This window comes from Shinella sp. G-2 (assembly GCF_050172695.1).
Taxonomy (GTDB): domain Bacteria; phylum Pseudomonadota; class Alphaproteobacteria; order Rhizobiales; family Rhizobiaceae; genus Shinella.
In genome coordinates this window covers 1-43,859 of the sequence record NZ_JBBEYH010000034.1, presented here as the reverse complement: position 1 = coordinate 43,859, position 43,859 = coordinate 1, and the positions used below count along the sequence as shown (strand labels likewise).

Here is a 43,859-nt window from a genome sequence, read left to right as displayed (position 1 = left end):
GGACGGCGTCTTCCGCCTCCTTCTGGGAGGGGCGGCTCGACGGATCATCGACACGCGGAAAATGGGTGACTCTGGCGTCCATGGGCGATCTGCCTTTCTACGCGGAACCTGTTCCTTGCGGCACATGCGACCATTGCCGGACACAGGTGCTCGGCAATGGCTTTTCTCAGGAGGCGATTTTGATCCGCCCCTTCATGTTGGGGTGGAAGCGGCAGTAATAGTCGACCGTATCGTCGGGGCTCGCCACATGCGTCGCTACCTTGCCAGGGGGAATGACCACCTCCCAGCCACCCTTGACGGTGGCGGTATGGGCAAAGGGATCCTTGTTCGTCCACTCGATCATCTCGCCCGCCTTCACCTCGATCTCGGCGGGCTGAAAGGCGAGCTTCTCGATGGTGACATGCACGGTGCCGTTATGGGCGCGGGCGAAGCGCGCGCCGGCCAGAACCGCGGCGCCCGTCACCAGCACCTGCCGCCGGTTGAGAAGGCCGCCGCTCATTTCAGGCCCGCGGCGACGTGCTCGGCATGCTGCTGATGGCCCTGGAACAGCTTCAGGCCGGTTTCCAGCAGGCCCTTCAGCTCACCGTTCTGGGCGGAGGGGATCAGCAGCGTCTCCAGCGCGCCGTTGACCTGCTTGTGATAGGCGACCTCGTTGTCGATATAGGCCTTGTCGAAGGCCGCGCCGTCGAGTTTGCCGAGTTCGGCGCGCTTTTCCTCCGCCGCCTTGGCCAGCGCCTGGCTGGTGGCATTGTCTTCCGGCGTCACGTTCAGCTTCTTGACGAGCGCGAGCGCCATGTCGTTGACGGCCTCGTGGTCCTTCTGCATCGATTCCGCGAAGGCCTTCACGTCGGCATTCTTCGTCTTGGTCAGCGCGAGCTTGGCGGCCTCCACGTCGATGACGCCGGCGCTGTAGGCGATATGGGCGATCTGCGGATCCGTCGGCTTGTCGGCGGCGGCGGCAAAGGGGACGGCGAGCGCGAGGCAGGCGGCACTGAACGTGAATATCAGGATCTTCATCGGGTTCTCCCTGGCGCCGGCCTGTCCGGCGCCTGTTTCGGTTGACGCGACATTGGATGCCGGTGCGCCGGGGAGGTTCCCGTTATTTTCGCGGTCGGGCCGGGCGATCTGGGCGCCCGGCCCGACCGACTGTAAAGGTCCGTGTCGCCGGATGGCCCGGCGTCACGACATGATCAGGCCGCCGTCGACATTGATCGTCTGGCCGGTGATGTAGGCTGCATCGGCGGAGGCGAGGAAGGCGACGAGGGCGGCGACTTCCGCCGGCGTGCCGGCGCGACCCATCGGAATGCCCTCCACCCATTCGGCCATCAGTTCGCCCGGACCGTATTCGCCGAGCATCTGGCCCCAGACGCGGTCGTTGTAGTCCCACATCTCGGTGTGGATGATGCCGGGGCAGATGGCGTTGGCGGTGATGCCTTCGCGGGCGAGTTCCTTGGCAAGGCTCTGCGTCAGGCCGACGACGCCGAACTTCGAAGCGGCGTAATGGGGCGTGTAGATGAAACCCTGCCGGGCCTGGCCGGAGGCGGTGTTGACGAGGCGGCCCCTGGTGCCGCTGGCGCGGAAGCGGCGGATCGCCTCCTGGCAGCACAGGAAGACACCCTTCGTGTTGACGTCGAGATTGAGGTCCCACTCGCGCTCGGTGAGGTTCTCGACCTTGGCGATGGTGATGACCCCGGCATTCTGCACGGAAACGGAGATCGCGCCCAGCTTCGCTTCGGCCTCGCCATAGGTGGCCTGCACGGCCTTGGCGTCGGTCACGTCGAGCGCAAGGCCGATCACCTCGGTGCCGGTTTCGGCGGCCAGCGCCTCGGCGGCGGCGACCGTGTCCTTCTCGATAGCCGCGATGGCGACCTTTGCACCCTCTTCGGCAAAGCGCTTGGCGATGCCGCGCCCGATGCCCTTGTTGCCCCCGGTGACGAATACCGTCTGGCCTGCAAAACGTCTCATGGTCTTTTCTCCATAATGCGCAGCAGGCCGAAGACTGATCCGGGATGGATCAGGCCGTGAGCCGTGCCGCAGTGAACTTGTCGGTGACAAGCACGTCGACGACGCCCAGTTTCAGGGCGCCGGCGATGGCCTGGGTCTTCGATTCTCCGCCCGCAAGGGCCATGACGCGGTTGGTCTTGCGCAGGTCTTCCAGCGAGATGCCGATGACGCGGTCGTTGAGCGGCGTTTCCACCGGCTTGCCGTCCTTGTCGTAGAAGCGGTAGGAGATCTCGCCGACCGCGCCTGCCTCGTGCAGCATCGCCATTTCCTGGCGGGAGAAGGTGTTGCCGGAGCGGGCCAGCATCTCCGACGGTTCGACCGCGCCGATGCCGACGATGGCGAGGCTGAGGCGGCCGAAGAGGTCCATCGTCTCGCGCACGACGGGGTCCGCCAGCATGACGAGCTTCGCCTCGCGCGAGGACGTGATGCCCTGGACGAGCAGCAGCCGCGGCTCGCCGCCGGTGAGCCGGGCAAGGCGCGCCGTCAGTTGCGTGGCATGGGTCTGGACCGAGGCATCGCCCATGCCGCCGAGGATCTGCACGATGTATTTGGCCTTGGCGTTCTTCAGCGGGTGGATATTGTCCACCAGGCGCAGGATCGTCTGGCTCCAGCTCGAGACGCCGATGATTTCATCCTGCTGCAGCGTGACCTCGAGGAAATGGGCGGCGGCTTCGCCGATGCGCGCCATGATCGCCCCGTCGCGATCTTCCGAACAGTCGATGACGATGGCCTCGGTGAGGCCGTAGCGCTCACGCAGGGCGGTTTCCAGATCGGCAAAGGTGCCGGCCGGCGGGATGACCGTCGTGCGCACGATGTCTTCCTGCTCGGCCCGTTTCAGCATGCGCGAAACGGTGGCCTGCGACATGTGCATGGTCTCGGCGATCTCGGCCTGCCGCTTGCCGTCGATGTGGTACATCTGGGCGATGCGGGCGATCAGTCGCAACTCGTTGAGCCGTCCCATGAAACCTCCAAGCGTGAATTTTTATTCACTCATAGAGGAAGGACCGGAAACGGTCGAGCGGTAGATTGCATCCTGCCAGACCTGCAAGCGGGCGGCGGTATCCGAGGCGCGCGGGGCAAGCGCATTGACGGCGCGCGGCAGGGCGGCGACGGCGGCAAGATCCGGCCAGATGCCCAGCGACAGACCGGCGAGATAAGCCGCGCCGAGGGCGGAAGCCTCCGGTGCGTCGCACTGGATGACGGGGTGGTTCAGCGTGTCGGCGACGCATTGCATGAGGAAGGTGTTCTTGCTCGGTCCGCCATCGGCATAGAGCCGGCCAAGCGGCGTCGGCGATTGCGACGACATGGCCTTGAAGACGTCATGAACCTGGAAGGCGATGCTGTCCGTCACGGCGCGGGCCATCTGGGCGCGGCTGGTGTTGAAGGTGATGCCGGAAAAGAGCGCGCGCGCATCGGACTGCCAATAGGGCGCGCCGAGGCCGACGAAGGCGGGCACGAAGCCAGGGCCGCCAGGGTCGGCAGTGGCGGCAAGCTCGGTGAGGGCCTGCACGTCGGCAAGACCGAGCATATCGGCCATCCAGGGCAGCGAGGCGGCGGAGACGAGGATATTGCCCTCGAAGGCGTAGGTCGGCGCGCCGCCGATCGACCAGGCGATGGTCGTGGTGATGCCGCGCTCGGGCGCGATGAAGCGCGGCAGGGTCGTCATGATCGACGAGCCGGTGCCGAAGGTCACCTTGCCGTCGCCGGGATTGAAGGCGCCGTGGCCGAAGAGCGCGGCATGGCTGTCGCCGATGGCCGCGGCGATCGGGATACCGTCGGCAAGGCCCGGCACGTTCTTGGTCACGCCGAAGCGGGACGCGCTGTCGCGCACCTCCGGCAAGGCGGATGTGTCGACGCCGAAGAGGGTGCAGAGTTCGTCGCTCCAGACCTGCCGGTTGAGGTCGTAGAGCTGGCTTCGGGCGGCATTGGCGGCATCGCAGGCATGGACCGCGCCGCCCGTGAAGCAATGGATCAGCCAGGCGTCGATGGTGCCGAGCCGCACGGCGCGGCCGGCGGGCACGCGGTCGAGCAGCCACTTCATCTTGGGGCCGGGGAACATCGGGTCGATGGGAAGGCCGGTGAGCGCCTGGACGCGGGGCGCATGGCCAGCGGCGATCAGCTCGGCGCAGGCCGATGCGGTGCGGCGGCACTGCCAGCTCACCACGGGGCCGAGCGGTTCGCCGGTGGCGGCGTCCCAGACGGTAACGGATTCGCGCTGGTTGGAGATGGCGATGCCGAGGATGTCGACGGCGGGTGCCGCGCCGAGGCAGGCGGCGATCGCCTCCTGCACCGATTGCCACAGGCGCAACGGGCTCTGCTCCACCCAGCCCGGCTGGGGATGCTCGATGCCGACGGGAGACGCGCCGCGCGCCAGAATGTTCCCGGCCGTCGAGACAAGCACGGCCTTCGAATTCGTGGTGCCCTGGTCGATGGCGAGAATGGCAGTCGTCATGGCGGCTCCGGGAAGCGGAAGAAGAAAAGGGCGCGGCGAAAGGGAGGTCTTGCCGCGCCCGGCACGAAATCTGGTTGCGCGCTTACGTGCGCGAAGATTTTCGTGCGATCAAGTCGATGGCGGCCTCCGCGATGCCGGCGGGGGACATGCCGAACTCGTCGAGCAGGAATTCCGCCGAGCCGGTGGGGGCGAAGATGCCGGGAACGCCGAGGATCTTCATCGGCACGGGCGCTTCCGCCACCGCGACTTCGGCGATGGCCGAACCGAGGCCGCCGAAGGTGGAGTGTTCCTCCGCCGTCACGATTGCGCCCGTATCGCGGGCGGCGGCCACCACGGCCTCGACGTCGATGGGACGCACCGTCGCCATGTTGAGGACGCGCGCCTCGATGCCCTGTTCGGCAAGGATGGCGGCGGCCTTCATCATGCGATGGGTCAGCGTGCCGTTGGCGATGAGGGTGACGGCATCGCCGTCACGCAGCAGGTTCGCCTTGCCAAGCTCGAATATATGGCCTTCCGGCAGGAGATCGGGAACGCCGACGCGCGAGAGGCGCAGGAAGACCGGACCGTCATAGGCGGCCGCCCATTCCACGGCCGCGGCCGTTTCGATGGAATCGCAGGGGGCCACGACCGGCAGGTTCGGCAGGACGCGGGTCCAGGCGAAATCCTCGATGGAATGGTGCGTCGGGCCGAGTTCGCCATAGGCCATGCCGGAGGAGATGCCGATCAGCTTCACATTGACGTTGGAGTAGGCGATGTCGGCCTTGATCTGTTCCAGCGAGCGGCCGGTCAGGAAGCAGGCCGCGCCGCAGACGAAGGGCAGCAGGCCGCCATTGGCAAGGCCGGCGCCGACGCCGACGAGATTCTGTTCGGCGATGCCGACATTGACGAGGCGTTCCGGCCATTTGGACTTGAAGCCGCCGAGCTTGGAAGAGCCGACGGAATCGTTGCAGACGGCGACGATGCTGGAATTGTCGGCGCCGAGGCGCTCCAGCACGGCGACGAAGGCGTCACGGCAGTCGTGCAGCTTGGCAGAAGGGGTCACGGCGTTCATCAAAGGGCCTCCGAAAGCTCAGCCACGGCAATCTTGTACTGTTCGGCGCTCGGCACCTTGTGGTGCCAGTCGACCTTGTCCTGCATGAAGGAAATGCCGTGGCCCTTGTTGGTGTGGGCGACGATGCAGTGCGGACGGGTGCCGCGCTTCTCGAGCGCAGGAACGATCTCGTCCATGGCGTTGCCGTTGATCTCGGTGACATCCCAGCCGAAGGCTTCCAGCTTGGCCGGGAAGGGCGCGAGGTTGTTGGTGTCCTTCAGCGAGGCGCCCTGCTGGAAGCGGTTGTGGTCGATGACGAGCGTCAGGTTGTCGAGGCCGAACTGCGCGGCCGAGGCGATGGCCTCCCAGTTCGAGCCCTCCTGCATTTCGCCGTCGCCGGTCAGCACATAGGTATGGTAGCTGGCGCCGGTCAGCTTGGCCGCCTTCGCCATGCCGACGGCAACCGGCAGGCCATGGCCGAGCGGACCGGTATTGGTCTCGACGCCCGGCACCTTGTTGCAGTTCGGATGGCCGTTGAGGCGCGAATGCGGCTTGAGGAAGGTGCCGATCTCCTCTTCCGGAATGAAGCCGCGCTTGGCGAGCGTCACATAGAGCGCCAGCGCCACATGTCCCTTCGAGAGCACGAACCGGTCGCGGTCCGGCCGCTTCGGCGCGTCGGGCGAAATCCGCAGGACGCGGAAATAGAGCGCGGTCAGGATGTCGATGGCCGACATTTCCCCACCGATATGGCCTGCGCCAGCTTCATAAACCGCTTGCAGATCGCGAAGGCGGATCTGTCGAGCGATACGGTCGAGATCGTTCGGCTGCATGAAACCCTCATCGTGAATAAATATACAGTGATACATATATTTGCATGGATGCCCGGCAAGTCAAGCGGAAATAGCGTTAGAAAGCCCTAAAAAATTCCGGTAGACGCGCCTTGACAGGCTTTCAGTCGATAGGGTACGAATTTACACACAGTAATGAATAATTATGCGATAGACAAAGCAAGGCCGCGAACGACCGGGAGGAGTGCTCATGGTGGCGGATGTGAAAGAAAGACAGGGGTTCGCCGGGGGATTGCTTCCGTCGCTGCGCGGCGCCACCGGGCCATTGATCGGCCTGATCGTGCTGTGCCTGTTTCTCACCTTTGCGACGGACAAGTTCCTGTCGGTCCGCAACTTCCTCAACGTGCTCGACCAGATCACCGTGCTCGGCGTCATGGCCGTCGGCATGACGCTCGTCATCCTGATCGGCGGCATCGATCTTGCGGTCGGCTCGGTGATGGCGCTGGCGATGATGGTGCTCGGCTATCTCAATGTCGTGGCCGGCGTTCCCATGGCTCTCGCGATCCCGCTCGCCCTGCTGGTCGCGGCCCTCAACGGCCTCGTTGCGGGCCTGCTCATCACGCGGTTCAACGTGCCGGCCTTCATCGCGACGCTCGCCATGATGTCGATCACGCGCGGTCTTGCGAACATGATCACGGACGGCCAGCAGATCATCGGCTTCCCGGCCTGGTTCAACACGATGGCCATCGTTCGCTTCGGCGGCTTCCTGACGCTGACGGTTGCCGTGATGATCGTGGTCTTCATCGTCGGCCTTCTCTACCAGCGCTATCGCCACGGCGGGCGCGTGCTCTATGCCGTCGGCGGCAATGCCGAGGTGGCGCGCCTTGCCGGCATCAACGTCCAGCGCGCGACCGTGCTCGTCTATGTGGTGTGCAGCTTCCTTGCCGGCCTTTCGGGCATGGTGCTCGCTGCCCGCCTCGACTCCGTCCAGCCATCCTCGGGCGTTTCCTATGAGCTCGACGCCATCGCGGCAGTCGTCATCGGCGGCACCTCGCTTTCGGGCGGCACGGGCGGCATCGGCGGCACCATCATCGGCGTCCTGATCATCGGCGTGCTGCGCAACGGCCTCAACCTGCTCAGCGTCTCGCCCTTCATGCAGCAGGTCATCATCGGCGCCGTCATCGTGCTCGCCGTCACCGCGGAGACCTACCGCAAGCGCAAATAACGGTTTTCATCCCGCGGCCGGTTGGCGGCGGGGTGGTGAAAACGGCCAGCAATGGTGCGGGCCGGCAAAAGGAAGGCGGCTTCCTGCAGGGGCGGGGGCTGCCGGGTAACTCGGAGGAGAGAAACCATGAAACTGTCCAGACTGCTGATGGCGGCAACCGCTGCTTCGATGTTCGCACTTCCGGCATCCGCCGCCGAGGTCAAGAAGATCGGCCTCGCCGTTCCGAACCTGCAGGCCGACTTCTTCAACCAGATCAAGCTCGGCGTCGAAAAGCACGCCAAGGAAAAGGGCATCGAGGTTGTCGTGGTCGATGCCAAGAACGACACCAACACCCAGGTCAGCCAGGTGCAGGACCTGATGACGCAGGATATCGACGCGTTCATCTACATCCCGGCCGGCGCCGCCGCCGCCGCGGTGCCGACGCGCCTTGCCCGCGAAGCCGGCATCCCCGTCATCAACGTCGACCGCGTTCCGGAAGGCGCGCCGGGTGATACGTTCATCGCCGGCGAAAGCGTGGAATCCGCCTACGAAGTCTGCAAGTACATCATCGGCAAGGCCGGCGGCGCCGGCAAGATGGCGATCATCCACGGCCAGAAGGGCACGACGCCGGAAGTCGACCGCTTCACCGGCTGCAAGCGCGCCATCGACGAGAACAAGGGCGTCGAACTGGTCGACCAGCAGTGGAGCAACATGTGGTCGGCCGACGAAGGCTTCACCATCGCGCAGAACATGCTGCAGGCGAACCCCGACATCACGATCATCTTCGGCCAGGCCGACGGTCTCGCGATGGGTGCGGCCAAGGCTGTCGACGTTGCCAACCTCTCGGACAAGGTGATCATCGGCGGTTATGACGGCGACGTCTCGGCTCTCGAATATCTCGCCAAGTGCAAGGGCCCGTATATCGCGACGGCCACGCAGAGCACGCAGAAGATGGGCGTTCTGGCCGTCGAATCCGCGCTCGCCGTCGCCGCCGGCCAGAAGGTCGAGGAGCGCCAGACGCCGAACGCCGTTCTGACGACCTGCGAAAACGCGCCGGAATTCGTGAAGAGCCATCCGTAATTTGGATCCATAACGAAAGGCAGCAGCGCCATGACGAACCGCTCTCCCATCCTGTCGCTCCGAGGGATCCAGAAATCCTACGGTCCGATCAAGGTTCTCCACGGTGTCGATCTCGACATCTATCCGGGAGAGGTCGTGGCGCTGCTCGGCGAAAACGGTGCCGGGAAATCGACCCTGTCGAACATCATCTCCGGCACCGTGCAGCCCTCCGCCGGGGACATGACCTGGCTCGGCAAGGCCTATGCGCCGGCCAATCCGCGCGCCGCGATGGACGAAGGCGTCGGCATGATCCACCAGGAGCTGAAGCTTCTGCCGAAGCTGTCGATCGCCGAAAACGTGTTCGTCGGCCGCTATCCCATGAAATCGGGCCGGGTCGACCGCAAGGTGATGGAGGAGCGCGCCCGCGCCGGCCTTCAGCGCCTCGGTCTCGATGTGTCGCCGGACCGTCTCGTCGAGGGGCTTTCGACCGGAAGGCAGCAGCTCATCGAAATCGCCAAGGCCCTGACGCTGAATGCCCGCCTGCTCATTTTGGACGAGCCGACCGCCGCGCTCGGCGGCGAGGAGACGCAGGCGCTCTTCCGCCAGATCGAGCGGCTGAAATCCGAGGGCGTCGGCATCATCTACATCTCCCACCGGCTGGAGGAAATCCGCCAGATCACCGACCGCATCGTCGTCATGCGCGACGGGGCCAAGGTGCAGGAATTCGACCGGGGCGACGTTCCGATCCGCACCATCGTCGAGGCGATGGTCGGGCGCTCGCTGGAGCGCATGTTCCCCACGCTGCCCACGCCCACCGAGGAGGTGACGCTGGAAGTGCGCGGCCTGTCCTCGCCCAGCAAGGCCTTCCGCGACATCAACTTCTCCGTCCGCAAGGGCGAGGTCTTCGGCATTGCCGGCCTCATGGGGGCTGGCCGCACGGAACTCGTGCGCGCCATCACCGGCGCCGATCCGATTTCCGCCGGCGAGGTGCTGCTGCACGGCAAGCCCGTCACCCCGCGCTCGCCCATCGATGCGATCCGCAACGGCATCGTGCTGGTCCCGGAGGACCGCAAGCTGCAGGGCGTGGTGCTCGATCATTCCATCGCGGAGAATATCGGTTATGCCAATCTCAGGGAGATCGCCAGAAAGGGCTGGATCTCAACCCGCCGCATCCGCGATTTTGCCGAGGACTACATCAAGCGCTTCGGCGTGAAGGGGCGTGGCGGGCAGAATGCCGGCGAGCTTTCCGGCGGCAACCAGCAGAAAGTGGTGATCGCCAAGTGGCTGGCGCGCAAGCCCCGGGTGGTGGTGCTCGACGAGCCGACGCGCGGCATCGACGTCGGCGCCCGCTCCTCGATCTACGATCTCATCATGGACCTTGCGCGGGACGGCGTCGCCGTCATCGTGGTCAGCTCCGACCTTGAGGAAGTGCTCGGCGTTTCCAGCCGCATCATGGTCATGGCGCAGGGCAAGCAGGCCGGCATCCTGAACCGCGAAGACGCCAACGACGTCTCCGTCATGGAACTGGCGACGATTTGAACAGGGAAGAAACCATGTCCGACATTACGCTGAACGCGCCCAAACTCTTCGATCTCTCCGGCAACATCGCCTTCGTCACTGGCGCGGGCAGCGGCATCGGCCAGCGGATCGCCATCGGCCTTGCCCAGTGCGGCGCGGATGTCGCCCTGCTCGACCGGCGTACCGACGACGGTCTGGCCCAGACCGCCGATGTCATCGCGCGCGCCGGGCGGCGCAGCATCCAGATCGCCGCCGACGTCACCAGCGGCGCGGCGCTGACCGAGGCGGTCGCCCGCACCGAGGCCGAGCTCGGCGCTCTGACGCTCGCCGTCAATGCGGCCGGCATCGCCAATGCCAATCCGGCGGAGGACATGGCCGAAAGCCAGTTCCAGACGATGATGGACATCAACCTCAAGGGCGTCTTCCTGTCCTGCCAGGCAGAGGCGCGCGCCATGCTGAAGACGGGCCGCGGCGCCATCGTCAACATCGCCTCCATGTCCGGCGTCATCGTCAATCGCGGCCTCAGCCAGTGCCACTACAACGCCTCCAAGGCCGGCGTCATCCACATGACCAAATCCATGGCGATGGAATGGGTCGGCCGCGGCATCCGCGTCAACACGATCAGCCCCGGCTATACCGCGACGCCGATGAACACCCGGCCGGAAATGGTGCACCAGACGAAGCTCTTCGAGGAGCAGACGCCGATGCAGCGCATGGCCAGCGTCGACGAGATGGTCGGTCCCGCCGTCTTCCTGCTCTCGGACGCGGCAAGCTTCGTGACCGGCGTCGACCTTCTCGTCGATGGCGGCTTCTGCTGCTGGTAATCGTGCGGGTCGGTGAAAGCCGGCTCTTGCATTTGCCCGGCAAAGTTCCTTATTTACGCTTGTTCTCAGGGCGGGGTGAAACTCCCCACCGGCGGTATCCGGAGCGATCCGGGAGCCCGCGAGCGCCTTCCGCAAGGAAGGGTCAGCAGATCCGGTGCGATGCCGGAGCCGACGGTCATAGTCCGGATGGAAGAGGACATGTCTACAGGGCGTTCCCATGGGAGCGCGTGTGGACCTGTTCGCCCAAGGGATTGAAAACGCCGGTAGCGGCACCCTTGAAAGGCACATGGAATGGCACTCTCGAAAATTGAAGACGCAATCGCGGCGCTGGCACGGGGCGGCATGATCGTCGTCGTGGACGATGAAAACCGCGAAAATGAAGGCGATATCATCGTCGCCTCTGACGCGATAACGCCGGAGGCAATCGCCTTCATGATGAAGCATGCGCGCGGTCTCATCTGCGTGGCGATGCAGGGAGAGCGCCTCGATGCGCTCGATATCCCGCTGATGGTTCCCCATAACACCGAATACCACAAGACGGCCTTCACCGTGTCCGTCGACTACCTGCCGGGTACGACGACCGGCATTTCCGCCGCCGACCGCGCGGCGACCGTCAAGGCGCTCATGGACCCCTCGACCGCGCCGGAAGACTTCGCCCGCCCGGGCCACATCTTCCCGCTGCGTGCCCATCCGCGCGGCGTGCGTGGCCGCCCCGGCCACACCGAGGCCGCCGTCGACCTGGCGCGTCTTGCCGGCAAGACCCCGTCGGGCGTGATCTGCGAGGTCGCCAATGACGACGGCACCATGGCCCGTCTGCCGGAACTGATTACCTTTGCCGAACACCACAGGCTGCCGCTGATCAGCATAGAAGCCCTCATCGCCTATATCGCCGGGCAGGAAGACAAGGCCGCCGCAGCGGCCTGATCCGAAGGCATTCCCGTTCCTCCGCGCCAACCGGCACACCATGTCCGGATCGGTTGGCGCCCTATCGGAGGCGAGAGCATCGCGCCCGTCGATCCGGCCATGGCGAACGATGGTGTGGGGGAGATGCCCCGTCTCGCGCGGACGGTAGGCGGCCTGCGCTCCAGGGGTGTCGACCGGCCCCGTGTTTCTTTCGTCGTAGCGCCGCGCTACTATGCACGGCGCAAAAGACGGGAAGGAAACGGCATGAACCCCAAGCCCACCGGCCGCGTTGAAGGCAACGACCTGATCATCACGCGCGAATTCCTTGCGCCCATCAACGACGTCTGGACGAGCGTGTCAGCGTCCGAAAAGACCGCGCTCTGGTTCGGCCGCTGGGAGGGCGATGCCGGTCCGGGCAAGATCGTGCGGCTGCAATTGCTTCACGAAAAGGGCCAGCCTTGGACGAATGTGATGATCGAGGAATGCGAAGCGCCGCGCCGCCTCGTCCTCACCATGAAGGACGAACACGGCGACTGGCGTATCGAGCTGACCCTGACGCAGACGGGCGACAGGACGGAATTGCGCTTCGTGCAGCCCCTCAGCGACCGCATGCTGGCGGGCGACGTCGGGCCGGGCTGGGAATATTACCTGGACATGCTGGTCGCCGCGCGCGAGGGCAAGGCGCTGCCGTCCTTCGCGGACTACTATCCTGCACAGAAGGCCTATTACCTGGACGGCGCATGACGGCCTGCCTCCGCCGCGCTCAATCCGGTGATTGACGAACCTGGTCGCGCAGCCATTCGCAGAAGCCGCGCGGGGCAGGGCGCTGGTCGCCTTCGCGGATCAGGGCGAAATACCAATCCGGTCCTTTCAGCACGGTGCCGAGCGGCGCGATAAGCTGCCCGCTCTCCAGAAGCGGGCGGAAGAGCGTCGGTGATAGCAAGGCGACCCCGAGACCGGCCACTGCCGCATTGGCGATCAGCTCGAAGATCGAATAGTCGACGCCGGAAAAGCGCAAATCGTCCGGCATGGCGCGCTCGGCTCTCGCGAACCACTTGCTCCAGTCGGGATGCGGTAGGAGATCGAACTCCGCAAGCTCCTCCGGCTCGCTGAGCCTGCGCGAGCCCAGAAGCGCGGGTGCGATCATCGGCGTGACGTCGACCGGCGTCAGCGGATATTCGTCAAGCCCGTCCCATCCGCCCCGTCCGGTGCGGATCGCGACGTCGAAGGCGGTCGGGCTGCGCAGGTCGGAGGAAATGTCGAGCTCGATGGCACCGCCGCCGGGCGCGCGATAGCCCGAGAGCCGTGGGGCCAGCCAGCGGGAGGCGAAGGTCGGGGGAACCGTTACGCGCAGCGCCGGTGCCGCCGCATGGAACGCTTCCAGCGCATCGTTGATATCGTCCAGCGCGTGCCGTACCCGGCCCGCCAGGGCCACGGCGGCGGGCGTGGCGACGACCCGCCGGCCGACGCGTGTGAACAGGGGCTGGCCAAGCTCTGCCTCGAGGGTGCGGATGCGCAGGCTGACCGCGGCAGGGGTCAGCGCCAGGCGGTCTGCCGCGCCGGCAAAGCTGCCCAGGCTGACGCAGGTCTCGAGCACGCGGAGGGATTCGAGGGAGGGACGAATGGTTAGTTTCCCTTGTCAATTGAACAAGCAATGCGCGTTTTGCGGCGAAGACGCTCTGGTGCACAGTCGGGCCTGTCAGAAGGATAGGAGCTAAGCCGTGTCACCGCAATCGAGCAGCGCAACCCTTGTCGCCGGGCTGATAGACGTCTTCGCCGATACCGCGCTCAGCGGCAATCCGCTGGCGGTCGTCGAAGATGCCGATGGCCTCTCCGAGAGCCAGATGCGCCGGATCGCCGGCGAGTTCAACCAGGCCGAAACGACCTTCGTCATGCGCAGCGACCGGGCCGACCTCAAGCTCCGGTCCTTCACCGCGGCCGGGGCGGAAGTGGTCGGCGCCGGCCACAATGCGCTCGGGGCGTGGCTCTGGCTGGCCGAAGCCGGCAAGCTTGGGCCTATCCAGGCGCCCCGGCTGTTCCGGCAGGAAATCGGCGAGGAGGTCCTGCCGATCGAGCTTCGTCCGGTGGACGGGCGGATCTTCGGCCGCATGACGCAGTCCAGGCTGAAGCTCGGGCCGGCGCTGGCCGACGTGGCACCACTGGCGGCCGCCCTCGGCCTTGCGCCCGAGGATATCCTTTCCGAGCCGGCACCGCGCGTCGCCGATACCGGCGTGGCGCATCTGCTCGTTCGCCTTGGCGACGTTGCCGCGGTCGATCGTGCCGAGCCCGCCGCCAAGGGGCTCCTCAAGGTGCTGAGCGCGGCCTCCGCGGAGGGGTGCTATGTCTATGCCTTCGACAGCGCCGCGCCGGATCGCGCCTATGCGCGGTTCTTCAACTCGACGGTGGGGTTATGGGAGGACGCGGCCACCGGCACGGCGGCCGGTCCCCTTGCGGCCTATCTCGGAAGCGAGGGGCTGATTTCAGGCGCCATCGAGATCGAGCAGGGCACCAGGATGGGACGCAGGAGCCTTCTGCGCATCAGCCTTGCACCCGAGCCCGAAATTTCGGGCGCCGGCATCGTCGTCATGCGCGGCATGCTGACGTTCTGAACAGGACAAGCCGCCGGCGCGTCGACCGGCATTCCCGCTATTCAGGAGAAAGCAAATGCTCTCGATAAGACCGTTCAAGATCGAGGTCAGCGATGCCGCCATCGCCGATCTCAAGGACCGTCTCGCCAAGGCGCGGTGGCCCGCTACGATAACCGGCGACTGGTCCCGGGGCCAGCCTCTTCACTTCATCAAGGAACTGGCCGACCAGTGGAGGGACGGTTACGACTGGCGGGCACATGAGCGTGAATTGAACCGCTATCCCCATTTCATGACGGAGATCGACGGCCAGCCGATCCATTTCATGCACATCAAGTCGCAAGTGCCGAATGCCTTCCCGCTGATCCTCAGCCATGGTTGGCCCGGCAGCATCGTCGAGTTCCTGGCCCTCATCGGGCCGCTGACCGATCCGAAGGCACACGGGCTGGACGAAACGATTGCCTTCGATCTCGTCATTCCATCCCTGCCGGGCTTCGGCTTCTCCAGTCCGATGACGTCGCCCGGCTGGGACAGTGCACGGACGGCAAAGGCCTGGGACAGGCTGATGAAAGCGCTCGGCTACAGCGCCTATGGCGCGCATGGCGGGGATGCCGGTGCGCTGGTCGGCCGTGAACTGGGGATCCTCGCACCGGAAGGCCTCGTCGGCACGCATCTTCTTCAGATCTTTGCCTTTCCGACCGGGCAGCCCGGCGAAATGGAAAGACTTTCTCCCTTCGAAATGGAGGGCATGGCAAATCTCGCCATGTTCGAGAAATACGGCGGCTACCAGGCCATCCAGTCGAAACGCCCGGGCACGCTCGCCTTCGCGCTGGTCGACTCGCCCGTCGGCCAGCTCGCCTGGAACGCGGAACTATGGTTCGGCTTCGAGGGCGCCGGCAAAGGGCAGGTGGATCGCGATCTCTATCTCACCAACAATGCGATCTACTGGTTCACCGGCACCAGCGGATCCGCCGCGAACGTCTATTACGAGGACAGCCAGACCGGGGCCGGCTACCGGGAGATCAACAACCCGACCCCGACGGGTGTCGCCGTCTTCCCTCAGGATTTCCGGTCCGTGCGCAGTTTCGCCGAGCGCTCGAATAACATCGTCCACTGGACGGAAATGCCCCGCGGCGGCCACTTCGCCGCGTCTGAAACGCCCGATCTGCTCGCCGCGGATATCCGGGCGTTTTTCAAGGCCTTGTCGTGACGTACGGCGAAAAAGCGCCGCGTCTCCCACTTGGCCCTGAGCGGCGAGAGAGGACGCGGCGACTTCCGCCGCATCCTCTCCGGCAATCCATCGCGGAGTAGAAGTCAGGCGGTAATTTCAGGGAATCCTAAAAATCCAAGGGGATTGTTTTATTAAACCTGTCTGTATCTTTCAGGATTGTCCGCTGAAATACTTTCCAATCGCTATATTTACGCGGATATAACGATAATTGATATTTGATAAGTATTTCCTTGATGTCGCTGCCGCGGCTTTTTCTACTTTATTTTCGGCCTTTCGGTGCTAGTATCGCGCCTTGTGATCTTGTCGTCGGAGGAAGCCAGCCTTGTCCGAAGTCTCGACAGAACCTCTGCCGCCGCAGGTGCCGAAGGCCAGCCGGCGCCGTGAGCTGATCACCTTCTTCATCCTCGCATTCGGGATTTGGCCCATCGTCGCCGTCGGCGTCGTGGGGGGCTATGGTTTCCTGGTGTGGATGTTCCAGATCATCTATGGGCCGCCCGGCCCGCCCGCCCATTGAGGGCGCGGCCATGGAGCGGCAGGCGGCGGTTTCGAGGCGGGACTTTCTGAGGGGCGGCAGGCGCGACACCCCCGCCGCCATTCGCCCGCCCGGCGTCGATGCGGCGGCGCTGGCCGCCTGCACGGGCTGCGGCGCCTGTGTCGAGCACTGTCCCACCCATATCGTCAGCCTCGTCGACGGCCTGCCGGTGCTCGATTTCAGGGCAGGGGAATGCACCTTCTGCGGCGCCTGCGCGGCGCACTGTCCGGAGCCGGTTTTCACCGGCGCCCCCGTCGATCGTTTCGATTATGTCGCCGCCATCGCGGCCTCCTGTCTGCCATTCCAGGGCGTCGACTGTCAGGCCTGCCGGGACGCCTGTCCCACCGGCGCGATCCGTTTTCGCCCGGTGCGCGGCGGGCCGTTCGTGCCGGAACTGATAGCCGAGGCCTGCACGGGTTGCGGCGCCTGCATTGCCGTCTGTCCCGTCGGCGCAGTCGCGGCCGTGACCGCAAACCGGGAGGCCGTGCATGCCTGACCTCCGGCAGCATCATATTTCCAGCGCCGTGATCGCCACCAAGCCGGGGACGCTCGATGGCGTGCTGGCCGCATTGGCCGGCTTCGACAATGTCGAGGTGCACGGCGCGGACAAGGGCAAGATCGTCGTCGTCATCGAGGGGCCGTCGACCGGCGTGCTCGGGGATACGCTGATGCGCATCTCGGTCCTCGACGGGGTGATTGCCGCAAACATGGTTTTCGAACATGTCGAACTGGAAGGGAACGAGGCTGATGGGCAGCGAACTGACGCGGCGTGACATCCTGAAGGCCCAGGCGGCGGGCGTCGCGGCGGCGGCGGCCGGCATAACGCTTCCCGCCGCCGCCCAGCCCGTGCCGGGCGGGGTGAGCGCGCTGGAGATCAAGTGGGACAAGGCGCCCTGCCGGTTCTGCGGCACGGGCTGCGGCGTCATGGTGGGCGTCAAGGAAGGCAAGGTCGTCGCCACCCATGGCGACATGCAGGCCGAGGTCAATCGTGGCCTCAACTGCATCAAGGGCTACTTCCTGTCCAAGATCATGTACGGCGCCGACCGCCTGACGACGCCGCTCCTGCGCAAGCGCAACGGCGCCTATGCCAAGGATGGCGAATTCGAGCCGGTCACATGGGAAGAGGCCTTCGACGTAATGGCCGAACAGGCCAAGAAGGTGCTGAAGGAGAAGGGGCCGACGGCCCTCGGCATGTTCGGCTCCGGCCAGTGGACGATCTTCGAGGGCTATGCTGCGACCAAGCTGATGCGCGCCGGCTTCCGCTCGAACAATCTCGACCCCAACGCCCGTCACTGCATGGCCTCCGCCGCCGTCGCCTTCATGCGCACCTTCGGCATGGACGAGCCGATGGGCTGCTACGACGACTTCGAGCATGCCGACGCCTTCGTGCTCTGGGGCTCGAACATGGCGGAGATGCACCCGATCCTGTGGACGCGCATCGCCGACCGGCGGCTCGGCAACGAGCATGTGCGCGTGGCGGTGCTGTCCACCTTCACCCACCGCAGCATGGACCTCGCGGACATTCCGATGGTCTTCAAGCCGGGCACGGACCTCGTCATCCTCAACTACATCGCCAATCACATCATCCAGTCCGGCCGGGTGAACGAGGCGTTCGTACGCGATCACACGAAATTCGTGCGCGGCGTCACCGATATCGGCTACGGCCTGCGCCCGGACAATCCGGTCGAGCTGAAAGCTGCCAATTCCGCCGATCCCGGCAAGACCGAGCCGATGGACTATGAGGCCTTCAAGGCCTTCGTCGTCGAATACACGCTGGAAAAGACCGTGGAGATGACCGGCGTCGAGGCCGGCTTCCTCAAGCAGCTCGCCGAGCTCTATGCCGACCCCGACCGCAAGGTCATGTCGCTCTGGACCATGGGCTTCAACCAGCATGTGCGCGGCGTCTGGGCGAACCAGATGGTCTATAACCTGCACCTTCTGACGGGCAAGATTTCCGAGCCCGGCAACAGCCCGTTCTCGCTGACCGGCCAGCCGTCCGCCTGCGGCACGGCGCGCGAGGTCGGCACCTTCGCCCACCGCCTGCCGGCCGACATGGTGGTGACGAACCCGGAACACCGCAAGCATGCGGAAGAAATCTGGCGCATTCCGCACGGCATCATCCCGGACAAGCCGGGCTATCACGCGGTCCAGCAGGATCGGATGCTCAAGGACGGCAAGCTCAATTTTTACTGGGTGCAGGTGAACAACAACGTCCAGGCTGGCCCGAACACCGCCAACGAGACCTATCAGGGCTATCGCAACCCGGACAATTTCATCGTCGTCTCGGATGCCTATCCGACGATCACCGCGATGAGCGCCGACCTGGTCCTGCCGGCCGCCATGTGGGTGGAGAAGGAGGGGGCCTACGGCAATGCCGAACGGCGCACCCATGTCTGGCATCAGCTCGTGCAGGCGCCCGGCGAGGCCCGCTCCGACCTCTGGCAGCTCGTCGAATTTTCCAAGCGCTTCACCACCGAAGAGGTCTGGCCGGCGGAGATCCTGGCCGCCAATCCCGACTACAAGGGCAAGACGCTCTACCAGGTGCTCTACGCCGAAAGCGATGTGGCGAAGTTCCCCGTCGCGGAGGTAAAGCCCGACCACGCCAACAACGAGGCGCAGCATTTCGGCTTCTACATCCAGAAGGGGCTGTTCGAGGAATATGCCGCCTTCGGCCGCGGCCATGGCCACGACCTTGCACCCTACGACACCTATCATGAGGTGCGCGGCCTGCGCTGGCCGGTCGTCGACGGCAAGGAGACGCTGTGGCGCTACCGTGAGGGATACGATCCCTATGTGAAGCCCGGCGAGGGCGTGAAGTTCTATGGCAATGCGGACGGCAAGGCCGCGATCATCGCCGTGCCCTACGAGCCGCCGGCCGAATCTCCCGACGATGAATACGATACCTGGCTTGTGACCGGCCGCGTGCTGGAACACTGGCATTCCGGCTCGATGACGATGCGTGTGCCCGAACTTTTCAAGGCCTTCCCCGGCGCGCGCTGCTTCATGAACGCGGACGACGCCCGCAAGCGCGGTCTCAACCAGGGCTCGGAAATCCGCATCATCTCGCGGCGCGGCGAGATCCGCTCGCGCGTCGAGACCCGCGGGCGCAACCGCATGCCGCCGGGTGTGATCTTCGTGCCGTGGTTCGATGCCAGCCAGCTCATCAACAAGGTCACGCTCGACGCCACCGATCCCATCTCGAAACAGACGGATTTCAAGAAATGCGCAGTCAAGATCGAACCCGTCGCATGACCCTCCACAGAGGATGGGTGCTGGCTGCGCTCAGCGCGGCCGTCATCGCCACCAGCGCCATGGCGCAGATGGTGCCGCAGCTCTCCGGCCCGGACGGGGACAAGATGCAGGAGGTGCCGGCCGACCCGCTGCCCAAATGGGTCATCGACGATATCAGGCGCATGCGCGCCTATCCCGAACAGCCGCCGATCATCCCGCATTCGATCGACGGCTATCAGCTTTCGGTCAACGCCAACCGCTGTCTTTCCTGCCACAAGCGTGAATTCTCGCAGGATGCCGGCGCGCCGATGATCAGCATCACCCACTACATGACGCGCGAGGGCCAGATGCTGGCCGACGTCTCGCCGCGCCGCTATTTCTGCACCGCCTGCCATGTGCCGCAGGCCGACCGCAAGCCGCTCGTCGGCAATACCTTCAAGGACATGAGTGAGCTTGGCGTTACCAAGGCGGGAAGCGAATGATGATGGCGCGCATCAAGTCCCTCATCGCCTGGGTCTGGACCGTGCTGACGACGCCGGCGGCCACCCTCAGCCTCGCCTTCCTGACGCTCGGCGGCTTCGTCGGCGGCGTGATGTTCTGGGGTGCCTTCAACACCGCGCTGGAGCTGACCAACACGGAAAAGTTCTGCACCTCCTGTCACGAGATGCGCGACAACGTCTATCAGGAGCTGACGAACACGGTGCATTTCACCAATCGCTCCGGTGTGCGCGCCTCCTGTCCGGATTGCCACGTGCCGCACCAGTGGACCGACAAGATCGCCCGCAAGATGCAGGCTTCCAAGGAGGTCTGGGGCAAGATCTTCGGCACGATCAACACGCGCGAGAAGTTTCTCGACAAACGGCTGGAACTGGCCAAACACGAATGGGCGCGCCTGAAAGCCAATGACAGCCTGGAATGCCGCAACTGCCATTCCGCCGTCGCCATGGACTTCACCAAGCAGACCCAGCGCGCCGCCGACATCCACTCGAAATACCTTCTCACCGGCAAGGCGACCTGTATCGACTGCCATAAGGGCATCGCCCATGAGCTGCCGAACATGGAGGGCGTGGAGCCTGGCTGGAAGATGCCGAAAAATCTCGAAGGCCAGGAACTGCCCGCCGCCTCGAACGATGCGATCGGCGATCTGCAGCGCGCCGTCGCCAGCGCCCATGGCGTGACGACGTTCTAGGACACGTGTCCCCGGCGTTTACAGGAGCGTCGCCCCGGCGAAGCCGGCCGTTTGCGCGGTACGCCAGCGCGGCCTCTACCCGAGCGCCGAAACCGCCTCCGCCGCATCGCCGTCGATGATCAGGCCGTTGACGATACCGCTGCGCAGCAGGGCCTTGGCAGCTTCCGCCTTTTCCTGGCCTGCGATCAGCAGGATCACCGGCAGCGTCTTCAACTGATCGAAGCCGAGCGCGATGGTGCGCTGGTTGAGGTCGTGATCCACCTGCCGGCCGTCCCGGTCGAAGAAGATGCCGTTCGTATCGCCGACCGCGCCGGCGGCGCGCAGGCTTTCCAGCTCCGCCTTGCTGATCATGCCCTGGCTGCGCAGCAGGGATTCCTCCGTCAGTTCGCCCGCGCTGATGATGCAGACCGACGCCGTTTCGGCAATCTCCATCGCTTTCACGACGGAGCGCTGGGACAGGAGGACGCGCTTGTCCTCGACCGAGTCGGCGATGAAGGGAACCGGGAGGAAGAAGCCCTGCGCGCCGGTGCGACGGGCGAGGTTATGCACCACCTCGAAGGGATTGTAGGCGTTGTTGGCGGTCAGCGACCCCATGACCGAGATGAAACGGGCATGCGGCGCGCGCACGCCGGCAAGATGCAGCGTCATCTGCTCGATCGTTCGCCCCCAGCCGGTTCCGATCGTGATCGTTTCGTTCTCGGCCAGAAGCGTCTTCAGATGGTTGGCCGCAGCGACGCCGACGGCGCGGAAGGCGATCTGCTTGCGGATATCGCTGTCGGCGGGCGAGGCGTCGTGGAAACCGAAGGCCGGCGTGGAGATGCAGAAATCCAGCCCGAACCGGCGGCTGAGCATGTCCTCTATGGGCAGCACGCCAACGCGCTGATGATCGATCGAGATGCTGACGAGGCCGCTTTCCCGCGCCTCCGACAGCATCTTGTTGACCCGCGCGCGGGTCAGGCCGAGCCGGTTGGCCGTCATCTCCTGGTTGAGGCCTCCGACATAGTAGTACCAGGCCGCGCGGATCATCAGTTCGTCGTCTTCAAGGGGCATGATTCTTCCTTTCGAGTACAAATGTAATTTTGTTTGACATTTGTCTCGGTGCGTATTCTACTCTTCCCATTCGCTTTGAACGCGAATGAGGGAACGGGTCAATCATCGATCCGTATTGGAGGAAATCACATGTCTGGAATGTGGAGGAAAGCGGCGCTCGCCGCCGCTGCAGGATTTCTGTTGTCTGCCGTCAGCGCCAGCGCGATGAACCTGGCCTGGGTGCATGCCAATGCCGCCGCCCAGTCGGAGCAGCGCGTCAAGGCCGGCTTCGACGCGTGGCTGAAGGAAACGGGCAAGGACTGGAACGTCAGCCTGCTCGACAGCGGCGGTTCGGGCGAGCGCACGGCCTCGAACCTTCAGGATGCGGCCTCGCGCGGCGTCGACGCCATCATCATCACCATGGCGGACCTGCGCGCCTCGCGCGCGGCGCTCGATGCGGCGATCAAGGCGAATATCCCGGTCATCACGGTCGACAGCGGCTACATTCCGGGCGTGCTCGTCGACATCACCACCAACAACTGGGCCATGTCGTCGGACGTTTCGCCCTATCTGCTGAACGAGCTGGGCGGCAAGGGCAACATCATCTTCCTGCGCATGGCCGAACACCACGGCACCCGCAAGCGCGGCGACGTCATGGAGACGATCCTCAAGGAATATCCGGACGTGAAGGTGCTGGCCGAGCACAATATCGACTACACCGCCTTCTTCGAGGACACGACCTCGACCATGCAGGACTATGCGTCCCGCTTCGGCGAAGAGATCAATGCCGTCTGGGCGCCGTGGGACGAACCGGCACAGGCCGCCATCAATGTGCTCCAGGGCGCGGGCCTCAAGAACGTCAAGGTCATCGGCATCGACGGCCATCCGAATGCCGTCGCCGAGGTCTGCAAGCCGGACAGCCTGATGATCGCCACTGTCAGCCAGCCCTTCGAGAAGATGGGCGCGCAGGCGGGCGAATGGATCGAGGCAATCGTCGAAAAGAAGGAAGACCCGGCCAAGGTCATCCCCTCGAAGACCGTCTACATGGACGCCCCGCTCGTCACCAAGCAGAACTGCGCGGACTTCCTCCCCAAGTGACCGCCAGGCCGGCCCGCTTTCGCGGTGGGCCGGCACCCTTTTCACGAACAGGTTTCCTGGAGAGACGGATGTCCGTCAGCCTATCCGACATCGTGATGCAATATCCCGGCACGCGCGCGCTCGACGGGGTCAGCGTCGATTTCCGCTTCGACGAGGTGCATGGCCTCATCGGCGAGAACGGCGCCGGCAAGACGACGCTGGTCAGCATTCTCGGCGGCTCGAAGCAGCCGACCGCCGGCCGGATTGCGGTCGACGGAACCGAGGTGACGCTGGCCAGCGCGGGCGATGCCCTGCGCAAGGGCATCGCGCATGTCTCGCAGGAAGGCAGCCTCGTGCCGGCCCTCAGCGCCGCACAGAACATTCTTCTCGGTGACGAGCCGCGCCTGGCGCTCGGCATCATCGACAGGCGCGCGCTGAAGCGCCGCGCCGCGGCGCTCATGGCGCAATGGTTTCCGGACGTTTCCATCGATCTCGACGCGCCGGTGGAAAGCCTGCCGATGGCCGACCAGAAGGTCATCGAGATCGTACGGGCGCTCCGCAGCGATATCCGCCTGCTGATCCTCGACGAGCCGACGGCGACCCTGCCGTCGCGCGAGAAGGAAAACCTCTGGGGGATCATCCGGTCGCTTCCGGCGCGCGGCATCGGTATCGTGCTCATCAGCCATTTCCTCTCCGAGGTGAAGGCGCTCAGCGACCGCATCACGGTGCTGCGCGATGGCCGCCATATCGCGACCCGGCCGGCCGGCGAGACGACGGAGGCGCAGCTTGTCGACTACATGCTGCAGCGCTCCGGCAAACCCGCCGCAATGGAGGCCGAAGCCGCTCGCGAACGTCAGCCGGGCGAAACGGTCTTCGCGGCGGAGGGCTGGCGCGCCGGCAATGTCCATGTCGATCGCTTCGCCATCCGGGCGGGCGAGATCGTCGGGATGATCGGTCTGACCGGTGCCGGGCATTTCGGCTTCGCCCGCTCGATCTATACCGGCGAGGGCGTCGTCACCGGCAAGGCCCTGTTCAGGGGAGCGCCGCTCGGGCGCATTGACGCGCGCCGGATGCAGAAGCAGGGCGTCGCCTTCATTCCCGACCAGCGAATGGAAAACTCCCTCGTCGCCGACTGGGAGGTGCGGGAAAACCTCGCCATGGTCCATCCCGCGCATGCCGCCGTCGGTGGCCTCGGCGTCCTGTCGCCCGCAAGGGAAAGGCGCGAGGCCGCGTCGGTCATGGCGCTGCTCAATGTCAAGGCGCATTCCAGCGCCCAGATGGTCAAGGACCTCAGCGGCGGCAACAAGCAGAAGGTCTCCATCGGCAAGTGGCTCTATGGCGCGGACGCCCGCTACAGCCTGATGATCTTCGTCGAGCCGACTGAAGGCGTCGATATCGGCGCCAAGCGCGAAATCCATACGCAGATCCGGCGGCTGGCGGCGCAGGGCGCGGCGATCATCGTCACCTCTTCGGATCTCATGGAAATCGCCGAGGTCGCCGACCGCGTCATCCCCTTCGTCAACGGCCGCGCCGGCGGCGAGATCGCCCGGCCCGACTTTTCCGAAAACCGTTTCATTTCCGCCATGGCAGGAGTGCTCCCGTGAACGCTGCATCCCCCACCGCCGAAGCCAGGGACGCTTCGTCCAGCCGCATCCGTAAGGACTGGCTGCTTCGCTACAGCACGCTCCTCGTGCTGGTCCTGCTTTTCATCGGCTTCGCGCTGACCGTCGACCGCTTCCTGACGGCCACCAACCTTCTCAACATCGTGCAGCAGATTTCCATGCTGACGATCGTCGGGGCCGGACTGACCTTCGGTTTCGCGGCGCGCGAGATGGATCTTTCGGTCGGCTACATGGTCGGCCTGTCGGGCATTCTCGTGCCGCTGATGCTGGTCTCCGGCGTTCCGCTGCCGGCCGCCCTGCTGGCCGGTGTCGGCGCGGGCCTGCTGGTGGGGGCGATCAACGCCGCGCTGGTGACACTTGTCGGCGTGCCCTCGCTGATCGCGACGCTGGCGACCGGCTCCATCCTCTATGGCATCAACTTCCTGACGACCGGCGGGCGGGCGATCTATGGCGGCCTTCCGGAGACCTACCTCTGGTTCGGCCAGGGCCAGCTCCTCGGTGTGCCGGTCCTTGCCTATGCCATGGTTCTCTTCGTGGCGCTGGCATGGTTCGTCATGGAGCGCACGATCTTCGGCCGCTACATCTACGCCGTCGGCGGCAACCTGAAGGCGGCCGAGCTGTCGGGCGTCAACGGGCGCTTCTACCGCGCCGCCGGGCTCATCGTGTGCAGTCTCTTTGCCGCCGTCGCCGGTGCGCTGCTCGCCGCCCGCCTCGGCTCCGGCCAGCCGAATGCGGGGGAACGCTATCTGCTCGACGGCCTCGCCACCGTGTTCATTGGCATGACGATGTTCCGTCCGGGCACGGCGACGGTCGCCGGCACCTTCTTCGGCGCCCTCTTCATCGGGGTCATCAACAATGGCCTCAACCTCATCGGCATGGACACGTACATCCAGAGCATCGTCAAGGGCCTGATCATCCTCGTGGCGGTGGCCATCGTGTCGCGCACGACGAAGCTCAAGCTGCTCTGATCACGCCGGTTCAATCTCAACATTGCAAGCAACAGGGAGGGACGCGTGGGCGCTCCTGTCAATTCCAACCTTCTCGATCTCTACAGGACCATGCGGCGCATCCGCACCTTTGAGGAACGGGTCGGCGAACTCTTCATCCGCGGCCAGTCGGCCGGCTCCATGCTGCATCTGTCGATCGGCGAGGAATCCAGCGCCGCCGGCGTCTGCGCCGCCATGAAGCCGCAGGACACGTTCACGACGCATCACCGCGGCCATGGCATCTTCCTCGCCCGCGGCGCCGATCCCAGGCAGATGATGGCCGAGATCGGCGGCAAGGAAACCGGTTACTGCAAGGGCAAGGGCGGTTCGATGCATATCGCCGACATGGCGCTCGGCCATCTCGGCGCCAATGCCATCGTCGGCGGCGGCATTCCGGCCGTCGTCGGGGCCGGCCTGTCGAGCAAGTATCTGAAGCAGGACTCGGTCTCCGTCGCCTTCTTCGGCGACGGCGCCATGCAGCAGGGCATCCTCTACGAGAGCATGAACATGGCGGCGCTCTGGGACCTGCCGGTGCTCTTCGTCTGCGTCAACAACCAGTACGGCATGGGCACGCGCATCGACCAGGCGACCCGCAGCAGCCGTTTCGACGAGCGCGCGAAGGCCTTCGGCCTCAACGGCGCCGTGGTGAACGGTCTCGACGTCGAGGAGGTGGAAACCGCGGCCCGCTGGCTGGTGGACGACGCCCGCGCCGGCAAGCCCGGCTTCCTGTCCGTCGAGGTCTACCGTTTCTTCGGCCATGCCCGCATGGACAAGAGCCCCTATCGCAGCGAGGCGGAGGAAATCGAGGGCCGCAAGAAGGACCCGGTCCTCTTCGCCCGCGAGAAGCTGGTCGCGAGCGGCCTGGAAACGGCCGTCGCGCTCGACGCGATGGACAAGGAGATCGCGGCCGAAATGGACGCGACGATCGACTTCGCCGTCGAATCCAGGGCGCCGGCGCTCTCCTCCATGTTCCGCGACGTCTACGCCGTCGGGGAGCCCGAGCCGGAGCCGGTCGGCGTCCGGATCGACCGTGTACTTGCCAGGGATGACGCATGATGACCTCCACCACCTACCGAGACGCACTCCGCAAGGCGCTGGACGATGCGATGCATGAAGACGAGACGATCGTGGTGATCGGCGAGGAGGTCGGTCGCTACGGCGGCGCCTACGGCGTCACGAAGGATCTCATCAAGACGCACGGGCCGCAGCGCCTGATCGACACGCCGATCTCCGAACCGGCGATCATCGGCGCCGCCGTCGGCGCGGCGATGACGGGCCTGCGCCCCGTCGCCGAGCTGATGTATGTCGACTTCCTCGGCATGACGATGGACCAGCTCGCCAACCAGGCCGCCAAGATCCGCTACATGTTCGGCGGGCAGATCGGCGTGCCGATGGTGCTGCGTACGCAGGGCGGCACGGGCCGCTCGGCCGGCGCGCAGCATTCCCAGAGCCTCGAGGCCTGGGTCATGCACACGCCGGGCCTGCGCCTCGCCATGCCGGCGACGGCGGCGGATGCCTATCACCTGCTGCGCCAGAGCCTGACGAAGCCCGATCCGGTCGTCTTCATCGAGCACAAGGCGCTCTATACCCGCAAGGAAGAGGTCGATTTCGATGCCGAACCCCTGCCGTGGGGTAAGGCTGCCGTGCGCCGTCACGGCAAGGACCTCGTGATCGTCACCTATTCCCGGCAGGTCTTCCATGCGCTGGACGCCGCCGAGGCGCTTGCCCGCAAGGGGATCGAGGCGACCGTCATCGACCTTCGCACGCTCAATCCGCTGGATTTCGATACGGTGCGGGAACATGTCGAGCGGGTCGGAAAGGCGCTGGTCGTATCCGAAGGCGTGATGACGGCCGGCGTTGCGGCGGAGCTTGCCGCGCGCATTTCGGAAGAATGCTTCGATTTCCTGGAACAGCCCGTCGTGCGCATGGCCGGGGAAGACATCCCGATTTCTGTTTCGCAGGACCTTGAATCCGGCAGCGTGCCGTCCGCCCGCTCCATCGCCGATGCCGCGGAAAGAATGCTGTCATGACGGAACGCATCCTGAAGATGCCCCGCCTCGGCGAGACGATGGACGAGGGCAAGGTCGTCGGCTGGCTGATTTCGCCGGGCGACAGCTTCAAGCGCGGCGATCCGATCCTCGAAATCGAGACGGACAAGACGATCGCCGAGTTCCCGGCGCTCGGCGACGGCCGTCTCGGCGACATTCTGGTGTCGATCGGCGATATGGTGGAGGTCGGCAAGCCGCTGGCGCGCATCGACATCGGCGACGGCCCGGACTGGACGGCGGAAGAGGGCGAGGCGGCGGACCCCGTGCCGGATGGCACGGACACGGCGCCCGGCTGGAGCGAGACCGATCTCGCCATGCCGCGTCTCGGCGAGACGATGGAAGAAGGGCGCATCGCCAAGTGGCTGAAGGCGCCCGGAGAGCGCTTTGCCCGCGGCGAGGCGATCATCGAAATCGAGACGGACAAGACGATTGCCGAGTTTCCCGCGCTGCATGATGGCCGGATGGTCGCCATCCTGCGCGGCGAGGGCGAGATGGTGACGGTCGGGGAACCTGTCGCGCGCATCGAGGCTCCGGCCGATCAGGTCGCGCCGGTCGCAGAACGCCCGGCCCCGGCGGCCCAGCCGGAAACGGCCGCACCCGCCGCCCCTGTTCCCATGGCAGCGCGCAGGGAAGGGCGCGTGCGGGCGACGCCGCTGGCGCGCCGGCTCGCCCGGCGTCATGGGCTGGATATCGCGGCCATCGCCGGGACCGGCCGGCGCGGCCGCATCGAGAAGGGTGACGTCCTTGCCGCCGCCGGCAGCGGCCCGCGGCCATCGGACGTGCGCTTTGCCGCGCTTCGCCGCGGGCGCATGGCCTATTCGGACAGCGGCGCGGCTTCCGGCCGGCCGGTCCTGCTGCTGCATGGTTTCTCGGGCGATCGCACGACCTGGGCGGCCGTCGCGGCCGGCCTCAAACGCGCCGGCCGGCGCGTCATCGCCCCCGATCTGCCGGGCCATGGCCTGACGGAGATCGAGGTGCGGGATGCATCGGATCTCGCGCAGGATCTGCCGGAGTTCCTCGACACGCTCGGCCTTGCCGACGTCGACGTCGTCGCCCATTCCCTCGGGGCGGTGGCGGCGCTCGGCCTTGCGGGCGCGGCGGCCGGGCGGGTCCGCTCGCTCTCCCTTATCGCGCCGGCCGGCCTCGGGTCGCAGATTGACGTCGATTTCGTGCGCGGCATGGCGCAGGCGAACGCGCCGGGCGAGGTCGCCCATCTCCTGCGGCGCCTCACCGTCAACGGTGTGGACCTGTCGGAAGCGGCCCTGGCCGCCCTTGCGAAGGATTTCGCGCGGGGCCGCCTTGTGGCGCTTGCCGGGGCCGTCACGGGCGCATCCGGCCAGAAGATCGACGGCCTTGCTGCGATCAGCAGGCTGTCCGGCACGGTGCCCGTCCGCGTCCTCTTCGGTCTCGAAGACCGGATCATCCCCTGGCAACACGTTCTGGCGCTGCCGCCCACGGTCGCGATCCATCTTCTGGCGCGCTCCGGCCACATGCCGCAGTGGGACCAGAGCAAGGACGTGCTCGAAATCCTGACCGCCTGAGGAGGCACCATGCCCGATACGATGGAAAGACTGAAGGATGCGCAAAGGCGCATCGGCACGCTGGCCAAGGCGAGCCCCGAACTTTTCGGCGGCTTTGCCCGCGTCAGCAAGGTGGCGGCCAGCGCCGGCACCTTCAGCGCCGCGCAGAAGGAACTGATGGCCGTGGCGATTGCGGTTGCCAAGGGGTGCGAGGATTGCATTCTCTATCATGTCGACGCGGCCCTGAAGCACGGCGCAAAGGAAGCCGAACTGATCGAGGCGCTGGAGGTGGCGATCGAGATGGGCGGCGGTCCGGCCGTCATGTACGGCGCGAAAGCCTTGGAGATCATGCGTTCTCTTCAATAGTACCGAGGAGACGCCTGCCGGGAGGAGAAACATGGCCTATTTCCTGACTGCCGACGGTGGCACCGAAAGCCTCCGCGCGCGCGTTTACGATCTGTCCGGCACCTGCCTTGGCAGCGCCGCCGTGGCGTATGAGACGAAGTTTTCCGCGGGAGCGCGCGCGGAGCAGGACCCTGAGGACTGGTGGCGGGCTTTCGTCGCCGCGGCCCGGCAGGCGATCGAGACGGCGCGGGTCGATCCCGCCGCCATTGAGGCGATCACGCTCGCGACCACGAGCTGCACGGTCGTCGCGCTGGATCGCGAGGGCAAAGCGCTGCGGCCCGCCATCATCTGGATGGACGTACGCGCCAGCGCGGAGGCCGAAGCGGTTCTGGCGACCGGGGACGGGGCGTTGATCTCCAATGGCGGGGGACGTGGACCGGTCTCGGCGGAATGGATGATCCCGAAGGCACTCTGGATCGCCCGCAACGAGCCGGAGGTCTTCGAAAAGGCCCACACGATCTGCGAATATCAGGACTTCATGACCTTGCGGCTGACGGGCGAGCGCGCCGCCAGCCTGAACAATGTCACGCTGCGCTGGCACTATCAGACCGACCGCGGCGGCTGGCCCGCCACGCTGGTGCAGGCGCTGGGCCTTGGCGCGCTGCTCGAAAAATGGCCGCACCGCATCGTGCCGCCGGGGGGCGTGATCGCGAACCTTTCGGGCAAGGCGGCGGATGAACTCGGTCTTTCGACCCGGGTGAAGGTCGTACAGGGCGGGGCGGACGCGCTGATCGGCATGATCGGCCTCGGCGTCGCGCATCCGGGCCAGCTTGCCCTCATCACCGGCTCCTCGCATCTGCAGTTCGGCGTGACGGAATCGGCGGTTCACGCGCCGGGCATCTGGGGCACCTATCGGGACTGCGTCTATCCCGACCGCTACATCGTCGAGGGCGGCCAGACCTCCACGGGCTCGATCATCGCCTGGCTCGGCCGCCTGATGAACGGCACGATGGATCTCGACGACCTGAACCGGAAGGCGGCGGCGCTGGAGCCGGGTTGCGAGGGGCTTCTGGTGCAGGATCATTTCCAGGGCAACCGCACGCCCTATACCGATCCGCTTTCGCGGGGCGCCATCGTCGGGCTTACGCTCGCCCATGAGCCGCATCACATCTTCCGGGCGATCATGGAGGGCATCGGCTTCGGCACGCGCGCCATTCTCGACTCCATGGCCGCCGCCGGCTATCGCGGCACGGAAATCACCGTGGGCGGCGGGGCCGGGGCCTCGGATCTCTGGCTGCAGATCCATGCCGATACCGCGGGCCTTCCGGTTTGCGTGCCCGCCTCGCGCGATGCGCCCTCCGTCGGCTCGGCCGTCCTTGCCGCCCATGGCGCGGGCCATTTCGCGAGCATCGACGACGGTATCGCGGCGATGGTCCGGCCGGGCAAGCGCATTGAGCCGCGCGCCAGGGAAATGGCGCTCTATGACGATATCTACCGGCAATATCTGGCGCTCTATCCAGCGCTGAAGTCCGTGCGCGGGCAGGACGGCAGGGGCGCATGAGCGACGCGGATTTCCGGCTCGACGGCAGGCGGGCCGTCGTGACAGGGGCGGCGCGCGGCATCGGCCGGGCGATTGCCGAGCGCCTGGCGCGTGCCGGCGCCGAGGTCCTCGTAGCCGACCGGGATGAGGCGGAAGGCGTGGCGACAGCGCAGGCCATCGTCAGCGCGGGCGGGAAGGCGGCCTTCATTGCACTCGACGTCACCGACCCCGAAGGGGTGGCGCAGGTCGTGGAGACGATCTACCGGGAGCACGGCGCGGTCGACGTTCTCGTCAACAATGCCGGCATCGTGCGCAATGCGCCGGCGACCGAGATGAGCCTCGACGACTGGAAGTCGGTCATCGACATCGATCTTGGTGGCGTCTTCCTCTGCGCACAGGCCTTTGGCCGGCGCATGGTCGCGGCCGGGCGGGGGACGATGGTCAATATCTCCTCGATGTGCGGCGAGATCGTTGTCTACCCGCAGCCCCAGGCCTCCTACAATGCGGCCAAGGCGGGCGTGAACCTTCTCACCAAGTCGCTCGCCGTCGAATGGGCGAAAAGCGGCGTGCGCGTCAACGCGGTCGCGCCCGGCTATGTCGGCACGGAACTGACCTTGCGTGGCCGCAGCAACCCCGAATGGTTCGACACCTGGATGCGGATGACGCCCATGGGGCGTCTCGGCGATCCGGGCGAGATCGCCAATGCCGTCCTTTTCCTGGCTGCCGATGCATCGAGCTACATCACCGGAACGGTGCTGGCGATCGATGGCGGCTACACTGCCCTGTAACCACGGAGACCCCTCATGACTGCTTCCAACCGTACAGCCCTCGTCACGGGCGCCAGCCGCGGCATCGGTGCGGCCATCGCCGTCGGCCTTGCACGACGCGGCTACGACGTCGCCTTGAACGACATCGCGCGCCAGAAGGATACCCTTTCCGGCGTCGCCGCCGAGATCGAGGCGCTCGGCCGCCGCGCCGTGACGGTTCTTGCCGATGTCAGCGACAGGGCGGCCGTCGAGACCATGGCGAAGACCGCCATCGAGGCCTTCGGCCACATCGATGTCGTCGTCAACAATGCCGGCATCCTGATCGCCGGCGATGTGGACGGGCTGAAGGAGGAATACTGGGACAGCGTCATGAACGTGAATGCCAAGGGCACCTTCCTCGTCATCCAGTCGCTGCTGCCAATGATGAAGGCACGCCGATATGGCCGCATCGTCAACATCGCGTCGATCGGCGGCAAGCACGGAGCACCGTCGCAGGCGCATTACTCGGCCTCGAAGGCGGCGGTGATGGGTTTCACGCGCGTTCTGGCGCAGGAGGTGGGCGTCGACGGGATCACCGCGAACTGCGTCTGCCCCGGCATCATCCTGACCGACATGGGCCGCGTCAATCTCGACGATCCTGAGATCCGCAAGAGCTGGCAGGACAAGACCGCGATGCGCCGCATCGGCGATCCGGAGGACGTTGTCGGCGCCGTCGCCTTCTTCGCCTCTGATGATGCCGCTTTCGTCACCGGCCAGACCTTGAACGTGGACGGCGGCATCGTCTTCAGTTGACGCCATATAGGGGGCCGCCGGGCCGGCACCGACCACCGGCGGCGGCGAAGCCTCAGGCCACCCTTGCCTGCCTGTAGACCGTCGGGTCGGGGATCGGGATGGCGGCCATCAGGTTGCGGGTATAGTCGTCCGCCGGGTTCTCGAACACCTGGCGGCGCGTGCCTATCTCGACGATGCGCCCGCCGCGCATGACGGCGACGTGGTGGGACATCTTCTCGATCACGGCCATGTCGTGCGAGATGAAGAGATAGGCAAGGCCCATCTGCTCCTGCAGTTCCAGCATCAGGTCGAGCACGCGGGCGCGCACGGAGACGTCGAGGGCGGCGACGCTTTCGTCGGCGACGATCAGCTTCGGCTCCAAAGCGAGCGCGCGGGCGATGCAGATGCGCTGGCGCTGGCCGCCGGAGAATTCGTGCGGATAGCGGCTGCGGGCATCCGTGGGCATGCCGACGCGGGCCAGCAGCGCCGCCACGCGGTCCTGCCGCTCGGACGCGTTGCCGACGCCATGGATGACCAGCGGCTCGGCGATGGCCGCGCCGACCGTCATGCGCGGGTCGAGCGAGGCATAGGGATCCTGGAAGATCATCTGGGCGACGCGGCGCACGGGGCGCATCGCGGCCGGCTTCAGGCCCGCCGTTTCCTGCCCGTCGATCTTAACGCTGCCTGCGAAGGCAATAAGGTTCAGCACCGCCTTGCCGGTGGTCGATTTGCCCGAGCCGCTTTCACCGACAAGGCCGAGCGTTTCGGCGGCCTTGATGGCGAAGGAAATGTCGCTCACCGTCGCCGGCGCGGCGGGGGCGCGGTTGAACCAGCCGGTGCGCGCGCCATAGGTGACGCTGAGATCCCTTACCACCAGAACCGGCTTATCCGCGGCGGGTGGCGCGGCCCCGGTCAGGCGCGGCGGGCCATCCGTGCCGGCATGGGCGCCGAGGCGGGGTACGGCGGCGAGGAGCTGGCGCGTATAGGGTTCGCTCGGACGGGCGAAGATATCGAGCGCGTCGCCCTGTTCCACCACCTTGCCCTGCTGCATGATCGCCACGCGATCCGCCATTTCCGCGACCACGCCCATGTCGTGGGTGATCATCAGGATGGAGGTGGAGAACTCACGCCGGAGTTCACGCATCAGCTTCAGGATCTGCGCCTGCACGGTCACGTCGAGGGCGGTGGTCGGCTCGTCGGCGATCAGCACCTTGGGCCGGCAGGAGAGTGCCATGGCGATCATCACGCGCTGGCGCATGCCGCCGGAAAGCTCGTGCGGATATTGTTTCAGCCGGCGCGCGGCCTCGCTCATATGCACGGCATCGAGCATGGAGCGGGCGATGGCCTCCGCGCCTTCGGGAATATCCTCGCGGTGCTCGCGGATCGCCTCCACCATCTGGTCGCCGATGGTCATGACGGGGTTCAGCGAGGTCATCGGTTCCTGGAAGATCATGGCGATATCGCCGCCGCGGATCTTCCGGAGCGCCCGGTGCGGGATGCCGAGGATGTTGCGGTCTTCCAGCCGGATTTCGCCCGAGGAGACCTTGAGCGAGGCCTTGGGCAGCAGCCCCATGATGGCGAGGGAGGTGACGGACTTGCCGGACCCCGATTCCCCCGCGAGGCAAAGCGTCTCGCCTGCGGCAAGATCGAAGCTCACCCCGTCGAGGATGCGCTTCAGCCCTTCGGGCGTGCGCGCATCGACGGAGAGGTTGCGGACGGACAGAACCGGGGCGGCATTGCTGGCGGTCACGCGAAGACGATCCTCGGGAAGTAGAAGGAGACGACCCAGTTCGGCATGTCGACGATCTCGCTGATCCGGAGATCGCCGCAGACGGAGCAGAGCATGTAGGCATCGACGGGGCTGTAGCCGTGTTCGGCGACGAGAAGGTCGATCATGCGCATCAGCGCCTCGCGTGCGCCGGTCATCAGGTCCGGGCCGATGCCGGTCGTCACTTCATAGCCGGCGCCATCGAGATGGCGCGTCACCGGCTCGGTCGTGGTGAAGCGGGGCGTCTGCAGACTGGCGCCCTTCACGAGGTCGAGCGTGAGTTCGACATTCATCTGGCTTTCGATCGCCGTGCCGCAGACCTCGCCGTCGCCCTGCGCGGCATGGGTATCGCCGACGGAGAACAGCGCGCCCTCCACCTCGACGGGCAGGTAGAGCGTGACGCCGGCCGTGAGGTCGCGGATATCCATGTTTCCGCCGACGCGGCGTGGCGGCACGACGGAATGAAGACCGGGTTCGGCCGGCGCGACGCCGATCGTCCCGGTAAAGGGCTTCAGCGGCACGCGGCCGCCGGGGCCGAAGGCGGACGGCGCCATCGACTGCGTATCGTAGGACCAGATGTGCAGCGCCGGATCCTTGAACTGGTCGGCAAGCAGGCCGAAGCCGGGAATGTTGGCCGTCCAGCCATGGCCGGACGGATGGAATTTGCGGATCGTCACCTTCAGCGCGTCGCCGGGCTCCGCGCCTTCCACATAGACCGGGCCGGAGACCGGGTTCACCTTGCCGAAGTCGAGCGCCGCGAGCGTTTCCAGTGTCGCATCCCTGCCGAGCTGGCCACCGGAGGAATCGAGGCATTCGAAAAGAATGGTCTCGCCGGGCCGGGCTGTCAGAGCCGGCGGAAAATCGCGGTTCCAGCCGAAATTATGCTGCGCGCGGTGAATGGTGTGGGTGCAGGCGACGCACATGGAAAGGCTCCCGGTCGTGTGTTTTCAAAGGCTCCCCCCGCGGAGGCGGGGAGAGCGATATCAAGGGCTTGGGCTTAGGGCTTCACGAAGATCGCGTCGTAATTGATGACGCGCGTCGGATCGATGTAGATGTTGTCCGGTCCGCCCATGCGCAGGGACTTGGCCACGACGCGGCGCTCGTTGATGACGGGCACCCAGGGCGCATCCGCCATGACGTCGGTGAAGATCTTGCCCCAGGCCGCCTGGCGTTCCGCGGCCTTGGCCGGATCGGACATGGCGTCGGCCTCGCCGGCGCGCTTGTCGATCGCCTCGTTGCAGTACCACGGCCAGTTCCAGCCGCCGGAAACGGCGCCGGAGCAGCCGAGGATCGGGCCGTAGAAGTTCGATGGATCCGGGAAGTCGGCGATCCAGCCCATGCCGCCGGACCAGATCATCGGTGCTTCGCCTTCCGTGCCGCCGGCGGCGATCACGTTGCCCTGCGCCAGTGCGCGGACCTCGGCCTTGATGCCGATGGCGGCGAGATCCTGCTGGATCGCCTGGGCGATGCGCGGCTGCGGATCGGTGTTGGTGGAGTAGAGCACCGTCTCGAAGCCGTCGGGATGGCCGGCCTCGGCCAGCAGCGCCTTGGCCTTCTCCACGTCATAGGCATAGCCCGTGAAGGCCTTGTCGTAACCCGGCATCAGCGGCGGCAGGATCTGGTTTGCTGCGGTGGCGCGGCCGTTCAGGATGCGCGTGATGCGCTCCTTGTTGATCGCCATGTTGACGGCCTGGCGCACCTTCACGTCGTCGAAGGGCTTCACCTTGGTGTTGAGCGTGATGTAGCCGGTGTGCAGCTGTTCGCCGTCGACGATCATCGCCGCGCCCTCGGGCGAGTTCTTGATCTCCAGGAACTTTGCCGGCGGAATGCCGTCGCCGGCGATGTCGACCTCGCCCTTCTGCAGGCGCAGCAGCGCCACGAGCGGTTCCTGGCCGACCTCGACCGTCACCTTGTCGACATGCGGCACGTCCTTCACGAAGTAGTCGGGGTTGCGTTCGAAGACGAGCTTCTGGCCGATCGTCCAGTCCTTCAGGACGAGCGAACCCGACCCGACCGGCTTCTTGCCGAAATCGCCGGCCGCGGCCTCCACGGCCTCCTTCGGCACGACGGAGGCGAAGTTGATCGCCATGACATGCAGGAAGGTCGCGTCGGGACGCGAGAGGTGGAAGACGACCGTCTGCTCGTCCGGCGTCTCGATGCCCGAGAGCAGTTCGGACTTGCCGCCCGTCAGGTCGTCGAAGCCCTTGATGGCGCCGAAGAAGCCGGCGCCGGGGCCCTGCGTCTTCGGGTTGACGGCGCGCTCGATGGAATATTTCACGTCGGCGGCGACGATCTCGCGGCCATTGGTGAACTTCACGCCCTTGCGCAGCTTGAACGTATAGGTGAGCCCGTCGGGCGCGACCTCGAAGCTTTCGGCAAGCGAGGGCACGAGCGTGGCGGTGCCCGGCTCGTAATCCATCAGGCGCGAGAACAGGCTCTTGATCATCGACCAGTTCACCCAGTCATAGCCGATATGCGGGTCGAGCGTGGTGATGTCGTCCTTGTAGGTGACGACGATCTCGCCGCCCTGGGCCGGCGTTCCGGCATGGGCCAGCAGCGGAGAAAGGGCGAGCACGGCCGCCGTCGTCGTCGTCAAAATCCAGCGATTGAACATTTTTAAGTTCCCCTTTTGGTTTCAATGCGTGCGGATGCGTGGATCGATCATGGGTGCGATGAGGTCGGCGACGAGATTGCCGACGATGATGGCGAAGGCGGAGGTGAGCGTGACGCCCATGATGATGGGAATGTCGACCTGCTGGATCGCCTGCCAGGCAAGCTGGCCGATGCCGGGCCAGCCGTAGACGGCCTCGACGACGACGACCCCGCCCATGAACTGGCCGATATCGATGCCGATCATCGCGACGATGGGCAGGATGGCGTTGGGAAGCGCATGGCGCAGCACCACCCGCCGGCCCGAAAGCCCCTTGGCGCGGGCGGTGCGGATGAAATCCTGATTCAGCACGTCGATCATCGCTGAACGCGCCATGCGCGCATACCAGCCGGCGCCGAGAATGCCGAGCGTCATGGCGGGCAGCACGACGTGGGCGGCCGTCCCGTAGCCGCTCATCGGGAACCAGCCGAGCGTCGCGGCAAAGACATAGAGCAGGAGCAGCGCCACGACGAATTGCGGGGCGGAGACGCCGACGAAGGCGGAGGTCATGACGATGCGGTCGATGGCGCCGCCGCGGTTCAGCGCCGCGACGATGCCGAAGGTGAGACCGAGCAGCACTTCGACGAAGATGCCGGCCGCCATCAGCGTCAGCGTCGCCGGCAGGCGGGCGGCGATGAGGGTCGCGACCTCGGTCTTCTGCGCATAGGAGCGGCCGAGGTCGCCCTGGAGGAGATTGCCGAGATAGGTGAGGAACTGGGTGAACAGCGGCTGGTCGAGGCCGAGTTCGCGGCGGATGTTTTCCACCGTCTGGGCCGTCGCGCTGCGGCCGGCGAGCATGCGCGCGGGATCGGCCGGCAGGGCATAGAGCAGCACGAAGGTGATGGCCGCGACGCCAAGCAGGATGAGGCACGACTGGACGAGGCGCTTTGCGAGAAGTCTTGCCATCAGCCGCGGCCCCGCTGCGTCGGGTCGAGGATGTCGCGCAGCGCATCGCCCACCAGGTTGAAGGCGAGCGCCGTCAGGAGAATGACCGCGCCGGGGAAGAAGACGAGCCAGGGGGCGGCCTGGAAATAGCTCTGGCTCTCGAAGATGATGTTGCCCCAGGAGGGTTCCGGCGGCTGCACGCCGATGCCGAGGAAGGAGAGCGTGGCTTCCAGCAGCACGGTCGTGGCGATGCCGAGCGTGCCCCAGACGATGGCGGTGGGCACGAGATGCGGCAGCACGTGCAGCAGCACGATGCGGGCATTGCCGGCGCCGAGCGCCCGTTCCGCCATGATGAAGTCGCGCTCCACCAGTCCGCGGGTCTCCGTATAGACGATGCGGGCCACCTGCACCCAGTTGACCAGTGCGATCACCATGGCGACGATCCACAGGCTGGGCTTGAGGATGGCGGCAAGAACGATGGCGAGCAGCAGCGCCGGAAAGGCCATCATCAGGTCGGTGAAGCGCATCAGGAGGCCGCCGACCCAGCCGCGCATGTAACCCGCGGTGACCCCGACGAAGAGGCCGATGGCGACCGCGATGCCGTTGGCGACGAGGCCGATGATCAGCGAGGTGCGCGCGCCGTAGAGCAGGCGCGAAAGCAGGTCGCGGCCGAGCGTGTCCGTGCCGAGCACGAACTGCTCGCCGGGCGGCATGGGCGCGCCCTCCAGCGTCAGGCCGTCGAACATCTGGTTGTCGGGCGCATAGGGCGCCAGCCACGGCGCGGCGATGGCCGCGACGACGACGGCAAGAACGATGACGAGACCGAAAACCGCGGCGGGCTGGCGGCACAATTCCTTCAGCACCCGCATCAACCGACCTCGCGCAGGGTTTCGGAACCGCCGAGGAAGAAGGCGGCAAGCTGTTCGATGGGCATGCGGCGGCGCATGGCGCAGTCACGCAGGATCGCATAGGCGCGTTCCTCGTCGACATGCCGCTCGCCGGCAAGGCGCGTGACGGCGGCAAAGACGAGCGGCCGCAGCTTCAGCCGCTCTTCGAGATGGGCGATACGGCGACGCGCTTCCACCCGTTCCGCATGGATCGAGACGGCGAGCACCAGCGCGGGATAGACGGCGGAGGCGGCGACCGGCTTCGGGATGATCGCGCCGGCGCCGTGGCGCAGCGCAAAGGAGATGCGGCCCGGCGCTTCCGAACCGAGCAGCGCGACGACCGGGCAGGCCGGCGCCGCGTCGGAAAAGGGCAGGAGTTCGTCCCAACCCCGGTCGGCATCGATCAGCACGAGATCGGGCAGGTCGGTGGCGGCAAGCGGCGTCCACTGAAGGGAAACCGAAATGCCGAGCAGGCCGAGCTGGCGGCGCAGGCGATCGGTGCTGCCGTCCTCTTCGCTGAGGACGACCGCGCGCCAGCCGGTGAAGTTCGGGGTCCTCGTCGTCATGATACGACCCTCAGACGCGGTGCCGGCCGGGTTGCGGCGCCGGTCAGATAGGGGTCGGCGGCCAGCGCAGGCGCAGAGGCGATAACGTCGAAGCCGCAGCGGTCGTTGATGCGACCGAGCAGGAAGGGAAGCGCGGCATGGTTGGTTGCCGCATCCACCCGCATGGCGCCGAAGAGCGATGGCCAGTCACGCGCCAGAACCTCGCCGCGCACGCGCTCCGGCGCGTCCGAACCGGCCGCCTCGATCGAGGCGATGCAGAGGCTGACCGCGGTATAGGCGCTGGCGAAGAGGCTGGAGACGATGCGCTCGCCGCCGCTCCACGCCGCAAGCCGCGCCTTGAAGGCGTGGTTGTCCGGCGTGTCGAGCGTGTCGAAATAGGAGGCGGCGCAGAGCTGGCCGAGGGCAGCACCCTCGCCGATATCGCCGAGTTCGCATTCCTGCAGGTCGCAGCTGGCGACCGGGCAGTTTTCCGGCAGGAAGGCCGGGTCGCTTTCGCCGAGTTTACGCATTGCGGCAAGGAAGGCGTAGCTCGACGGCCCCACGAGATTGTTCAGCACGAAGCTCGGCCGCTTTTCCGCGATGTCGGCGACGATGCGCTCGACGGCGGTCTCCTCCAGCGGCAGGTAACGCTCGCCGAGCACCGTGCCGCCGGCATTGTGGATGAGTTCGCGCGCCAGCCGGTTCATCTCCCAGCCCCAGACATAGTTGGCGCCGACGAGATAGGGCCGCGCGCCGTGGCGGGGCAGAAGGTAGTCGAAGAGCGGAATCAGATGCTGGTTCGGGCAGCCGCCGATATAGATGACGTTCTCGTTCGCCTCGAAACCTTCATAGGGGCACATGTACCACAGCAGCCCGTCATGTTTCTCGACGAGCGGAATGACCTCCTTGCGCGCCGAAGAGGTGATGGTGCCGATGATGTGCCGGCAGCCATGGTCGCGGATGAGGCTGCGCGCGCCCTCCAGATAGGCTGCAAGATCCGCGCGCGGATCGAAGAAGACCGGCTCGATCTGCAGGCCGCCGCGGGCGCGATAGTCGTGAAAGGCGAATTCGGCCCCCGCACGCGCATCCCGCCCCATCGCCCCATAGGGGCCGGAGGTCGAATAGAGGATGCCGATCTTCACGCTTTCCTGCATCAGCCACCAATACGAAAAGCCCACAGCGGAAAGCCCCGGAGACCGGGCCGCTGTGGGCGCTATTGCCCTTCGACAAACAAAGTCATGTGAGAACGCCGGGCGAAGTCGGCCCGGGATTTGAAAGCGATTGAAATACGGACGCTCCACCTTTGTCAAGCATCCCGCATGCGGCCGGGAAGCGGGACGGGAGATGGCGAGGGACGGGCGCTCGACGCGTGGCGGCCATGGTCGGATTTCTCTCCATTCGCGGCTGCGTATTTGCTAGGGTGGTGCGATCTTCGAGTTGCTGCGCAAAGGCGCAGTGTCGCCCAACTGCGATCGATCCTGACGAGTTTGAATGCTTGATGTCGACTCCTATCTGCTGAGAGCCTTCCTCGCCGTCGCCGAGATCGGGACGGTCAGCGGGGCCGCGGCGTCGCTCAACCGGACGCAGGCGGCCGTCAGCATGCAGCTTCGCAAGCTGGAGGACCTCGTCGGCGTCCGGCTGTTCTCGCGCTCGCAGAAGGGGCTTTCACTGACCGCCCAGGGGCAGATCATGCTGCCCTATGCCCGCGAGATCGTTCGGCTCGGCGACGAAGCCGGCAAGAGGCTGAGCGGAAAGATCATCCGGGACCGCATCCGCCTCGGCGTGGTGGAAGATTTCGCGGCCGGGCACCTCATCCAGATCCTGCGCAATTTCCGCGACCAGAACCCCGACATCGAGATCGACATCATCATCGAACCCAACCGCCGGCTTGCCGCGCTTTTCGATGACGGCGTGCTCGATCTGGCGGTGTGCGACGTCACCTGTCTGCCGCGAAAACCGGCTCTGGTCTGGACCGAATACATGATGTGGACGGTCCGGTCCGATTTCGTCGTCGATGCGGAAAAGCCGCTGCCCATCATCATGTTCGAGGAAGGGTGTCCCTGGACGATCCCGGTGACGGGCGCCCTGTCGCAACAGGGCATCAAGTGGAAGACGGCCTGCGTCGCCTCCACGCTCGTCGCCGTGGCGACGGCGGTGCGTGTCGGCATCGGCATCGCGCCGATGATCGCCAATACGCAGCCGGAAGGGTGCCGGACGCTGGACAAGTCCTCGGACCTGCCCGGTCCGGTGCGCATCGAGATCGGCCTCTACAATCAGCCGGACATGGCGGAGGGCGCCCGCTATCTGGTTGACTTCATTGCGCGACATGCCGCGATGCTGCCCGCCTAGAGCATTTCCAGCCGAAGCGGGATCGCGCTGTCCCGGATGATCCGGGAGCGGACCGCGCCTGGGGCGCCCGCATCCGGCTATCACGTTTCCTTATATACGCCTCCGAATTTTCGGGCTTCCGCGCCTTGCATTCGCTGCCAATGATACGAGCCACAGAACGATGCCGGGGAGGGCGCGTTCCTGCGCCGACCGGGCCTGCGGGCACGGCGGGAGGGCTCAAAGGGAGGAAGATCATGAAAATCACACGCAAGCTGACATCCGTGCTCGCCATTGCGGTTGCCGCCGTCGGTGTCTTCGCCGGCGCTGCCTCGGCGGATGCGCTCGAGGACATCAAGAGCGGGGGAACGATCGATGTCGGTATCTTCTCCGACTTCCCGCCGTTTTCCTCCGCCAGCGCCGACATGAGCATCAAGGGCTACGATGTCGATGTCGCGCAGAAGATCGCCGATGCGCTCGGTGTGAAGCTCAACCTGGTGGGGATCACCGGCCAGAACCGCATCGCCTATCTCAACGACGACCGCGTCGATATCCTGATGAGCGTCGGCTACTCCAAGGAGCGGGCGGAAGCGATCGATTTTGCCGCGGCCTATGCGCCTTACTACATCGCCGTCATCGGCCCGGCCGACCTGAAGGTCGCCGGCAAGGAAGACCTCGCCGACAAGACGATCGCCGTCAACCGCGGCACGCTCGAGGATACCTCGCTGACCGAGGCGGCCCCTGCATCGGCCACGATCCAGCGCTTCGAGAACTACAATGCGGTGATCCAGGCCTTCATTTCCGGCCAGACCCAGCTGATGGTCGTCGGCAACGACGTCGGCGCGCAGGTGCTCGCCCGTCAGGACCAGTTGAAGCCCGAGCAGAAGTTCCAGCTTCTGACCTCGCCGTCGCACATTGCCGTGCGCAAGGGCGAAGAGGGGCTGAAAAACGCGGTCGACGAAGCCATCGCCAAGATGGTGAGCGACGGCACGCTCGATACGAGCTCCAAGGAATGGCTCAAGACGCCGCTCAATCCCGATAACCTGAAGGACTGACGCGACCTTTCGCACGTATCGGCTTTGAGGGGCGCGCCATGAAATACGCTCTGGATTTCACCTGGCTCTGGGGGAGCCTCGGGGCCCTGGCTTCGGGTGCGGCGATGACGCTGCTGCTCATTGCCTGCACCACGGTCTTCGGCCTGACGATCAGCATTCTCGGCGCCGCCGCGCGCCGGGGACGCTATCTCTGGCTGCGCAAGCTGGTGGGCGCCTATGTGGAAATCATCCGCAACACGCCCTTCCTCGTGCAGCTCTTCTTCATCTTCTTCGGGCTGCCGAGCATTGGCGTGCGACTGGATCCGATGGTCGCGGCGATCCTCGCCATGACCCTCAACATGGCCGCCTATACGATCGAAGTGGTCGGCGCGGGTCTCGATGCGGTGCCGAAGGGGCAGAGGGAGGCGGCGACGGCGCTCGGCATGCGGCCCCGGCTCGCCTTCCTCAAGGTCGTCCTGCCGCAGGCGCTGGCCATCATCTATCCCGCGCTGACCAGCCAGATCATCATCATGATGCTGGAATCGGCCGTCGTCTCGCAGATTTCGGTGCGGGAACTCGCCCAGGAGGCCGATCTGCTCCAGGCGCGCACGTTCCGCTCCTTCGAGACCTATCTGGTCGTGACCTTCATCTATCTCGCTTTGTCCGCCGCGGTTCGCCGTGGAATGATCCTGTTCGGACGGCGCGTGCTGGGAGCCGGCGTAAAATGATCGAGTTCACCTTCTGGGATATCCTGCGCAACCTGCTGTTCGCCACGCGCTGGACGGTGCTGCTGTCGGCGGCGGCTTTCGCCGGCGGGGCGGCCGTGGGGGTCGCGATCCTGTTCGCGCGCATTTCCAAGGCGTCCTGGGCGCGGCGGTTCGGCGCGGGCTATATCGCGCTCTTCCAGGGCACGCCGCTGCTCATGCAACTCTTCCTGATGTTCTTCGGCCTGCCGATGCTCGGCCTGCGCATCGAGCCGTGGACGGCGGCCGTCTGCGGGCTCACCTTCTATGCCAGCGCCTATCTTGCCGAAATCTGGCGCGCCGGGGTCGAAGCGCTGCCGCGCGGGCAATCGGAGGCCGCATCGAGCCTCGGCCTGCACCGGTTGCAGGAACTGCGCCTCGTCATCCTGCCGCAGGCCTTCCGCATCACGCGCGCGCCCGTCGTCGGCTTCCTGGTGCAGCTCATCAAGAGCACGGCGCTCGCCTCCATTCTCGGCTTCGAGGAGCTGCTGAAGACGGCGAACGCGATCAACAACGCCACCTTCGAGCCGTTCAAGGTCTATGGCCTTGTCGCGGTTATCTTTTTCCTGCTGTGCTATCCGCTGACGCAATATGCGCGGATGCTCGAGGGAAAGGCCGCCCTTCGCTGAGGGCGGGGCGGACGGACGGAACAGGGAGAGGAACAAACAATGGCTAACCAGGCCCAGGCGCAAAAGATGACGGTATCCGCGACGGATGTCGCCGTCGAGATCGTCAACATGAACAAGTGGTACGGCGAATTCCACGTG

Annotated in this window: 44 protein-coding genes, 1 pseudogene and 1 riboswitch; of the genes and pseudogenes, 29 read left to right on the top strand and 16 right to left on the bottom strand. The window is 65.8% G+C overall.

Annotation, left to right across the window (positions count from 1 at the left end; genetic code table 11):
- Positions 1 to 166: 166 nt before the first annotated feature.
- The 7 genes from V8U06_RS27300 to V8U06_RS27270 form a co-directional block, all read right to left on the bottom strand.
- A complete protein-coding gene (locus V8U06_RS27300; RefSeq protein ID WP_427143347.1) occupies positions 167 to 499 on the bottom strand; it encodes a cupredoxin domain-containing protein in 333 nt (110 codons plus the stop codon).
- Positions 496 to 1,017, bottom strand: coding sequence for a DUF4142 domain-containing protein (locus V8U06_RS27295; RefSeq protein WP_427143346.1), 522 nt, complete (start codon positions 1,015 to 1,017; stop codon positions 496 to 498). Before V8U06_RS27295 ends, V8U06_RS27300 begins: the two co-directional genes overlap by 4 nt.
- Positions 1,018 to 1,179: 162 nt before the next feature.
- The gene (locus V8U06_RS27290) at positions 1,180 to 1,965 is read right to left on the bottom strand and encodes an SDR family oxidoreductase (protein WP_427143345.1); all 786 of its coding nucleotides are present in this window, start codon (positions 1,963 to 1,965) and stop codon (positions 1,180 to 1,182) included.
- Between the two features lie 49 nt (positions 1,966 to 2,014).
- Positions 2,015 to 2,965, bottom strand: coding sequence for a sugar-binding transcriptional regulator (locus V8U06_RS27285; protein WP_427143344.1), 951 nt, complete (start codon positions 2,963 to 2,965; stop codon positions 2,015 to 2,017).
- 21 nt (positions 2,966 to 2,986) lie between these two features.
- A complete protein-coding gene (locus V8U06_RS27280; protein WP_427143343.1) occupies positions 2,987 to 4,456 on the bottom strand; it encodes an FGGY family carbohydrate kinase in 1,470 nt (489 codons plus the stop codon).
- An 82-nt stretch (positions 4,457 to 4,538) separates the two neighbouring features.
- Positions 4,539 to 5,507: a transketolase family protein gene (locus V8U06_RS27275; protein WP_427143342.1), complete on the bottom strand. Its 969-nt coding sequence runs from the start codon at positions 5,505 to 5,507 to the stop codon at positions 4,539 to 4,541.
- On the bottom strand, positions 5,507 to 6,316 hold the full coding sequence (locus V8U06_RS27270) for a transketolase (protein ID WP_427143341.1): 810 nt from the start codon (positions 6,314 to 6,316) through the stop codon (positions 5,507 to 5,509). Before V8U06_RS27270 ends, V8U06_RS27275 begins: the two co-directional genes overlap by 1 nt.
- Positions 6,317 to 6,524: 208 nt before the next feature.
- Between V8U06_RS27270 and V8U06_RS27265 the strand changes: the two genes are divergently transcribed.
- The 6 genes from V8U06_RS27265 to V8U06_RS27240 all read left to right on the top strand — a co-directional run bounded on the left by V8U06_RS27265 (position 6,525) and on the right by V8U06_RS27240 (position 12,526).
- Complete coding sequence (locus V8U06_RS27265; RefSeq protein WP_226923360.1) at positions 6,525 to 7,499, top strand: ABC transporter permease; 975 nt, start codon at positions 6,525 to 6,527, stop codon at positions 7,497 to 7,499.
- Between the two features lie 126 nt (positions 7,500 to 7,625).
- Positions 7,626 to 8,558 carry a substrate-binding domain-containing protein gene (locus V8U06_RS27260; RefSeq protein WP_427143340.1) on the top strand — a complete coding sequence of 311 codons (933 nt, stop codon included), beginning with the start codon at positions 7,626 to 7,628 and terminating at the stop codon, positions 8,556 to 8,558.
- Positions 8,559 to 8,588: 30 nt separating this feature from the next.
- Positions 8,589 to 10,076, top strand: a complete 1,488-nt coding sequence (locus V8U06_RS27255) for a sugar ABC transporter ATP-binding protein (protein WP_427143339.1) — start codon at positions 8,589 to 8,591, stop codon at positions 10,074 to 10,076.
- A 14-nt stretch (positions 10,077 to 10,090) separates the two neighbouring features.
- Entirely contained in the window at positions 10,091 to 10,879 is a 789-nt protein-coding gene (locus V8U06_RS27250) for an SDR family oxidoreductase (protein ID WP_427143338.1), read from the top strand.
- 57 nt (positions 10,880 to 10,936) lie between these two features.
- Positions 10,937 to 11,081, top strand: a riboswitch (FMN riboswitch).
- Positions 11,082 to 11,170: 89 nt separating this feature from the next.
- A complete protein-coding gene (gene ribB, locus V8U06_RS27245) occupies positions 11,171 to 11,803 on the top strand; it encodes a 3,4-dihydroxy-2-butanone-4-phosphate synthase (RefSeq protein ID WP_427143337.1) in 633 nt (210 codons plus the stop codon).
- 243 nt (positions 11,804 to 12,046) lie between these two features.
- Positions 12,047 to 12,526 carry an SRPBCC family protein gene (locus V8U06_RS27240; RefSeq protein ID WP_427143336.1) on the top strand — a complete coding sequence of 160 codons (480 nt, stop codon included), beginning with the start codon at positions 12,047 to 12,049 and terminating at the stop codon, positions 12,524 to 12,526.
- A 19-nt stretch (positions 12,527 to 12,545) separates the two neighbouring features.
- Here the strand turns inward: V8U06_RS27240 and V8U06_RS27235 are convergent, their stop codons facing one another.
- Positions 12,546 to 13,406 carry a LysR substrate-binding domain-containing protein gene (locus V8U06_RS27235; RefSeq protein ID WP_427143350.1) on the bottom strand — a complete coding sequence of 287 codons (861 nt, stop codon included), beginning with the start codon at positions 13,404 to 13,406 and terminating at the stop codon, positions 12,546 to 12,548.
- A 97-nt stretch (positions 13,407 to 13,503) separates the two neighbouring features.
- Between V8U06_RS27235 and V8U06_RS27230 the strand changes: the two genes are divergently transcribed.
- The 8 genes from V8U06_RS27230 to V8U06_RS27195 all read left to right on the top strand — a co-directional run bounded on the left by V8U06_RS27230 (position 13,504) and on the right by V8U06_RS27195 (position 20,550).
- On the top strand, positions 13,504 to 14,391 hold the full coding sequence (locus tag V8U06_RS27230; protein ID WP_427143335.1) for a PhzF family phenazine biosynthesis protein: 888 nt from the start codon (positions 13,504 to 13,506) through the stop codon (positions 14,389 to 14,391).
- Positions 14,392 to 14,446: 55 nt separating this feature from the next.
- Entirely contained in the window at positions 14,447 to 15,577 is a 1,131-nt protein-coding gene (locus V8U06_RS27225) for an epoxide hydrolase family protein (RefSeq protein WP_427143334.1), read from the top strand.
- Positions 15,578 to 15,920: 343 nt separating this feature from the next.
- Positions 15,921 to 16,112, top strand: a complete 192-nt coding sequence (gene napE / locus V8U06_RS27220) for a periplasmic nitrate reductase, NapE protein (protein ID WP_226923326.1) — start codon at positions 15,921 to 15,923, stop codon at positions 16,110 to 16,112.
- A gap of 10 nt (positions 16,113 to 16,122) precedes the next feature.
- Positions 16,123 to 16,626, top strand: coding sequence for a ferredoxin-type protein NapF (locus V8U06_RS27215; protein WP_427143333.1), 504 nt, complete (start codon positions 16,123 to 16,125; stop codon positions 16,624 to 16,626).
- Positions 16,619 to 16,903 (top strand): chaperone NapD, encoded by a 285-nt coding sequence (locus V8U06_RS27210; protein ID WP_427143332.1) that lies wholly within the window; start codon positions 16,619 to 16,621, stop codon positions 16,901 to 16,903. The genes V8U06_RS27215 and V8U06_RS27210 overlap by 8 nt, the downstream gene beginning before the upstream one ends.
- Positions 16,878 to 19,382 carry a periplasmic nitrate reductase subunit alpha gene (gene napA / locus V8U06_RS27205; protein WP_427143331.1) on the top strand — a complete coding sequence of 835 codons (2,505 nt, stop codon included), beginning with the start codon at positions 16,878 to 16,880 and terminating at the stop codon, positions 19,380 to 19,382. The genes V8U06_RS27210 and napA overlap by 26 nt, the downstream gene beginning before the upstream one ends.
- Positions 19,352 to 19,843: a nitrate reductase cytochrome c-type subunit gene (locus V8U06_RS27200; RefSeq protein ID WP_226923312.1), complete on the top strand. Its 492-nt coding sequence runs from the start codon at positions 19,352 to 19,354 to the stop codon at positions 19,841 to 19,843. The genes napA and V8U06_RS27200 overlap by 31 nt, the downstream gene beginning before the upstream one ends.
- 2 nt (positions 19,844 to 19,845) lie before the next feature.
- Positions 19,846 to 20,550: a cytochrome c3 family protein gene (locus V8U06_RS27195; protein WP_427143349.1), complete on the top strand. Its 705-nt coding sequence runs from the start codon at positions 19,846 to 19,848 to the stop codon at positions 20,548 to 20,550.
- Between the two features lie 75 nt (positions 20,551 to 20,625).
- Here the strand turns inward: V8U06_RS27195 and V8U06_RS27190 are convergent, their stop codons facing one another.
- Positions 20,626 to 21,600 (bottom strand): sugar-binding transcriptional regulator, encoded by a 975-nt coding sequence (locus V8U06_RS27190; RefSeq protein ID WP_427143330.1) that lies wholly within the window; start codon positions 21,598 to 21,600, stop codon positions 20,626 to 20,628.
- Between the two features lie 129 nt (positions 21,601 to 21,729).
- Here V8U06_RS27190 and V8U06_RS27185 point away from each other — a divergent pair, with 129 nt between their 5' ends.
- The 10 genes from V8U06_RS27185 (at position 21,730) to V8U06_RS27140 (ending at position 32,276) form a co-directional block, all read left to right on the top strand.
- Entirely contained in the window at positions 21,730 to 22,677 is a 948-nt protein-coding gene (locus V8U06_RS27185) for a sugar ABC transporter substrate-binding protein (RefSeq protein ID WP_226923308.1), read from the top strand.
- A 68-nt stretch (positions 22,678 to 22,745) separates the two neighbouring features.
- On the top strand, positions 22,746 to 24,260 hold the full coding sequence (locus V8U06_RS27180) for a sugar ABC transporter ATP-binding protein (protein ID WP_427143329.1): 1,515 nt from the start codon (positions 22,746 to 22,748) through the stop codon (positions 24,258 to 24,260).
- Positions 24,257 to 25,246 carry an ABC transporter permease gene (locus tag V8U06_RS27175; protein WP_427143328.1) on the top strand — a complete coding sequence of 330 codons (990 nt, stop codon included), beginning with the start codon at positions 24,257 to 24,259 and terminating at the stop codon, positions 25,244 to 25,246. Before V8U06_RS27180 ends, V8U06_RS27175 begins: the two co-directional genes overlap by 4 nt.
- 45 nt (positions 25,247 to 25,291) lie before the next feature.
- A complete protein-coding gene (locus tag V8U06_RS27170) occupies positions 25,292 to 26,320 on the top strand; it encodes a thiamine pyrophosphate-dependent dehydrogenase E1 component subunit alpha (RefSeq protein WP_427143327.1) in 1,029 nt (342 codons plus the stop codon).
- Entirely contained in the window at positions 26,317 to 27,294 is a 978-nt protein-coding gene (locus V8U06_RS27165; RefSeq protein ID WP_226923300.1) for an alpha-ketoacid dehydrogenase subunit beta, read from the top strand. Before V8U06_RS27170 ends, V8U06_RS27165 begins: the two co-directional genes overlap by 4 nt.
- Entirely contained in the window at positions 27,291 to 28,853 is a 1,563-nt protein-coding gene (locus V8U06_RS27160; protein WP_427143326.1) for an acetoin dehydrogenase dihydrolipoyllysine-residue acetyltransferase subunit, read from the top strand. The genes V8U06_RS27165 and V8U06_RS27160 overlap by 4 nt, the downstream gene beginning before the upstream one ends.
- A gap of 9 nt (positions 28,854 to 28,862) precedes the next feature.
- Positions 28,863 to 29,198 (top strand): carboxymuconolactone decarboxylase family protein, encoded by a 336-nt coding sequence (locus V8U06_RS27155; protein WP_427143325.1) that lies wholly within the window; start codon positions 28,863 to 28,865, stop codon positions 29,196 to 29,198.
- Between the two features lie 31 nt (positions 29,199 to 29,229).
- Positions 29,230 to 30,738, top strand: coding sequence for an FGGY-family carbohydrate kinase (locus V8U06_RS27150; RefSeq protein WP_427143324.1), 1,509 nt, complete (start codon positions 29,230 to 29,232; stop codon positions 30,736 to 30,738).
- Complete coding sequence (locus V8U06_RS27145; protein ID WP_427143323.1) at positions 30,735 to 31,505, top strand: SDR family NAD(P)-dependent oxidoreductase; 771 nt, start codon at positions 30,735 to 30,737, stop codon at positions 31,503 to 31,505. Before V8U06_RS27150 ends, V8U06_RS27145 begins: the two co-directional genes overlap by 4 nt.
- Positions 31,506 to 31,520: 15 nt before the next feature.
- Positions 31,521 to 32,276: an SDR family NAD(P)-dependent oxidoreductase gene (locus V8U06_RS27140; protein WP_427143322.1), complete on the top strand. Its 756-nt coding sequence runs from the start codon at positions 31,521 to 31,523 to the stop codon at positions 32,274 to 32,276.
- 52 nt (positions 32,277 to 32,328) lie between these two features.
- Here V8U06_RS27140 and V8U06_RS27135 read toward each other — a convergent pair whose 3' ends face one another.
- The 7 genes from V8U06_RS27135 to V8U06_RS27105 form a co-directional block, all read right to left on the bottom strand.
- Positions 32,329 to 34,005 carry an ABC transporter ATP-binding protein gene (locus tag V8U06_RS27135; protein WP_427143321.1) on the bottom strand — a complete coding sequence of 559 codons (1,677 nt, stop codon included), beginning with the start codon at positions 34,003 to 34,005 and terminating at the stop codon, positions 32,329 to 32,331.
- Positions 34,002 to 34,946 carry an acetamidase/formamidase family protein gene (locus V8U06_RS27130; protein ID WP_427143320.1) on the bottom strand — a complete coding sequence of 315 codons (945 nt, stop codon included), beginning with the start codon at positions 34,944 to 34,946 and terminating at the stop codon, positions 34,002 to 34,004. Before V8U06_RS27130 ends, V8U06_RS27135 begins: the two co-directional genes overlap by 4 nt.
- Before the next feature lie 74 nt (positions 34,947 to 35,020).
- Positions 35,021 to 36,637, bottom strand: coding sequence for an ABC transporter substrate-binding protein (locus V8U06_RS27125; RefSeq protein ID WP_427143319.1), 1,617 nt, complete (start codon positions 36,635 to 36,637; stop codon positions 35,021 to 35,023).
- Positions 36,638 to 36,658: 21 nt separating this feature from the next.
- Positions 36,659 to 37,579 carry an ABC transporter permease gene (locus V8U06_RS27120; RefSeq protein WP_226923283.1) on the bottom strand — a complete coding sequence of 307 codons (921 nt, stop codon included), beginning with the start codon at positions 37,577 to 37,579 and terminating at the stop codon, positions 36,659 to 36,661.
- The gene (locus V8U06_RS27115; RefSeq protein WP_226923281.1) at positions 37,579 to 38,427 is read right to left on the bottom strand and encodes an ABC transporter permease; all 849 of its coding nucleotides are present in this window, start codon (positions 38,425 to 38,427) and stop codon (positions 37,579 to 37,581) included. The genes V8U06_RS27120 and V8U06_RS27115 overlap by 1 nt, the downstream gene beginning before the upstream one ends.
- The gene (locus tag V8U06_RS27110; protein ID WP_427143318.1) at positions 38,427 to 39,011 is read right to left on the bottom strand and encodes an ANTAR domain-containing response regulator; all 585 of its coding nucleotides are present in this window, start codon (positions 39,009 to 39,011) and stop codon (positions 38,427 to 38,429) included. Before V8U06_RS27110 ends, V8U06_RS27115 begins: the two co-directional genes overlap by 1 nt.
- Positions 39,008 to 40,144: a transporter substrate-binding protein gene (locus V8U06_RS27105; RefSeq protein ID WP_427143348.1), complete on the bottom strand. Its 1,137-nt coding sequence runs from the start codon at positions 40,142 to 40,144 to the stop codon at positions 39,008 to 39,010. The genes V8U06_RS27110 and V8U06_RS27105 overlap by 4 nt, the downstream gene beginning before the upstream one ends.
- A gap of 337 nt (positions 40,145 to 40,481) precedes the next feature.
- Here V8U06_RS27105 and V8U06_RS27100 point away from each other — a divergent pair, with 337 nt between their 5' ends.
- The 5 genes and pseudogenes from V8U06_RS27100 to V8U06_RS27080 all read left to right on the top strand — a co-directional run.
- Positions 40,482 to 41,339: a LysR family transcriptional regulator gene (locus V8U06_RS27100; protein WP_427143317.1), complete on the top strand. Its 858-nt coding sequence runs from the start codon at positions 40,482 to 40,484 to the stop codon at positions 41,337 to 41,339.
- 233 nt (positions 41,340 to 41,572) lie between these two features.
- Positions 41,573 to 42,370: a transporter substrate-binding domain-containing protein gene (locus V8U06_RS27095; RefSeq protein ID WP_427143316.1), complete on the top strand. Its 798-nt coding sequence runs from the start codon at positions 41,573 to 41,575 to the stop codon at positions 42,368 to 42,370.
- Between the two features lie 38 nt (positions 42,371 to 42,408).
- A complete protein-coding gene (locus tag V8U06_RS27090; RefSeq protein ID WP_226923259.1) occupies positions 42,409 to 43,077 on the top strand; it encodes an amino acid ABC transporter permease in 669 nt (222 codons plus the stop codon).
- Positions 43,074 to 43,721: an amino acid ABC transporter permease gene (locus V8U06_RS27085; RefSeq protein WP_427143315.1), complete on the top strand. Its 648-nt coding sequence runs from the start codon at positions 43,074 to 43,076 to the stop codon at positions 43,719 to 43,721. Before V8U06_RS27090 ends, V8U06_RS27085 begins: the two co-directional genes overlap by 4 nt.
- 39 nt (positions 43,722 to 43,760) lie before the next feature.
- Positions 43,761 to 43,859 (top strand): annotated as a pseudogene (locus tag V8U06_RS27080) (amino acid ABC transporter ATP-binding protein); the annotation flags it as partial.

Excerpts from the sequence above, each read along its gene's own strand:
- V8U06_RS27215 (WP_427143333.1), top strand. The coding sequence starts at position 16,123 with ATGGAGCGGCAGGCGGCGGTTTCGAGGCGGGACTTTCTGAGGGGCGGC.
- V8U06_RS27250 (WP_427143338.1), top strand. The coding sequence starts at position 10,091 with ATGTCCGACATTACGCTGAACGCGCCCAAACTCTTCGATCTCTCCGGC.
- V8U06_RS27300 (WP_427143347.1), bottom strand. The coding sequence starts at position 499 with ATGAGCGGCGGCCTTCTCAACCGGCGGCAGGTGCTGGTGACGGGCGCC.
- V8U06_RS27290 (WP_427143345.1), bottom strand. The coding sequence starts at position 1,965 with ATGAGACGTTTTGCAGGCCAGACGGTATTCGTCACCGGGGGCAACAAG.
- V8U06_RS27110 (WP_427143318.1), bottom strand. The coding sequence starts at position 39,011 with ATGACGACGAGGACCCCGAACTTCACCGGCTGGCGCGCGGTCGTCCTC.
- V8U06_RS27255 (WP_427143339.1), top strand. The coding sequence starts at position 8,589 with ATGACGAACCGCTCTCCCATCCTGTCGCTCCGAGGGATCCAGAAATCC.
- V8U06_RS27165 (WP_226923300.1), top strand. The coding sequence starts at position 26,317 with ATGATGACCTCCACCACCTACCGAGACGCACTCCGCAAGGCGCTGGAC.
- V8U06_RS27265 (WP_226923360.1), top strand. The coding sequence starts at position 6,525 with ATGGTGGCGGATGTGAAAGAAAGACAGGGGTTCGCCGGGGGATTGCTT.
- V8U06_RS27240 (WP_427143336.1), top strand. The coding sequence starts at position 12,047 with ATGAACCCCAAGCCCACCGGCCGCGTTGAAGGCAACGACCTGATCATC.
- V8U06_RS27200 (WP_226923312.1), top strand. The coding sequence starts at position 19,352 with ATGCGCAGTCAAGATCGAACCCGTCGCATGACCCTCCACAGAGGATGG.
- V8U06_RS27195 (WP_427143349.1), top strand. The coding sequence starts at position 19,846 with ATGGCGCGCATCAAGTCCCTCATCGCCTGGGTCTGGACCGTGCTGACG.
- V8U06_RS27160 (WP_427143326.1), top strand. The coding sequence starts at position 27,291 with ATGACGGAACGCATCCTGAAGATGCCCCGCCTCGGCGAGACGATGGAC.
- V8U06_RS27180 (WP_427143329.1), top strand. The coding sequence starts at position 22,746 with ATGTCCGTCAGCCTATCCGACATCGTGATGCAATATCCCGGCACGCGC.
- napA (WP_427143331.1), top strand. The coding sequence starts at position 16,878 with ATGGGCAGCGAACTGACGCGGCGTGACATCCTGAAGGCCCAGGCGGCG.
- V8U06_RS27260 (WP_427143340.1), top strand. The coding sequence starts at position 7,626 with ATGAAACTGTCCAGACTGCTGATGGCGGCAACCGCTGCTTCGATGTTC.
- V8U06_RS27095 (WP_427143316.1), top strand. The coding sequence starts at position 41,573 with ATGAAAATCACACGCAAGCTGACATCCGTGCTCGCCATTGCGGTTGCC.
- V8U06_RS27125 (WP_427143319.1), bottom strand. The coding sequence starts at position 36,637 with ATGTTCAATCGCTGGATTTTGACGACGACGACGGCGGCCGTGCTCGCC.
- V8U06_RS27280 (WP_427143343.1), bottom strand. The coding sequence starts at position 4,456 with ATGACGACTGCCATTCTCGCCATCGACCAGGGCACCACGAATTCGAAG.
- V8U06_RS27210 (WP_427143332.1), top strand. The coding sequence starts at position 16,619 with ATGCCTGACCTCCGGCAGCATCATATTTCCAGCGCCGTGATCGCCACC.
- V8U06_RS27270 (WP_427143341.1), bottom strand. The coding sequence starts at position 6,316 with ATGCAGCCGAACGATCTCGACCGTATCGCTCGACAGATCCGCCTTCGC.
- V8U06_RS27085 (WP_427143315.1), top strand. The coding sequence starts at position 43,074 with ATGATCGAGTTCACCTTCTGGGATATCCTGCGCAACCTGCTGTTCGCC.
- V8U06_RS27155 (WP_427143325.1), top strand. The coding sequence starts at position 28,863 with ATGCCCGATACGATGGAAAGACTGAAGGATGCGCAAAGGCGCATCGGC.
- V8U06_RS27120 (WP_226923283.1), bottom strand. The coding sequence starts at position 37,579 with ATGGCAAGACTTCTCGCAAAGCGCCTCGTCCAGTCGTGCCTCATCCTG.
- V8U06_RS27115 (WP_226923281.1), bottom strand. The coding sequence starts at position 38,427 with ATGCGGGTGCTGAAGGAATTGTGCCGCCAGCCCGCCGCGGTTTTCGGT.
- V8U06_RS27225 (WP_427143334.1), top strand. The coding sequence starts at position 14,447 with ATGCTCTCGATAAGACCGTTCAAGATCGAGGTCAGCGATGCCGCCATC.
- V8U06_RS27295 (WP_427143346.1), bottom strand. The coding sequence starts at position 1,017 with ATGAAGATCCTGATATTCACGTTCAGTGCCGCCTGCCTCGCGCTCGCC.
- V8U06_RS27285 (WP_427143344.1), bottom strand. The coding sequence starts at position 2,965 with ATGGGACGGCTCAACGAGTTGCGACTGATCGCCCGCATCGCCCAGATG.
- V8U06_RS27140 (WP_427143322.1), top strand. The coding sequence starts at position 31,521 with ATGACTGCTTCCAACCGTACAGCCCTCGTCACGGGCGCCAGCCGCGGC.
- V8U06_RS27100 (WP_427143317.1), top strand. The coding sequence starts at position 40,482 with ATGCTTGATGTCGACTCCTATCTGCTGAGAGCCTTCCTCGCCGTCGCC.
- V8U06_RS27090 (WP_226923259.1), top strand. The coding sequence starts at position 42,409 with ATGAAATACGCTCTGGATTTCACCTGGCTCTGGGGGAGCCTCGGGGCC.
- V8U06_RS27145 (WP_427143323.1), top strand. The coding sequence starts at position 30,735 with ATGAGCGACGCGGATTTCCGGCTCGACGGCAGGCGGGCCGTCGTGACA.
- V8U06_RS27190 (WP_427143330.1), bottom strand. The coding sequence starts at position 21,600 with ATGCCCCTTGAAGACGACGAACTGATGATCCGCGCGGCCTGGTACTAC.
- V8U06_RS27275 (WP_427143342.1), bottom strand. The coding sequence starts at position 5,507 with ATGAACGCCGTGACCCCTTCTGCCAAGCTGCACGACTGCCGTGACGCC.
- ribB (WP_427143337.1), top strand. The coding sequence starts at position 11,171 with ATGGCACTCTCGAAAATTGAAGACGCAATCGCGGCGCTGGCACGGGGC.
- V8U06_RS27130 (WP_427143320.1), bottom strand. The coding sequence starts at position 34,946 with ATGTGCGTCGCCTGCACCCACACCATTCACCGCGCGCAGCATAATTTC.
- V8U06_RS27185 (WP_226923308.1), top strand. The coding sequence starts at position 21,730 with ATGTCTGGAATGTGGAGGAAAGCGGCGCTCGCCGCCGCTGCAGGATTT.
- V8U06_RS27105 (WP_427143348.1), bottom strand. The coding sequence starts at position 40,144 with ATGCAGGAAAGCGTGAAGATCGGCATCCTCTATTCGACCTCCGGCCCC.
- V8U06_RS27150 (WP_427143324.1), top strand. The coding sequence starts at position 29,230 with ATGGCCTATTTCCTGACTGCCGACGGTGGCACCGAAAGCCTCCGCGCG.